Raw genomic sequence first — 47,194 nt, 5'->3', positions numbered from 1 at the left:
AATTACTCGCATGACTAACACCTAGACCACTTATAAGTGAAAGCTGGCCGGTGTTGCACTTAGTTTGACAATTTAGGAATTTACTTGATTGTCTAAATTTTAAATTAATCAGTTGACATTTATGATCAAAGCTCTTATACTCAATAAAAATTAGAATTTAATTAAAAAAGACGTTGATGGAATGAGTAAGTTTTGTGAGTTGATTATTAGCGACTGTCGTTGGTGAAAGGGCAGATCAAAAGCAAGCTGAACATGAGTCCAGAGTCTTGCCGGTGGTGCAAGCTACTAGCACGTTAGGGTACGTTATAACCCCAAGCATGTTTGTGCTTTTAAGGTAGCTAGTTGTAAAGCTGGTTATAAATCTGGGTGGTACCACGAAATGATCGTCCCTGCGTTAATTTGCAGGGGCGCTTTTTTGTTAGTTGTTAAATTTTAATGAGAGGGATTAATTAATAATGAGTAAAAAATATCTAAGTGTTTCAACGGCGCTAAATTTTGGTCAAACGGCAGCAAAGCATCAAGTCACAGCAATTTTAAATTTAGGTTGCCCAGATAGTCGGCAATGGTACTTGGCCAATCAACAAGCACTGTTTCAAGCGGTTCAAACTGGTCAGATTCGACTTAAAATCAAATTTTGGAATAAACCAGTAGCCGATTTGGCCAATGGTAACGTGGCCAATAGGTTCGTGAATTATGCCCAGCCTAAGGTAGCCTTGAAGTTCATTACAGCAGTTTATGCGCAGCAGAAGGATTTAAACGCCACAGTTGATGTCAACAAATTTTTGACTACTAAATTCAAAGCTAATCAAGTTGTTACCCAAGAAGTACTGACCCAAATCGATCGGGAAATTGCCGCTGAGGGCATTACCAGCCTACCGACAGTTATTTTCGATGATGTGCGCTATTCTGATGATCAGTTAGTACCAATCACACAATTACTTGCATAAAAGGGAGTGCCTTATATGAGCCGATTGCGAATCAACCCAGTTAATAAATGGTTAATTTTATGGCGGGGAAGTTCCCGCAGTGATACTGCCATGTGTTGTCTGCTGTAAATAATTGAAAACGAACAGACAACACGAAAGTAGGTTTGAACGATGCAGATCATTAAAAAAATAACGTTACCTTATCAATTATTAATTGCTTTAGTTTTAGGTATTATTTTAGGAAAATTCATCCCCGTGGCCGATAATTTCTATAATTTATTAGGAACACTATTTATCAATGCGATTACTATGGTGATTTTACCGCTAATTTTTCCCACGGTAGTCGTCGCGGTTGTACAAATTTTTACGCAAAAATCTTTTGGTAAACTTTTGTTGAAAACCTTTGTTTACTTTTTCATTGTCACCACCGTCATTATTTTGGTTTATTTAGCGGCCGGTTATTATTTAAAATTTGGTACTAGCATTCAAAATGGTGCCGGCACGCAGACCTTGAAAGGAATTGCCACAAAGATCGATCTATGGACTTTTATCGCCAATATTGTTCCAGCAAACTTATTTGCTGCCTTTTCAGATAATAATCTATTATCAGTCATCTTTTTCGCTATTGTTTTAGGGCTGGGCCTAGGTGCCTATGGGCCAAAAAATGCGGCGCCGTTACTGAAGTTATTCGACATTTGGATCAAAGCAATTTATAAGATTACTGATTTTGTTATCAAACTATCGCCAATTGGAATTTTTGGAATTATTGCCCACGATATTAATACAGTGGGAGCTGGGAAGCTGTTTTCCTTAGTTAACTTTATTGGCGGTCTGTATATCGGTTATTTGGCCTTGGCCTTAATTGTTTTTCCGCTGATTGCCTTATTTTTTAAAGTTCCTTATTTTCAAACTTTCCGTAGTATTCAGGATTTATTTTCCTTGGCCTTTTTCTCCGGTAGTTCCAGCGTCGTATTACCAAAATTATTAGAACGTCTGAAGCAAACCGGCACATCCGCCACCGTTACTGATTTTGTGGTGCCATTAGGTTATACCTTTAATTTAGAGGGCGCGACGGTCTATTTGGCCGTTGCTGTGGCCTTTATTGCCAATAGCTATGGCGTAGCAATGTCTTTGACCTCGTTGTTGACGATTACGTTGTTATTGACTTTTATCAGCAAAACTATTGCTACTGTTCCGTCAGGTGCCGTGGTCGTATTACTGGCCACAGCCTCACAGTTAGGGTTACCTAAGGAAGGTGTAGCGTTGATTTTTGCCGTTGATTTCTTTGCCAATGCGGGTCGGACGGCCTTAAACGTTCTAGGTAATGCCTTAGCGGCCAAAGCACTAGATGCACAATCTAAAACAGTAAAAATTTCACAGCCAATTGTTAAGGTTGCGAAAGGTTAGCATTTGGTAGCAGGTCGTTATTTAGACCGACTTAATTTAAGTATATTGGAGGAATTAACATGACCACAAAACAACCAAAAGTTTACGTTTTACACGAAAATTTGGAATGGACTCAACATTTAGTTACTTGGTTAAAACGTAATTCAATTCCGTACGAATTATGGGATCTCGCTACTGGCGTCCTGGATTTAACCAGCACACCACCAGAAGGTATTTTTTATAATCGAATTTCGGCGTCGGCTCATACCCGTAATCATCGCTTTACGCCGGAGTTTGGGCAACAAGTAATTAAATGGCTGGAAGACAATCACCGTGTTGTTCTTAATGGCTCCAATGCCATTGATTTGGAGATTAGTAAGGTCAGACAGTATTTGGCCCTACAGCAAAGTGACATCAAAACACCAAAAACAATTGCCGTTCTCGGTAAAGAAAAATTAGTGGCGGCCGCCCAGCAACTGAATATTTTTCCGCTGATCACTAAACATAATCGGGCCGGTAAAGGGGCTGGTGTGCACCGTTTTGATTCAATTGCCGAATTAGAACAATACGTTAACGGCACTGATTTTGAGGAACCAGTTGATGGCATTACATTACTGCAACAATACATTAAACCAATTGATGGTCGTATTCGCCGCTCAGAATTTATTGGTCGTAAGTTTCTTTACACAGTGGCCATTGATTCCAGCCAAGGGTTTGAGCTTTGCCCAGCGGATGAATGCCAACTTCCTAACGTCTCTGAGTCTAAGTTTAAAATTATTGCACCGTTAGCCTCACAGCAACAAAGTGCCTACGAACAGTTCTTAACGGCCAATCAGCTAGACGTGGCCGCAGTAGAGTGGGTGGAAGACGCTAATCACCAAAAATATGTTTATGATGTGAACACTAATACAAATTATAATGATCAGGCCGAAAGTAAGGCCCAAGTCTTTGCCCATGAGCATTTAGCGTTGTATTTACAACGAGTGTTGGAACAGCAGTACGCAGTAGCAGTGAAGTAGGGTCAACGCACGAAAAGACACTTTTACTCTCTTGATTTGGAAGTTGAGGTGTCTTTTTGTGACCAATTTTGCTTTAAAATTAGACTTAGGACGTGAACTTTATGGAAAAAAAGCAATTATTATGGTATAACATTGCCTTGATAGCTTTCGCCTCAGTTTGAAACTCTGGTAACGTGGTTGCTAATTTTACGTTAGCGCTATCATTTACTGACTAATTTAGGTATACTAATAACAATAAAATAATTCACTAGGGGTGCTTAGTTGCTGAGATGACCGTGGTCAAACCCTTTAAACCTGCTCTAGTTAGGACTAGCGAAGGGAAGTGTACTGGTTATATTTTGTCGTGCAAATGGACAATGTTAACGAGACTCCTAGTGATTTTATAGATGGGAGTCTTTTTTATGCGGCAAACACGGAATCAAAAATTAGTTTTGACAGCGTTGCTAACGGCCATTGCGGTAGTTGGGGGAATTTATTTGAATTTCCAATTGGGCCTGCCCGAGTTGCGCCAACGCAGCATTTGATTAATTTAATTAGTGGTGTGCTCGTAGGTCCGTACTACGCGGTTGCCCAGGCCTTTTTAACTTCACTATTACGTAACATGTTAGGCACTGGGACCTTGCTGGCCTTTCCCGGTAGTATGATTGGCGCCTTCTGCGTTGGGTACTGTTATCGTTGGTTTAAGAACTTGTTGGCGGCGGCCCTAGGTGAATTAGTTGGAACTGGTATTCTGGGTGCATTAGTGGCCTACCCGTTAGCAGCACTTTTTCTAGGCACGACTGGGGCTTTGTGGGTATTCATACCTAGCTTTTTCCTCAGTGCACTTGTTGGTGTAATAGTTGGTTATGTTTTACTGCGGGCACTTTGGCCAGTACTTAAGGCAAGATTTGCTCGTTAGATTATTTTTAAATTGCACGTTTATTTAAAAAGTGTTCTGGGGCATTTTTAGACATGATGCTGAGAACAGTGTTTTCTACGATAATTAAGAGGCAACCTTAATTCTAGGTTTTCGGAAATTAAGGTCGCCTTTTTTAGGTACTCTGACTGGAAATGGAAAATAAAAATGAATTTATTTGTTTCTACTGGAAAATAAACGGGCGTAAAAAATTTAGCAAAATGACATTCAAATTTATAATTTCGATTTAAAGATAACCTGTATTTAACTTAAATGAGTTCTTCTTTATTTAAATGTGGAGATATTCGGCAAGCGGTGCGGTCAATGACAAAAAGAATACACGCGGTAACGTTGTATGATTTTTTTGGTTGGTACAAAATTTGCGGTAGGCGAGGCCATTCTTGTTAAAGTACCTTTTTTTGAATAATTGTTCTCAAGCGGCAAATTTTGCTATAGAATATTTATCAATAGCAGTTTCAGAATATGATCCGGCGTGATTGATCTATTTTAGGTGATAATAAGAAGGTAAATTAGAAATAAAGGACGTTTTATTCAACGTTTATTAATTTAAGTGAGGTGTTTTTATTGCACTGGCAATTACCGACAGGGTCACAGCCGGCCTATCTTCGGCTGATTAATTTTATTCGTCATAGTTTAGAAATTGGTGCCTTATTACCGGGCCAACAGTTACCAGCAGAACGTCAATTGGCTGCAACCTTGGCGGTAAGTCGCTCAACGGTGCGGCGTACTTTTGACGAACTCGTTAGTCAAGGAATTCTTGTTCGTAAAATTGGTAGTGGTACTTGGGTCAATACTGAAAAGTGGGGTGTGTTACCTAACAGTATTAATTGGCAATCCTATTTAACGGCTGATCGGTTGGCTGATCCAACACAGTACATGGCACAATTACAGGTTTTACTGGATCAAAAAAAGGGCCTTAATTTGGCGCAAGCAACTTTGCCAGCGGCACTACTCGCTAAAAGCCCTTTACCAGCAATGACTTGGCAAACGGTATTGACCCAAGAGGCGCACTTGGCAATTAGTGGTGCGCCTAAGTTAAAAAAACAATTGCAGTTGTTTTTAAACCAGCATTTACGGCAAAATGTGGTTACTAGTCAAATTTTGATTACTTCAGGGGCGCAGCAGGCATTCTTTTTGATTACCCAAGGTTTACTGGCTGCTGGGGATGCCATTGCAGTTGAACAACCTTCTTATTTTTATCAATTAGGTTTATTTCAAGCCGCCGGAATTCGTATTTTTGGGGTACCGTTACGGTCTGACGGTAGCTTGGATTTAGCGGTACTCCGCCAGTTATATTACCAACATCACATTCGGTTTATTTTTGTTAATCCAACCGGCCAAAATCCGACTGGCTGCACAATGTCATTAGGTGCGCGGCAAGCGTTAATTCAACTGTGTGCTGAATTAAAATTGCCGATCGTTGAAGATGATCCGCTGGCACTTTTACAACGTGCCGCGAACGTTTTAGTACCACCACTAAAGGCACTTGATCCAGAAAATGTTCTTTACGTGGGAACTTTATCGACTTTAACGGGACCAAACACGCGAATTGGTTGGCTGGTGGCACCTAGTCAAATCGTTCAACGTTTGGCTGATATTCGCCAGCAATTAGATTCCGGACTTAGTATTTTTCCGCAATTAGTGGCGACTGGTTTATTGGCCGACCCTGATTTGACCGTTTACCTGCAACAATTGCAACAGCAGTTAAAGCAAAAAAAAGAGCAATTACAACGATTGTTATTGCCGCTACAGCAACAGCATAAGATCAGTTTTCAATTATCGCAAATCGGCTATAATTTATGGCTTAAATTACACTTAGGGCACCAATTAACCCCCTCTGAATACACTGTTTTTTTGAAAAATGGTTTATTGGTTTTACCCGGCTTTTTGTTCGGGTTACAAGAAAACACCATTCGAGTAAGTTTTGCGCAGTTAACTCGTGAACAGGCAGCAGTATTAGTTCAGCGATTGACAAAGTGTTTGACACTCTTAGCGGATGATTAGATTGGCCCAAAAGAACACCGCAAATTATGACTGCTTATTATAGTGAAGTTTATCTCCTGACTCATAAATTTAAAATTATCAATGGCCAACTTTTTTAAAGCAACCTTATTTTTGTGATAGTTGTAAACTACAAGCCTTTTTCTTTTCTCCGCGTTATTTTTTACGTAAACTTAGGGGAAAAGGGGGAGAGTGCGATGGCACGTTACCTTTTAATCATTGATCAAGGCACAACTAGAACCCGGGCTTCAATTATGGATCAGGCCGGGGCACTTATTGGTGCGACTGAAGTGGCAGTAGCAACTGCCACACCACAAGTAGGCTGGTTTGAACAGGATGCGTTAGAAATTTGGCGCAGTGTTCAACGGGCCATGACTGATGTGTTATTGAATACTAGTGTGAGTCCTGCTGAATTGGTTAGTATTGGAATTACTAATCAACGAGAAACGACAATCGTTTGGGATCGCAAAACTGGTCAACCAATTCACGCCGCAATTAGTTGGCGTTCCAATCAATCGGCGGCAATTGCGGCCCGAATAGCAACAAAAGCTGATCAGACCTTAGTGCAACGTAAAACAGGGCTACCCGTTAACGCTTATTTTTCAGCAAGTAAAATTCGTTGGCTCTTAGAACAAGTTCCAGGTGCGCTAGCGAAGGCCCAGACGGGGGAGCTATTATTTGGAACAGTTGATTCATGGCTAATCTGGCAGTTAACCCAAGGGGCGGCGCACGTGACGGATGTGACCAATGCTAGTCGGACGTTATTATTTGATATTCACCGGCTAAAATGGGATGCAGAATTGTTACAGTTATTTGCGTTGCCATCATCTATCCTACCAACCGTTTATCCGTCAACCAATACAACGCTGCAAACTGCCGCACCAGTTACATTTGGACGACAAATTCCAATTACCGCAATCATTGGTGATCAACAGGCATCTTTAGTTGGCCAAGATTGTTTGACCAAGGGAAAGGTAAAAACAACCTACGGAACAGGAACATTTTTAATGTTTAATACTGGAACAAAGGCGCTGGCCACGACACAAACCGAGTTATTAACGACATTGGCGTACCAAACTGCCGGTCAGATACCCACCTACGCTCTAGAAGGAACCATTTTAACGGCAGGTGCGACAATTAAATGGTTACAAGAGACACTAGCCTTTTTCGCCACTGCTGCCGAGTCGGAATATTTAGCAACTAAAAGTTCGGCCGCAACTGATTTATACATTGTGCCTGCGATTGCTGATTTAGCTTCCGTCAACGTAGCTAAAGGCGCGGTGTTTGGGTTAACCCAAACTACGAATCGTTCCCAATTGACGCGGGCAACTTGGGAGACGATGGCCTACCAAACCAGCGATTTATTAGCGACAATTCAAAAAATTACTGGCGTAAAAGCGCTTGAATTACACATGGATGGTCCGGCCGCACGTAACCGTTACCTGCAACAATTCCAAGCCGATATTTTAGGCATCCCAGTTTTACCAGCCAATGATTATCAGGATAGTGCTGCACTGGGGGCCGGCTTCCTGGCGGGGATGGCAACTGGTTACTTTGAGAATTTTAATCATTTAGAACAATTGGCCAAACAAATTAAACCAATCAGACCCCAGCTTTCCGCAAAGATTCGTCAGGAAAAATTAACTGGTTGGCAACAGGCTGTTACGGCAGCACGTAAATTTAAACCAAAGAAACGTTGATTTTAAATACTAGTTGAAAAGGTTTCTCATTTAGCATTGTATCCGCTTTGTTTTTTAAGTATAATGTAGAAAAACAAAGGGGTGAATTTCTTGAGTGAGGAAAAGAAGGTAGCAGCAGAAGATATTGATGACGTTAAGGACCAAATCCTAACGGCGCTTGAATCTGTGATTGATCCAGAACTTGGGATTGATATTGTCAATTTAGGCCTAATTTATGGGGTGGATCTTAATGAAGAAGGTTTATGCCACATTAAGATGACCTTGACAATTATGGGGTGCCCACTGTCTGATTTGTTAAATGATGAAATTACCCAAGCTTTAAATGAGGTTCCCGAGGTCAAGGATGTTGATATTGAACTTGTTTGGTACCCGGCATGGAGTGTTGATAAAATGAGTCGTTACGCACGTATTGCGTTAGGGATTCGTTAATAGATAGCAAGTGTGGAACAAAAGGTAACTGGTTTTTGAGTAGCTAGCTGTAGTTGGTTGAAAATAAATCAATTGATGGCTAACTTTCTTAAAGCTGGCCTTTCGGACCACGCTTTTTATTTGGAGGTTATTTTAATGGTACAGCCGGCAGAAAAATATATTGAAGACTTACACAAATATCGTCAAGTTTTTGCGGCCTACCCCAGTGTTAACCAACAAATTGACGGAATTTTAAGAAATATTTGGCTGTTAAAGCACGACCGCCTACCACATGAGTTAGCTTATTTAGGGGTACCAGAAAACTTTTTTGTCCAAGTCTATCCAGAGTTTATTCAAAAAAGACAGTGGACGTTATCTGAGCTAGGCCAACAAATTACTGAACTTGATCGGCTTTTGTGCGCTTACCGGGATTACCTTGAGATCCATTTTGGCATGTGGTCCCATACAACTCAGGAATTTGTTGCGGATTTGGCGCGTTTACCAGGTCGGCGGTACTTAGAGGTCATGGCGGGTAACGGCTATATTAGCGCTGGCTTGCGTCATTTAGGCCAGACGGTTTTTGCAACGGACACGTTAGATTGGGTTCACGAAAATGAAACAGGTCGTCATTTAGTGACGGAAGTTGAAGCACTGGATGCCTGTACGGCCTATAAAAAATATGTTTCGCAAATTGATTACGTTATTATGAGCTGGAGTCCTGATGGTGTTCCAATTGATTGGCAATTACTACAATTAATGCGGCAAACTAAACCGCAGTTACCCCTATTTTGTATTGGTGAACGAAATGGTTGTACAAATAGCACTATTTTTTGGCAAAACGCTAATTTTAAGACTAATGTCCAGGTAAGCAAATTGAACCGGCATTTGCCACGGCTGGATCTTGTTAAAGAGGCGCTCTTTTTAGTTCAGTAAAATTAGAAATTGATTGAGACGCTGTAAAAATTTCTTTTTAATTAATTTACTGCAAGATCTTTTGACAACCTAATGGGCACCGTTTATGCTTAATTAAGCGTAAATAAAGTAAGGATAGGTCTAACTAATATGTTTAAACGAAAATCAATGCTTGCCGTGTTGACGGCAATTCTAGCGTTTGCGGGTGTTTTTTTCTTCAGTCAAATGAACCGTGCCGATTATCAGGATATTCTGGACCGGGGCGGGTTATCAACTAATGCTTACGTTTTTAAGTCGCCAAAGCAGTCTTCAATTGTAGCGCTAAACCAAACGTTTGCGACCCAGCATGACTTAGAGAATTATCAGGTTCAGTACCAGCTGCCACATAGCAGTACAGTTTACCTCTATGGTGCTGGTAATTTTAAAACCTTACCGCTTATTTCAGGTCGTTTTTTCAACGATAGCGATTTTAAGTCGCAAATTCCGGTTGCTGTTGTCGGTAAAAAGGTGGCAAAGAAATTATACTCACCAACTGAACAAAGCTATTTAAAATACGGTAACCGGTACATTTCTGTGATCGGGGTTGTTGGTAATCGAAGCAGCAGCCATTTAGATAACCGAATTTTTATATCAACTTCAACTAAGCAAAGTTTGACGCCAACTAAAGTTAATAAATTTCGAATTGTCATTGACGGAAAGCCCTATCTAAAAAAGCGAGCAACTTTTCAATCCATTTTGGCGGCCAAAACTCCAATTCATTTAGTACCGAGTAGAACACCAATTGTCGGGGCCTCTTGGCTTGCTCGTTACTGGGGCTATGGTTTGGCGATTGTCCTTGTCTTCATCTTATTGGTTGGGGTTGCGGAGCTCGGCGTTATTGTTTCCCGGCCTGCATTGGTGACCAACGTACTGCAAGCGACAACGCGTTGGCAGATTTTTGGCCGTGAATGGCGTCAGTTTGCGGTTAGTAGTTTAGGGGGGCTATTAGTCGGTGGTATTATTGGAATGTGGCGATTATACATTTCACAGTATACTGCTTTGTGGTGGCTATTATTAGCCTTCTATCTTGTCACACAAATTTATTATGCTGGCCGGCTATATTATTATTTACGGCAACAAATCAAAAGCGGAAGGGACTAGAACGAGTGCTTTTACCAGAAGGTTTTACGCAGAAGTATCAACGATTATTAGGTGATGAATCGGTCGCTTTTTTGGCTAGCTTTAATAAAACGGGTTACAAAGGGTTTCGTTTGAATCCTTTAAAATCGCAACCTAAGCAAGTCAATTTGGACCTAACGCAGCCGATTAATTACACTCAGTGGGGCTACTTTGGTAGTGTCAACGGGCGCAGTGTTGACCACCAAGCGGGTTACGTTTATAGTCAGGAACCAAGTGCCATGTACGTGGGTGAAGTTGCTGCACCTAGGCCTGGTGAACGTGTATTGGATTTATGTGCGGCACCTGGTGGCAAGACCACTCATTTGGCCGGTTTTATGCAGCAAACTGGGTTATTAGTGAGCAACGAAATTATGCTCAAACGTGCGCGAATTCTTGCGGAAAATGTGGAACGTTTTGGCTGTCGCAACGTTGTGATTACAAATGAAACGCCAGATCATCTCGCTAAGCATTTTCCGGATTACTTTGACCGTATTTTAGTGGACGCGCCTTGTTCAGGGGAAGGTATGTTTCGTAAGGATCACAGCGCTACCCAGTACTGGACGCCAGCGTATCCGGCCGAGTGCGCTAAGCGGCAACGGGAAATTCTAACCGAGGCCGTTAAAATGCTGAAGCCAGGTGGACAATTAATTTATTCTACATGTACCTTTAGTCCAGAAGAAGACGAACAAATGATGGCGTGGTTAGTGGCGACTTATCCCGAATTTAGCTTAGTGCCAATTAAACGTGCTACCGGAATGGTGGCCGGGCGGCCTGATTGGGCGGATGGTAATCCAACTTTAAAGAATGCCGTGCGTCTGTTTCCTCATCTTTTAGCCGGGGAAGGCCATTTTATCGCTAAACTGCAAAAGGCGGGGCGGCCAGAAGTAATTGGCGTTAAACGACCACGCAAAAAGAAACGGTCCAAGTCAACTAATCAGTTGAGTAAAGAGCAGTTGGCCGTTTGGCAAGCATTTGCCCAAGAGAATCTAGATGGGATTGGTTTTAATCAATTAATTGTTTTTGGTGAGCAACTCTATGCGCTACCGCAACCTTTAAAGTTAGATCGCTTAAACGTTGTTCGGCCAGGACTACATCTCGGAACCTTCAAGGCCCACCGTTTTGAGCCGGCCTACGCGTTGGCCTTAGCTTTAGTTCCAGAACAATTTAAACAGCGGTTAACATTAACTACTTCCGATTACCAGCGTTACGTCCACGGAGACACCATTCCAAGTGAATTGGCTGGTAAGCAGTGGTTGCTTTTACTGTACCAGGGGAAAACTGTTGGTTTTGGCAAGCTTGTCAATAAAACAGTAAAAAACTTTTTCCCTAAGGGGTTACGTTTTGTCGCTGACTAATTTTGAAACGGTTAGTCACAGTAAATAAATAGGAATGTGGCCTAAAAGATAGATCCGTTATTAATTAGCGGATCTATCTTTTAGACCACGTTCCTATTTTTGATTACTTTACCGCAAGTTGGCGCTGTACAATGTAACTTTGTAATTTAGTTCCATAAATAATGGGTTTTTGGCGTAATTCTGTTAGATCATGGGCACCTAGCATGGCCATGATAGCGGTTAATTGTTCTTTCCAATCCAATAATATTTCCGTAGTGGTCTTGGGACCGTTTTTTTGTAGCAGGTGCAAAATGGTGCCAGATAAGCCCACTGCTTGGGCACCTAGTCGTAACGCCTTGATAATATCTAATGGATTACGGACACCACCGGAGGCCAGAATAGTTAGTCTATTTTGAAAGGACTGACTTTCTAAAAGTGACTCAACGGTTGATTGACCCCAACCGCGTAAGTAGTTCATATTACGTGATTTACGGCGTTCATTTTCTATTGCAATAAAATCAGTGCCCCCTGTACCAGCGACATCAATGTATTGAACGCCAACCTTTAATAATTGATTAAAGGTTTTTTTGGCCATTCCAAAACCGACTTCCTTAATAATCACTGGAACATCTAGTGCTGCAACAATTGCCTGAATTTGCTTTAACCAATGAAAGTCGCGGTCACCCTCAGGCATAACCACTTCTTGAGGTGTATTCAAGTGAATTTGTAAGGCGTCGGCCTGTAACATTGTCACAGCCTGCTTAGCAGCGTCTACGCTAGCCGTAGCACCTAAGTTGGCGAAGATTAGGCCAGTTGGGTTGGTTTCCCTTAAAATTCGAAAGGTGGCCGCTAGTTCGGGATGTCGTAGGGCGACACTTTGGGAACCAGTTGCAATTGGAACACCAAGTGTCGCTGCAATTTGGGCTAGTTGATGATTCAGCTCACCAGTTCTAGGACTCCCACCGGTCATTGCGTTGATGTAAAAAGGAAGCGGTAAGTTGAAATCAGCTAATTTGGTGGTTAGTGAAACTTCGTTAAAAGCAATCTCAGGTAAACTTTGGTGAATAAAGCGGAGTTGGTCAAAATCATTTGCCCGTTCTGGTTGATAAAATTTTTCCGCTAAAAAAACGTGTTCGTCTTTGCGGTGTGATTGTGAATTTGTCAAGGTGATTTTCCTCCAAACGCAGAACTTGAATAAGACCTAAAAAGTAGGGGCTGGGACAAAAGTGAATTTTGCCGCAGTCCCTATGTGTATTTCCAAGTATTTAATGAGAACGGATAACCAAGAAGTAATTTAAAAGACTTTTGTTACCTTCTTGGCGTATTAGGTTATAAAGTCACGTTATGCACAGCTAAATTTAATCGTTCAATGCCATTATCTACCCAATTTTGGGCCAATTTTTCCGTAGCCAGGCTTTTATCAAGGATGGCAATGCCACAATCACCGCCACCAGCACCGGAAGTTTTCGCTGCTCCGCCGAGGCCTTCAGCCAAATTACACATTTTTTGTAGAAGTGGCGTTTCAATTGAAACGTGGCTAAAGGAACTCAAGGTGTGCAATAATTTTCGGTTTTGCCGAATTTGTTGTTGAATTAAAGTTAGATCTTTAGTTTTGAAACCAACGATCATTTGTTTGATGCATTGTTTACTATTTTGAAGAAAGTTTTGGTAGTCCTGGCGCTTTTTTGCCTTTGCAATCGTGATTTTATCAACCAGTTGTGAAGTTGAGGCAGGGGAGCCAGTCCACCCAATCATTAATTTCAGGTTATCTGGAGGCGTTAATAGGTCGATATCTAGTTGCGGCCACGCCATGGCCAATAAATCGTGTAGACTGGTTTCACGGCGCATTGCTTCTAGCCAATCGCGATCAAAGGCCTGGTAAGCAATCCAACCACCGTAAACACTAGCCGCAATATCACCTAAAGAACCATTGCCCTGAACATCTAAATGGGCAATGGCGGCCAGTTTATAGAGTTTATCCTTAGTAATCGGTAATTCATAAAAATCGAGTAGGGCCTTAACTGTAGCAACAGTCACGGCGGCGGAACTACCCAAACCGTACTTTTTACCATCCTCAGAATCTAGTTCACTATTGATGTGCAAATGGTACAGGGTTAAGCGTTTGCCCATTTCTAAAGCGTAGTTTTCGGTTAAACGAATGGCGGATAAAATATAGTGAAAAGGATTATCCCGGTTATCAAATACCATTTTGTCGCCCTGACGCAACCAATAAATGGAATTTTCCTGGTACTGTTTTGAAACAATACTCCCGTAGTCCTCACTTTTTTCAATTGTAACCGTTACAAATTGATTTAGTGCAACAATAATCGCAGGTAAACCAGTCTCAACAACTGCATATTCACCCGCAATATAAAGTTTGCCAGGGGCCTGAGCCGTTATCAAACAATCATTTCCTTTCGCACCACTTGGGAGCTTTTTAATTTATGGGTGTCTTAAAAAGGTAATTAGAATTTGCTTTTTAAAGCACTGCTTAATTTAAAGATACTGAACGCCTGGGCCAGGTTTGGCAACTAATAATTGCTGTTGGTCAAAAAAGTGACCTAACCGTTCTAGAATTGCGGGCGTTTCTTTTGCCGAACAAATAACCTTGATGTTTGGCCCCGCATCCATAGTATAATAACAAGAATACCCATCCTGACGCAAGTTTTGAATAACCTGCATTGCCGTTAGAGTTTTTGGTTCAAAGTAAGTGAAAGGTGGGGTGGCACTGAGGGTTGTCGCGTGCATCTTCATTGCGTTACCTTCAGCAATCTGGCCAATTAAATTTATATCTTTTTTAAGAATTGCTTGTTTCATGCTGATTAAGTCAGTGTTAGCTGCTTTTACCCAAGCCGGGTAGTAAGGGGAAGTTGCAACGACTTCTGCCATTCCAGAACGACTGGATACGCGTTTTTGCTGATTATTTAAAACAATCGCAATCATCTGAATATCAAAGTCAACGTCTTCACTAAAGGGAACGGCCAACGAAGTCAGATCATCATGACCTTGTTGCCATTCAACGAAACCACCATAAATAGAGCGCGTAGCCGAACCAGAACCACGTCGGGCTAAGCGGGAAAGTGCCGGGCGCTCAAGTTGTAAACCAGCAGCACGGCTGGCAGCAGCAGCTAAAGCGGCAAAACCAGAAGCCGAGGAAGCTAGGCCGGCTGCCGTGGGAACGTGATTGGTTGAATCAACGTAGGCAAATTGCTGACAATGGGCTTGCTGTCGAATAAGGTCGAGAAAACGGCTAATGCGTTTTGCGGCAGGGCCGGTTAATTGCTGCTTGTCTAAGTAGATTTGATCTTGCCGTAATTTAGGTGAAAACTCAACGGTAGTGTCAGTGTAAAAGTGATCCAAAGTGAGTGATAGACTACTATTCTGCGGAATAATTAATTTCTGGTCTAACTTGCCCCAGTATTTAATTAAAGCAATATTCGTGTGAGCCCGTGCAGTAACGGCCGTCATTAATTTAGCACCTCATTTGTAGCGCTGAGATGGGCTAGTGGTTGCAACCAAGTTTGAGTAGCACCGGCCGTCGTTAAAACGTTAATTAAATGGGTTGCCGTGGTTTTATCAGGTACTAAGGCGATAATACAGCCACCACGACCACCACCAGTTAATTTAGTCCCGAGACTACCATTGTGTTGAGCCAAAAAAACGAGATGATCGATTGTATCATTACTGACACCTAGTGTTTGTAAAATTATTTGGGCGTGAGACAAGCATGTTCCCAAAGTAGTTAATTGATTATTAGCCAAGGCGTCCCGCGCAGTCACTGCAAGGGAGCCCAGTTGCTTCATAAAGACATCGGTTTCTTGAGGAAAGTCAGCAAGGCGATCACGAACAGTTGCGACTGCGGGGCCAGTTTGACCTTTCATGCCACTATCGGCGATGACCAAATAACCTGAGGCGTTAATCGATAAATTATGACTTTGTTCACCACGGACAAACCAAATTGGGGCGTGGGCACTAGTTGTTGCCGCGTCCATCCCGCTAGGATTGCCGTGGGTAACGGTCTCTGCCACGTTAGCTAATCTTAACAAGGTAGCCCGATTAAGTGGTTGTTCAAAATAAGCGTAAAGACTTCGAACGATAGCGATTGCCGCTGCGGCCGATGAACCCATGCCTCGTTCAGAGGGAATAGCGCTTTTAATTGTTAATTTAAAGTTGGCGTTTGTTTGGTTAAGCTGTTGAAGAACGGTCAAAATTAATTTTTTGACACCTGCCAAATTCTTGTAAGCACGTTGCAACGGTCCTGTATAATAATTACTGTCAATATACTGACCAGATTGAATTGGTGTTGTGCTAGCGGTTAATTGGATTGATGTTAACGGAATTACAATTGCCGGTTGACCATAAACGGCCGAATGCTCACCAATTAAGATGATTTTCGCATTGCTAACACCAATACCTTCTGCTAAAGTCATATTGCCACTCTTTTCCGTAAAATTAGTTGTTGTATAAGACAACTTAACATAAACAGTTTAAACATTGTCACAATGTTTGTAAATACTTAGTCGTAAATGCCTGAAGCGCTTTCGTTAATTTAATGGTCGATTGTGACGTCAATCTGTTAGTTTGTGTTGTTCAACTCGTCCATAAAATGCTACTATTTGATTAGAAAATTTAGAAAAGAGACTTTGGTGCAAATATGAATGAAGATAGCATTTACGCCGTTGTAGATTTGGAAACAACGGGTACCAGCGTTAAATCTGGTGACCGAATTATCCAATTTGGCTGTGTTTTAGTTCAACACCATAAAATTATTAATCGCCTAGCAACGGACGTTAATCCTGAACAACCGCTACCTAAGGTAATTACTAGCTTAACCCACCTGACGGAAACGCGTTTGCACCAAGCTCCCTTATTTGAGGACGTGGCGCCGACAATCGTTAATTTATTGCGGGGGTGTGTTTTCGTTGCCCACAATATTAATTTTGACTATCCTTTTTTAAATGCTGAATTAGTACGGGTGGGTCAGGCACCGTTAGAGCTAGAAGGCGTTGATACAGTTGATCTGGCCCAAATTCTATTACCAACGAGTACGAGCTTTAAGTTAACTGATTTAGCGCGTTATTTGAATCTAACGCACGATAATCCACACCAGGCTGATAGTGATGCACTAGTAACGGCCAAATTATTTATTACTTTAAGCAAACGACTACAGCAGTTGCCCCTCGTAACCCAACAACGTCTGGCGAAATGTTCGGCCAGTTTAACGCGAGAAACCGGCCGTTTTTTTGCATTGAGTGCTCAGCAGGCGGAACGGCACCCGCAGGCATTACCTGACTATCTCTTCATCAAGGCAGGGTTAGCCTTACGCAAAACCACCGTTCCGTTAACGCACTTAACCAACCAGCTAGGTAGTTATCCAGCAGCAGAACAAATGAAAAAGCAGTTATTTAAACCACTATTAAAGTGGCGTAAAACTCAGAGCAACATGATGGATATGATTTACACCAATTACACCCATGAGAGGCAGGGCATGTTGCTGGAGGCCGCTACTGGTTTAGGTAAATCATTGGGCTATTTACTTCCTTTTGCTTACTTAATCAGTAGTCAAAAACAGTTAGTGGTTTCAACAGCAACCACTATTTTACAGGATCAATTTGCGGATCAAACCGTTCCGCTGCTTAATCAACTATTAAAAACTGATTTACAAGTTGCAACGGTTAAGAGCGCCCGGCATTATTTAGATTTAAATAAATTTAGCCAAGTAATTGTTGTGGACGAAAAGGTTAAACAAATTCAGTTATTGAAAATGAAATTGTTAGTTTGGTTAACCATGACCCAAACTGGTGACCTAGAAGAGTTACATTTGACCACGTACCGATCACCACTTTTTGGGACTATCAGCCATCAAAGTGGCGACCAGTTTACACCGGCAATCACCTTTTACGAAGAGGATTTTTTACGCCGGCAGCAAGAGCGGCAGAAGGTTGCCGATGTCTTGGTAACTAACCACGCCTATCTAAGCCAGCACGCCACCGATTTTAAGAATCAACCTTACTTGGTTATTGATGAAGCACAGAATTTTGCCGGAGCGGCCATGCAGGCAGGAAGCCAACAATTTATTTTTGCAGCGGTTTACCAAACTATTAAAAATTTACGTAAGTTATTGAATTCTAGGCACGAAAAGAAAACTTTGCCGCCATTATTTCAGGAAGATGCCGTAGCACTCTATAATATAACCTCGCTAGATTTTGGCTTAGGTGAATTAGAAGGTCTACTGACTCAATTGCAGGAAAGCCTCTACCAAAATTTTGTGCTCAAACACGTCAAAAAAACGGCTCGTACTGGCTACCTAGAGGTCCCTTTAACTGATGGAGTACAGCTTTGGTATCAGGACTGGCAGGGCCAATTGACCAAAATTGATCAGCTATTAACTGATAATTTATTTTTGACTAGTAAAATTATTCAATCCTTTAATCGCCAGGGTGAACGCTGGTTACCACGTGATTACGCTTTGTTATTACGTTTTAGTAATGAGGCAAATCATTTAACCACTGCCCAGAAAACCTGGCAACAAATGCTAACCAATCTGCGGCTGGTTCAACCTGAGCTAAACTTGATTTGGCTATCATTACGGGATTATAGCGATAGTCGTAGCCTTAGTATTCACGTTAACCTCCTAGATGTTTCTCCCGTAATGACTGCTTTGGCGGCTAATTTTGAACCCCCTGTCTATACGGGAGCGACATTAAGCATTAAGCGTGATTTTAGTTTCTTTAAACAACAGCTTGGTTTATCCAAGACGGAATTAATTGAAAAACGTTTTGCCAGTCCTTTTCGCTATAAGCGGCAGGCACGATTATATTTAACGACGGATAGTCCAGCCATCAAGAACAGTACCCACGTCGCTTATGTGGCCTATCTTGCTTCGGCCATCTATCGCTTAACCAAAGACAATCATCGGCAGACATTAGTCTTATTTAATTCATTACAAATGATTAACGATGTTTATCACGCTTTGTTGGCAAGTGATTTAGGAAATGATCATGAACTTTTTGCCCAGGGAGTGACTGGTAGCAGAGAGCGAATTACCAAGCGCTTTCAATTAAGTCAGGGCGGTATTTTACTTGGCGCAAGTAGTTTTTGGACGGGCATTGATTTGCCAAATGAGTCTTTAGAACAGCTTATTATGACGCGCTTACCGTTTGATTCTCCCGATGGACTGTTGGCAAAGGTACGTTACCATCAGTTAGAAACGCAAAACTTGAATCCATTTATCAACGATGCGTTACCCAAGGCAACGTTACGCTTACGACAAGGTTTTGGCCGTCTAATTCGGACGAATACTGATCGTGGTGTTCTAGTAATTCTTGATAACCGGGTCTTGACAACAACTTACGGTAAAAGAATGTTAAAGGCACTTCCCACTGGGTTACCACAGATTAAGGCCGATTTGGCGGAGGTGGTTCCAGCTATTGATGCTTTTTTCAAAAATAACACTTAAATTTTTTTGAAGTCAGTAATCAGAAAATAAAATCTGCTATAATGTGAATGTATCTTTAGACTAAGAAGGAGCGGCAAATGCGAGAACAGTGGAAACGAAAACGTTGGCAACCTTACGCCTTAATTGGGTTGTTAGTGGTAATTTTGTTAAGCGGCTTTCTAGTCTTTCACGAGGCTAATAAGCCAGTGGCGACAGCTCAGGATGAGGCGGTGGGTTTAGCCAAGAAATATGCACACTTAAAAACAGTGGATCATTTTTATTGGTTTAACCGGCAAAAAAGTTATTTTACCGTAGCGGGAACAACGCAAGATAATACGCGGGTTTACGTGATTATTGCTCAAAAGGGGGGTAAGATTCGGGTCATTCATCAAGCTGATGGATTGAGCCGAAATGCTGCCTTAAAGCAAGTTTGGCAAAAGCGTTCACCGAAGAAAGTTTATAATATCAATTTAGGACTCTATCGGGGGCAACCTGCTTGGGAAGTTTCCTACCGGGAGAAAAACGGTCAATTAGGTTACGAAACACTTGCCTTTAAGAATGGCAAGCAATTGAAATTAGTCGAAAATTTATAAGGTTGGGAAGTGGCAAGTATGGCATTATCACGTAAGGTTCAACAGGTTCAGCCATCAGCAACGCTAGCCATGTCTAGTAAAACAAAGGAAATGATTGCAAAGGGGATTGACGTGATTAATCTTTCCATTGGGGAACCAGATTTTACAACGCCAAAGGCAATCGGGGATGCAGCAATTGCGGCAATTAATTCTGGCAAGGCAAGTTTTTATACACCAGCAGGTGGGCTACCTGAATTAAAGACGGCAATTCGGGCTCGAATAAAAGCAGAAGATGGCGTTGATTATCAACAAAATCAGGTAATTGTCACGGATGGTGCTAAGTTTGCGTTATTTTTAATTTTTCAAGTCATTTTGAATCCTGGTGATAATGTCTTATTGCCAGAACCATTTTGGGTAAGTTACTCGGAACAGGTTCGCTTAGCTGGTGGTCAGCCATTAGCCGTTAAGGCAAGTGGTAAGGACCATAAAGTAACGGTGGCAGATCTGGAACAGATGCGGACACCGCAAACACAGGCAATGGTCATTAATTCACCTCAGAATCCTTCCGGCCTACTTTATACGGCGGAAGAATTGCGTGAATTAGGTAACTGGGCAGTGGCACACGATATTTTAATTGTTGTCGACGATATTTACAGTAATTTGGTTTATAACGGTAACCAGTTTACGTCACTGGTTAGTTTGGGTGAAGCCATTAAAAAGCAAACACTCTTAGTGACCGGCGTTTCTAAAACTTATGCAATGACAGGTTGGCGCATTGGCTACGTTTTAGGCGATCCGCAAATTATTAAGGCCATGAACACAGTGGCTAGTCACGCAACGGGTAATCCGGCCGCAGTGAGTCAGTACGCCGCTTTGGCAGGCCTTAATGGTGATCAGAAGGATGCTGAAAAAATGCGATTAGCTTTCGAAAAGCGGCTCAATCTTCTTTACCCAAAGATTAAGAGCTTACCGGGCTTTGAAATTGAGACTAAGCCACAGGGTGCTTTCTACATTTTTCCTAAAGTTAAACAGGCGGTTGCTCAATGTGGTTATTCAACAACTGAGGAATTTGTTGAAGCCTTACTTGAGGAAGCTCACGTTGCAGTAGTATCCGGGCGTTCTTTCGGTCAACCCGATTACATTCGTATCAGTTACGCAACGGATCAGGCGTCATTAGATGAAGCCTACAAACGAATCAGAGCTTTTTTGGAAACAAAAAGTAAGTAATAACAGAGTTAGGGGAATTTTAAATGGTTGAACAGATTAGTATTATTGACGCCAAGGAACACGTCAATGAACAAGTTAAAATTGGCGCTTGGTTAACGGATAAACGCTCAAGTGGTAAGATCGCTTTTCTACAATTACGTGACGGGACAGCCTATTTCCAAGGTGTTTTAGTCAAAAGTGCGGTTTCTGAAGAAATTTTTCAGCTGGCTAAGGAACTCCATCAAGAAGCGAGTCTGTGGATCTATGGTGAAATCCATCAGGATAAGCGCTCTAAATTTGGCTATGAAATTGAAATTTCTAACTTGGAATTAGTTGGGGAAAGTCATGATTATCCAATTACGCCAAAGGAACACGGTGTCGATTTTTTGATGGATCACCGGCATCTGTGGCTACGTTCGACACGACCTCACGCCATTTTAAAGATTCGTAACGAGGTCATTCGGGCAACTTATCAATTTTATAACGATCGGGAATTCACTAAGATCGATGCACCAATTCTAACGGGTAGTGCACCTGAAGGAACCACTGAACTATTTCATACTGAATATTTTGGTCGGGATGCCTATCTATCTCAAAGTGGGCAATTGTATGAAGAAGCTGGAGCCATGGCGTTTGGTAAAGTCTTTTCGTTTGGGCCAACTTTTCGTGCTGAAGAATCTAAAACCCGCCGGCATTTAATTGAATTTTGGATGATTGAACCAGAAATGGCCTTTATGCACCAAGAAGAAAGTTTAAAAATTCAAGAAGAATACGTCGCCTATTTGGTTCAAAGCGTTTTGGATCATTGTGACTATGAACTGGATGTTTTAGGCCGGGATAAGGAAGTTCTACGGCGTTACACTAAGTTGCCTTATAATCGAATTACGTATGATGAAGCAATTAAAATGTTGCAAAAGGGTGGACTTGACGTTGACTGGGGCCTTGATTTTGGCTCGCCAGAAGAGACTTATTTGGCCGACCAGTTTGAACAACCTGTTTTCGTTTTAAACTACCCGAAGGCAATCAAACCGTTTTACATGAAGCCCCATCCAACACGGGATGATGTCGTCATTTGTGCCGATTTATTAGCGCCAGAAGGTTATGGTGAGATTATTGGTGGTAGTGAGCGTGCTACTGACTACAATTATTTATTAGAGCAGATTAAGGCTGCCGGGCTTGATCCAAAAGAATATGAATGGTACCTCGATTTACGCAAATACGGTAGTGTGCCACATTCTGGTTTTGGACTTGGTCTTGAGCGCGCAATTGTCTGGATTTGTGGCATTGACCATGTACGCGAGGCAATTCCGTTCCCTAGGTTGTTAAATCGAATTTACCCGTAAGCTTTTAGTCAGCTGAATTGATTTTTAGTTAGATAATTTATAAAATACAGGCGCGAAGCAAAAGATCGTTTATTTTAGCGTAATGGTGGATAAAAGAAAGAATTTTGTTATCTTTTATCAGGCACGCTAGTTAATCCTTTTGGTTCGCGTTCTTTGGACAATTAAAAAAGGATGAAAAAATATGGCAGAGGCCAACTTTATGCATCAATTTATTAATGCTGGCGAAACGGCAATTTCTAATTTGTTGTTAGCTCATTTTCACGAACTTGGTCTGACTAACGATGAATTTTTACTTTATTTGCAACTGGAAAGTTTTCATTCTGGTGGCAATGATTTTCCAGATATGACGGTAATTGCTGATCGCTTGCACTTGGCAACTTCGCAAGTTTATCAAATGTTGCACCGGCTGATTCAAAAAAAGGTTCTGGAAATTCAGACCTCGCAAGATAAATCAGGCCGTAGTCAAGATCATTACGATTTTTCGTTACTGTATGATAAATTAGCCACTTTATCATTACAACAAACGCAGCAAGTTGCCACTGCAAAAAAAGATGATAGTCGGCAGAAATTATTTGAAGCGATTGAAGCCGAGTTTGGCCGGCCACTGTCACCAATTGAATTGGAAACGATTGGCGCCTGGCTGGATGAAGATCACTATCAACCTGAGGTAATCGAATTAGCACTAAGGGAAGCCGTTTTGAATCAAGCTTATAGTCTTAAGTATATGGATAGAATTTTATTAAGCTGGGAACGAAAGCACTTGACAACTAAACAGCAGATTCAACAGGAGAAACAGAAACGAACGCAACGGGAGCCAAACACGAAGCAATCAGCCAGTACTACTAACAATGGGCCACAAATTCCGATGTATAATTGGGCCGATCCAGATGAGCAATCTGGGCCAAAGGAATAGGGGGTGAACCTGTGGTGTTATCCAAAACTAAAACACAGTATGCTGTTAAAGTGATGGGAGAAATGTTTCCTGATGCCCAGCCATCGTTACGTGCGGCAAGTCCGTTTCAATATTTAGTTTCGGTCATGTTGAGCGCGCAGGCAACGGATATTTCAGTTAATAAAGTAACCCCACAACTCTTTAAACATTTTCCGACGGCGATTGAAATGGCTGCGGCGACCGAAATGGCCATTCAGCAAGATATTCATTCAATTGGCTTGTACCGAAATAAGGCGAAACATATAAAGGCGACTAGTCAGGCGCTTTTGGTTGATTTTGCGGGTGTTGTGCCGAACAATCGGCAAGATTTAATGAGCTTACCGGGTGTTGGTCGAAAAACTGCCGATGTGGTTTTGGCCGACGCATTTGCTGAACCAGCGTTTGCTGTGGATACACACGTTGAACGGGTGACCAAGCGTTTACACATGGTTCCGCAAAAGGCGTCTGTTCTAGAAGTTGAGCAGTTGATGATGCAAAAACTACCTAAAGAAAAGTGGATTACGGCCCACCACCGAATGATTTATTTCGGCCGCTATCAGTGTCTTGCGCGGGCACCAAAGTGTGCGACGTGCCCGTTACTATCTATTTGCCTGGCCGGGCAACAGCGCTTGGCCAAGGAGAAATAAGTTCCATCCGTTATTGTTGTTTCTAAATAACCAAAAAGGAAGCTAAACCCCTAAATTGGGTCTAGCTTCCCTTTTGGTTATTTTATTGCTGCGAATTAGTTTCCGGTTGTGTTACCGAAGCAGTGTTTTGTTCGGCACTGCTTTCAGATTGTGCCGGCTGGGAACTACTTTCAGCGGGACTTGATTGACTACTAGATTCAGAAGAACTACTACTTTCTGTGCTGCTACTTTCAGGTTGACTACTGGATTCCGCAGAACTGCTACTAGAGCTGGATGGTTGCTCACTTGAAGAAGACGAGCTCATAAAGCTGCTGCTGTAGCCACTACTGCTACTATGACTGACGCTTTTAGACGTTTTCTTAGGTTGGGTACCGCGAACAAAGAGTTCCTTGGTAATCTTGCTACTACTTGTTCCAGATCCCGCAATTTGGGCCGGATTGGAGCCCTTGAGAATATTTTCAGTAATGACACTACTTGGTTTACTCCAGTCGCTATTTGAAGCCCCTGTACTGCTCATGGCGTAGGACATTAGCGACTGATAGATACTACCCGCAATTCGTTGATCAGTGGCATCTAAGCCGTGTTGTTGCGGTTGATCATAGCCTGTCCAAACAGAGATTGCGTAGTCAGGAGTATAGCCAGTAAACCAAGAATCCTTCGACATACTGCTAGAAATATTTGTATTATTTTGTAATTCGGCCGTTGAATAGTTCGTTGTGCCTGTTTTGCCGGCTTGGTGGACACCGCTAATACTAGCGTTAGTCCCAGTACCGTCAGTGATGACATCCTTTAGCATATCGGTAATCATGTAGGCCGTTGATTTCTTCATTGCCCGTTTACCTGAGGCATCAAATGAGAGTGTTGTTCCATCAGGTTTTTCAACCTTATTAATTAGGTAAGGTTTGTAATAGGTACCACCGTTAGCAAAGGCAGCGTAGGCCGCAGATTCTTGTAAGGAAGAAACCTCAGCTCCAATTGCGTTTTGTAGCGTTAAGGGCTGTTTAGGGGTAATACCAAGTCCCTTTAGGAATTCACCGCCACGGTTGACACCAACTTTGGCAAGGGTTCGGACAGCAGGAACATTTCTTGATTGTGCTAAAGCCGTTCGCATTGAAATTTGGCCCATGTATTTAAAGTCCCAATCATTTAATTGAATATTAGTACCAGGATAAACGTACTTTGTATCATTAATTTGTTGGTAGGTTGAGTAATTTAAATATTCAATTGCTGGGCCATAATCTAACATTGGCTTCATCGTTGACCCGTTACTACGACTAGTTTGGGCGGCGCGGTTTAAGCCGAGTTGAACGTCGCCTTGTTTACGCCCACCAATCATGGCCATGACTTTACCATTTTTTACGTTTGTCATCGTAACGCCAGTTTGAAGTAAATCATCAGGAAAATTAACGTAATCATTAGAATTAACAATATCGTACAAACGTTTTTGAACATCCATATTTAAATTTGTGTGAATCTTTAGGCCGCTAGTATAGGGGTTAAGGCCAGTTTTGCGCTTAACCTCTGCGATAACTTGACTGACGTAGGCATCGATTGTTGGATCACTTTCGCTTTTTTCACTAGCCTGTGCTTGTGCCTGTGTTTTCAGGCCATCCGTAATCGGGGTGTTTTTAGCCTGATTAGCCTGTTGCTGGGTTAACTTTTTATTTTCCACCATTGATTGAAGAACGGTGTCCCGCCGGTTTTTGGCTGCAGTGGGATTAACGAAAGGATCATAGGTCGTTGGTGCCTGGGGCATGCCTGCAATTAAGGCCAATTGTGGCAAGCTCAGTTGGCTAAGTGACTTACCGTAATAGTAATCGGCAGCAGTGCCCATTCCGTAAACGCCGTTGGCCAGGTAAACTTTGTTTAAGTAAAATTCAAGAATTTGATCCTTAGAGTAGGTACGGTCAACCTTTAGTGCAAGCCATGCTTCTTGGGCCTTCCGCTTCAAGGTTTGATCAGAAGACTTAGTAGAGAAGACGGATAACTTAACTAATTGTTGGGTTAAAGTACTACCGCCTTGTAAACCACTTTCTCCCCGGGCATTAGAAAATGCTGCCCCAACAATCCGGGCTGGATCGATCCCAATATTAGTATAAAAATGGCGGTCCTCAGTAGACACAACAGCGTCCTTTAAGGTTTGGGGAATTTGGTTACCACTGACATAAGTTCGATTTTCTAGGCCAAGTGTTTTAATCTCATTGCCACTACTGTCATAAATGACTGATGAAGATTTACTAGATAACTTAGCAGTGGTTACTTTTGGTGCGCTCATTGCGTAATAAGTGAATAAACCACCACCAAGTAGTATAACGACGACCACAATAGCGATTAGCCAAAGAAAAATCCGTCTAAAGTAGTGTGGCCTTTTCGGTTTTTGTCGTGAGTTACGGGCGACCCGTGAATTATTAGTTGCCATAATGGACTCCTTTACGTGATTCAAGATAATGAATGAGTTGTTCAACCGCGCTAAGATATGGGATTAGCGGATTTAAAGCGTAATGAATTTCAAAGCCTTCAGTCTCAATTGTGTTTAGTGGAATTGATTTCCGACCTTGGGCAGTTTCTTGTGTATCCCACGCACGAATTAATGGTGTAGCTGGGTAAACGAATAGCCGCTTTAATGACACAAAGCGAATAATCACAAAACAAATACCGTCCTGCCGTAAACAGTGGCGCATATGTTCAATTTGATGTTGGTGAAAGTTCTTTAATGGAAAACTAGCTTTATTTTTGGTTTCCTTAGCTTCGAAATCCAGATAGTAGCCTTTGTAAACACCATTATAATCAGTTGTTGAAGGTTTACGAAAGTAAGCTTCCTTAATGACAGCCGCACTTCTTTTTGGATAATCAACTTTGACAATTTGAATTGGTAATGGCTTTTTATAAATAACGGCGATGTCGTGAGCTAGGTAATAACGATTGCTTTCATTTATTTCTTCTTCTAACGACATACCACGATTGTCAAAACGGACTTCTTGGTTTTTGGGTTGCTTTTTTGGATTGTCTTTGGCATCATTTAAGTAAAGCTTGCCATTAGGATAATGAAATGGCATTTTTATCACACTCCTAGAGCTTTATTATAGCAATTGCGCCGGCCTTTTTAAACTTAATTGAGGAAGTGTTAGTCATGCGTGTTTGGGTAAGCGGCTACCGAAGCTATGAACTAGGTATTTTTGATCAGCATGACAAAAAGTTAAAAGTTATTAAAGAAGCGTTAAGACAATCTTTGGAACAATTACTGGATGAAGGCCTAGACTGGCTGATAACAGGCGGTCAGCTAGGTGTCGAGCAGTGGTCGCTTGAGGTTGCAGCGGGGCTCCAAAAGGATTATCCTGAATTGCGAACAGCTTTAATGGAGCCATTTGCCGATTTCGGAAAAAATTGGAACGAAGCGAACCAAACAAATTTGGCAGTCGTTAAAAGTAAAGCAACGTTTAGTGCCGCAGTGAGCGATAAGCCGTACCATTCGCCACAGCAACTCCGTAATTATCAAGCATTCATGTTAGGCCACACTGACCAAGCGCTATTTATTTACGATCCACAGGCGCCGGCAAAGTTACACTACACAATCGAAGCAATTCAGCGATTTCAGGAGACCCATGACTACCGTTTAGTCACGATTGATTTTGATACTTTGCAGGAAGTTGCGGATAATTTGGCAAATGATGAAGAAAATGGTTTTCAAGCGGAATAAACTTTGCTATACTTAGTAACAGTCATGTTAACGACAGCGTACAATGAGGTGTACATCTAATGGAAAATCTTAATTTTACGACCCAAGATATTCTGCAAAAGGAATTCAAAAACAAGATGCGGGGTTATGATCCCACAGAAGTAGATGAATTTTTGGATTCAGTGATTAAAGACTACGAGTCTTATCAAGCAGAAGCTGAAAAATTACAAAGTGATAATCAAAGATTACGAGCAAAAAACGATGAATTGAATAAACAGGTAACTGTTAATAAGGATGTTCAGAGTGCTCAGCCTAATCCAACTGTAACCAATTTCGATATTTTGAAACGGTTATCTAATTTGGAACGACATGTCTTTGGCGCAAAGTTGGATGACAATAATCAAGATGGTCCGCGTAAGTTAAATAGTTAACCATAACGTGTAAATTTCGGGTAATCGCGGTTAGCTTTTGCTAGCTGAGGAAAGTCCATGCCCGCACAGACTGCGATGTCTGTAGTGTTCGTGCTTAGCCCAATAAGCTAAGGTGCTTTTTTTAAAGTAATGGCGGAATCAACTGCTAAGGATTTTATTATCTATGCAGTCATGTTCCTGAAAAGTGCCACAGTGACGATGTCGGTTGGAAACAATCGATTTGGAACGGGTAAACCCCGCGAGCGAGTAACCCAAACTTTGGTAGGGGCGTCTCATGTAAGGAATTGAACGACGCATGAGAGCAGATTCTTATCTGCAGATAGATGATTACCCTCGAAACATTTTTCCTGAAGGTGTTTACGAGACGAAACATGGCTTATAGAAATTTACACGCTATCAGGATGGCCCTCCTTTATGGAGGGTTTTTCATTAGGTAAAAATTAGTGGGTGTCAGAGGATCGTTTTAAAAAAAAACGCATTTTATTGCACGTGCAAAATAAAAATAAATAGCAAAAGAAATTGGAGTAAATAATGACAACTTATAATTTAATTGCGACCACTGCTAGTGGAATCGAAGCTTTGGCAGCGGATGAACTAAAATCACTAGGCTATAAAGGACGAACAGAAAATGGTCGTGTACGGTTTCAAGGTAATCTAGAAGATATTATTTGGACCAATCTTTGGCTACGAACGGCCGATCGGGTAAAAATTATTATTGGTGAATTTGATGCAATCACGTTTGATAGCTTATTTGAACAAGTCAAGGCCTTACCATGGGATCAATATTTACCCTTAGACGCCGAGTTTCCAGTAGCAGGTAAGTCAATTAAATCTAAGTTATACAGTGTTTCGGATGTACAACGTTTAACGAAAAAAGCAATTGTTGAAAAAATGAGTTCTGTTTATCATCGCAGCTCACGCTTACCAGAAACAGGCGCACTATTTTCCTTAGAAGTCGCAATTTTGAAAAACCACGTGATGTTAACTTTGGATACTACTGGTAGCAGCCTGTTTAAACGTGGTTATCGGGTTGAGAAGGGTAATGCACCACTAAAAGAGAATATGGCGGCCGCATTAGTTAAATTAACCAATTGGCACACAGATATGCCATTTTTGGATCCCGTTTGTGGTTCAGGAACAATACCAATTGAGGCGGCCTTAATCGGGTTAAACATTGCCCCTGGTTTGAAGCGTCAATTTGCGTTTGAAAATTGGGATTGGGTGGATAATACGCTAGTGACGCAAAAACGCCAAGCAGCAGAGGCTGAGCGAAATAATGATGTTGTCCTTGATATTATGGGCGCCGATATTGATCAAAATATGATTGATATAGCAAAACTAAATGCCAACGAGGCCGGTGTATTACACGATATAACGTTTAAACAGGTTGCCGTGCAGGATTTTCGAACGGAAAAGAAGAATGGTGTCTTAGTTGCCAACCCACCGTACGGGGAACGCTTGAGTGATCAGGAAAGCGTGCGTGTCTTATACCAGCAAATGGGCGACATTTATCGCCCATTAACATCATGGAGTAAGTACATCTTAACTAGCGATCTTCAATTTGAAAGTTATTATGGGGCTAAGGCAACTAAACGCCGTAAGCTGTATAATGGGGCTTTGCGAACAGATTTATTCCAGTATTGGGGTAAACGTGAACATTAAAAAATAATTTTTTAAATGAAAGGTAAGGACCGAACAAGTTCTTGCCTTTTTATTTTGCACCAATATTGGGTAGTAAAGATGAGCTTATCATAAAAGCAAGTTAAAATAAATAAGTTACTTTAACTTTAGACTAAAACAAAATCAAACCCAAAACCTATAAACAAAAAGCTTTACTTACTTTAAATAAGTTGATATACTGTTTTTAACTTGTTAAGGGAGTGTGTTAATTAATGAATACAGAATTTTTAGACTTACTGAAGAAACGCCGGTCAATCTATGCTTTAGGCAAAGACGTAAAATTTTCTGAAAAGGAAATTGCTGATTTAATTAAACAGGTTGTTCGCGAAGTTCCAACGGCTTTTAACGGTCAATCTACACGTGCCGTTGTGTTATTTGGTGCTAAGCACGATCAGCTCTGGGATATTGTCGTTGATCGCTTAAAATCAGAAGTACCAACTGAACAGGCCTACGAAAATACAAAGAAAAAGATTGCCGGCTTTAAAGCAGCATTTGGAACTGTTCTTTTTTATAAAGATACCGAAGTTGTTACAAAACTTGAAAATTCATTTGAATTGTACGCCGATAATTTTGCTAACTGGGCAGAACAAACACAGGGGAGTACGCAGATGAGCGTTTGGACAATGTTGGCCGAAAACAACATTGGTGCTAGCTTACAGCACTACAATCCACTAATTGATGATCTTGTGCGAGATGCTTTTGATATTCCTGCTAACTGGGAATTACGTGCAGAAATGCCTTTTGGCTCAATTGAGGCTCCTGCCAACGATAAAGACTATATGGATGATGAAAAGCGCTTCAAAATCCTTAAATAACTTAAAAAAGCCTAAAAAATAAGTGAATCGACTTGATTCACTTATTTTTTTGTGTTTAATTGTTTAAAGAGTGCATTTTGTGCTAATTGATGCGGACCCTTATTTTGATGATCTGGCCGCCACTTATGAAAGACTAATTGAAATCGTCGTTCTAGGGCCAAAATATCTTCAACTTGCGTTTCATAATGTTTGGCGTAACGTTTTTCCAAACTTTGAAAAACCAGCTTACTATCAGTAATAAGACAAATGGTGTTTGTCGTTAAATTACGTGCTAATAACGCTTGAAAGCCAAGTTTAGCGGCAGCAAATTCGGCCTGATGGTTGGTTAAATCGGGTAACACCTGACTGATCTGGATATTATAACCATCTCCAGAAATAATGATTCCAGCACCACTGGGACCTGGATTACCTTTAGTGGCAGCATCAATTGCTAACGTCAGCATAACTTGTTCTCCTTATAAAATAAAATTGAGGTGCTCTTTTGCAAAAAAATAATGACCGCTATTTTTACCAGCCAGATCTTTACTCTATGATTATTTTTTGGTCATGGACTTTTGTGCTACTCTTTATTAGTGGAACAGGTTGGCTAGAAATTACGCACGTTCAGTGGTTTACGATTGCAATGTTTATTCTTTTCTTACTCATTGCCTTCTTAGGAATTTGGCGGCGCCAGCTGATTGTTGATCAAAAACAACAAACGATTACATTACAGGGTGTATTGCCTGGACAAAAACGAGTTCTGCTCTTCAAACAAATCAGTCAAGTGCGGCAACAAAAGCACCGCCTAATTTTCACGGTTGAACCTGTGAAACAACAATTTAGTATCCACGTTGGTCAAAGGGCACAACACCGAATTATTAAGTTATTAAGCTAAAATAAGGGAGTGGGAAAAATTCGATTTTGGCCCGTGTTCTAGAGCAATGTTCGGAACCAATAAGAGGCTAGGACTTTTGTCCCAGCCTCATTTTTATTCGTTTGTTTGTTTTTTAACGTTTGCGGCCTGTAGACCACGCGCGCCTTCTTTAATTTCAAATTCAACTGCATCACCAGGTGACAATGTTTTAAAACCATCCGCAACAATTGCCGTAAAATGAACAAAGATTTCGTCGTCGTTATCACCATACGAAATGAATCCATAGCCTTTTTGAGAACTGAACCATTCTACTGTTCCTCGTTGCATTAAGAATCCCTCCAGTTTTTAACTTGTGATGCACAATTAATTATAGTGATGATTAGGGCCAACGTCAATGGAACTGTTTGTGGGCTTTTACAAGCGAAATAAAGCGTGTATACTTTAGATATTCTTTTGTGGAGAGGTGTTTTTATTGTCAGATATTGAAATCGCACAGAAAAATGAAAAAGAGGAAATGTTACCAGTACGACAGATAGCTGAGAAAATTGGTTTGCAAGATTCAGATATTGAGCTCTACGGTGATTATAAGGCTAAGGTCAAATTGGCTGCCTTAAAGAATCGCTCGGTTTCCAAAAATCATAAATTAATTTTGGTGACATCAATCAATCCAACTCCGGCTGGCGAGGGGAAATCAACCGTAACGATTGGTTTAGGTGACGCCTTAAATCAATTAAATAAACAAACGATTATTGCACTACGGGAACCATCATTAGGACCAGTTATGGGGATTAAGGGCGGTGCCACTGGCGGTGGTTACGCACAGGTTGTGCCAATGGAAGATATTAATTTACATTTCACTGGTGATATGCACGCGCTAACTAGTGCCAATAATACACTGGCTGCCTTGATTGATAATCATATCCAGCAAGGTAATGAGCTTGATATTGATCAGCGCCGAATTTCTTGGAAACGGGCGCTGGATATTAACGATCGAGCATTGCGAAATGTTGTTATTGGACTAGGTGGTCCTTTCCAGGGGGTTCCCCGGGAAGATGGTTTCAATATTACGGTTGCCAGTGAATTAATGGCTATTTTATGCCTGGCCACCAGTATTACCGATCTCAAACAACGAATTGCCAAAATTGTGATTGGCTATACTCATAAAAAACAACCAGTGACCGTTGCCGATTTAAAAGTCCAGGGTGCAATTGCAATGTTGTTAAAGGACGCCTTAAAACCGAATTTAGTACAAACGTTAGAACATACACCAACCTTTATCCATGGTGGTCCATTTGCTAATATTGCCCACGGCTGTAATAGTATTTTAGCAACCACGGCGGCCTTGAAATTAGCTGATTACACAGTTACAGAGGCTGGCTTTGGTGCTGATCTTGGTGCCGAAAAGTTTTTGGATATCAAGGTGCCTAAATTAGGCAAGCACCCTGATGCCGTCGTAATTGTGGCCACTGTTCGTGCTTTAAAGTACAATGGTGGGACTTCGCTAGCCGATTTACAAACGGAAAACATTCAAGCTTTGGAACAGGGTTTCGTTAATTTGAAACGCCATATCCAAAATATGCAACAATACGGTCTACCAGTAACGGTTTCAATCAATGAGTTCGTCTCGGACACACCTGCTGAAATCAAGCGGCTTCAAGAATTATGCCATGAATTAGGTGTTACGGCCGTTGAAACCAAGGTTTGGGCCGATGGCGGCAAGGGTGGCTTAACACTTGCCAAGGCAGTTTTGGCTTCGTTAGAACAGCCTGTGACCTACCACGCCTTATACGATAATAATTCAGCAATAACGGATAAAGTAGCGACAATTGTTAAAAAGATTTATGGTGGCGATGGTGTCGAATACGACACGAAAGCATTACGCCAAATTAAAACCTTTACTGAAAATGGATGGGATAAATTGCCCGTTTGTATGGCTAAGACGCAGTATTCCTTTACTGATGATCCTAAAAAATTAGGGGCTCCTGAACATTTTAAAATCCACATTCGTGAATTTGTTCCTGATTTAGGTGCTGGCTTTATTGTTGCGCTAACCGGAAACGTTTTAACAATGCCCGGTTTACCAAAGAAACCTGCTGCCCTAAACATGGATATCAGCGAAGATGGCGTTATTACGGGATTGTTCTAAATGGCAACCATTTTGCCAAAGGAGCTCTTAAATCGTGGCGAAAAGACGGTAACGGGAAATTTGGAAGGTCTCGTACCAGGTAACGGAAGTTTGACTCCAAAATTTATTTTGGTGGGTGAAGCACCGGGAGAAACCGAAGTAACGACCCGAAAGCCGTTTACCGGCCGCGCTGGAATTGAATTGGATAAAATGCTTGCTGAACTAGGTGTAAGCCGGCAAACAGTATATATTACCAGTGCTTTACGGAGTCGACCGTTTAAACTAGTTACAAAAAGATCAAAGCGAACGGGAGAAAATTACAAAAAAAAAGATAACCGACCACCAACGCAGGCTGAACTAAAGCGGCAAGCCTTTTTGATTGATTATGAACTGGCTAATTTACCAACTGATTTAATAATGACAATTGGTAACACTGGATTACACCGAATACTTGGGCCCAACTATCAGGTGGGTGCTGTTCACGGTCAATTATTTACTGGTTCAATTTTGACTTACAATTATACGCAGCAGGCCTATCAACAAACGGTTAAACAATACCGCGTTTTTCCGACGTTTCATCCGGCAGCAATCTTCTATAATCACAAGTTGGCGCCGGTCCTGGCCGCTGATCTACAAATTTTTAAACAAATATTAGCTAGTAATAGCGAAGGGAGTCACTAATTTGGTGCAGTATTTTGGATTAGCCATCCTAATCATTTGTGCAGACCAAGGATTGAAATATTGGATTGTTTCGAATATTTCACTAAATCAAACGCAAACAGTCATGCCCGGCTTGCTATCTCTAACCCATTTACGTAATACCGGTGCGGCCTGGAGCATTCTTGAAGGACAGCGGTGGTTCTTTTACGTCATTACGTTAGTTGCTGTTGCCATTATCTGCTATTTGCTATTTACGCAAGGTAAAAAGAACTGGTTATTTGCACTGGGGCTAAGTTTTATGTTGGCCGGTGCCATTGGAAACTTTATTGACCGACTCAGGTTAGGCTACGTTGTCGACATGTTTCAACTAGACTTTATTAATTTTCCAATTTTTAATATTGCCGATAGTTCACTGACAATTGGTGTTATTTTGATATTTTGCTATTTAATTTTCTTTGACGAAAAACGGGGGACAACGGCGTGAGCACAACAGAATTAACGTTAACAATTACTACTGAAAAGGGTCGAATTGATAAGGTGATTAGTGACCATTTTTCGGCCTACTCACGTTCGCAAGTACAGCACTGGCTTAAGGCCGAACTCGTTCAGGTAAATGATGTTGTCGTTAAGGCAAAGTATAAAGTTGTTCCAAATGATCACGTCAAAGTGGCAGTACCAGAACCAATTCATCTAGACGTTGTAGCACAAAATATTCCGTTGGATATTGTTTATGAAGATAACGATGTTGTCGTGGTCAATAAGCCGCAAGGTATGGTGGTTCACCCAGCAGCCGGCCATCCTGATGGCACATTGGTTAACGCACTTTTATATCACTGCGAGTTATCGTCCATTAATGGCGTCATTCGCCCTGGTATTGTTCACCGAATCGACAAGGATACTTCGGGTTTATTAATGGTTGCTAAAAATGATCAGGCCCATTTGAGCTTAGCAGCCCAGTTGAAGGCCAAGACCACAATTCGTGAATATATTGCGCTAGTACACGGTGTTATCAAAGAAGAACAAGGTACGATTGATGCACCTATTGCCCGAGCTAAAAATGATCGGAAGAAACAGGCCGTAGTTAGTACCGGGAAACACGCGGTCACTCATTTTACAGTGTTGGAACGATTTGAAAACTTTACGCTAGTCAAATGTATTTTGGAAACTGGTCGAACCCACCAAATTCGGGTGCACATGAAATATATTGGCCATCCTTTAGCGGGTGATCCGCTTTACGGACCAAAAAAGACGTTAAAGGGAAATGGTCAATTTTTACACGCTGCTAAATTAGGCTTTCGCCATCCCACAACAGATAAATTAATGATTTTTGAACGGCCAATTCCGGAAATCTTCCAGCAAACTTTAACTAAATTACGGCAAACTAAACTTGACAGAACTAGGTAGGTCAAGTAAGCTTGTGGTAATCAAAATTAAATAAGATCCTTTAAGTTAGTCCCGTGAGGCTAAGAAGGAACTATCATAATTAGTCATAAACGCTAACTAAAAACGATAGAACCTCCTACCAACCGGGCAGGAGGTTCTTTTTTTATGGAAGGCGGACTTATTATGGCGGAAAAAGAAGTTGTTGATGGCGTAACAATGAAACGTGCTCTAACACGAATTACCTACGAAATCATCGAGCAAAATAAAGGCTTGGCTGATTTAGTTTTAATCGGGATTAAAACGCGGGGCATATACTTGGCCCAACGAATCGCCGATCGAATGAAGCAGTTAGAAGGCATGGACGTTCCGGTTGGCGTATTAGATATTACACTTTACCGTGATGATTTACACAAAGCTGGAACGGAGGAACCAACTGTTAACGGCTCACAAATTCCAGTTTCAATCGAAGGTAAGCACGTGATCCTAGTTGATGACGTTCTATTTACTGGCCGAACAACGCGGGCCGCTCTTGATGCCTTAATGAACATTGGCCGACCTAAAAAGATTTCCTTAGCTGTCTTAGTTGACCGAGGACATCGTGAGTTGCCAATTCGGGCCGATTTTGTTGGCAAAAATATTCCAACATCCATTCACGAACAAATTAAAGTTTCCGTTGATGAAGTTGATCACCGCGACGGAATCGCCATTGAAAAATTAAATTAACCAAAAAACGATTTAATTGACTCCTGTGAGAGCAAAATAGTTTATTGGTCCGCCTTTCGTACGGCCAATAGCAACTTGCAGACTCACTAAGTACTGATGATGCAAGTCGCTATTTTTTTATGAGGTTGGATCAAGAAGGGAAGTTTCATTATGGAAGAAGACAAACAGAATCAACATGCTGTACTTGATATTCACGATCGACCGAAGCCATTACAATGGTTTGGTTTATCATTACAACATTTATTCGCCATGTTTGGTTCAACGGTTTTAGTCCCAATTTTAGTTGGTATCAACCCTGGGATTGCATTAATTAGTTCGGGGATTGGCACTTTAGTATACATGCTAGTTACTCAGGCTAAAATTCCGGCTTACCTTGGCTCAAGTTTTGCCTTTATTGTCGCAATGCAGGTTCTAATGAAGTCCGATGGCTACCCGGCAATTGCTCAGGGCAGTATTGCAGTTGGTCTAGTTTACCTAATTGTTGCCTTATTGATTAGGCGTATCGGCTCCGCTTGGATTGATCGCGTACTACCGCCAATTGTTGTTGGACCAGTAGTTATGGTAATCGGTCTTTCTTTGGCAGGTAACGCAGCCAAGGACGCCATGATGAATAACGGTCATTATGATTTAAAATTTTTCATTGTTGCGCTTGTTACTTTGGCCTTAACGATCGCCTTTAATATGTTTACTAAAGGTTTTCTAAGCTTGATTCCCATTTTACTAGGAATTGTTGGCGGATATATTGTTGCGGTACTCTTTGGCATTGTTAACTTTACGCCGGTGCTAAACGCCCATTGGTTTGCCATGCCGGCCTTCGAAATTCCTTTTGTCAGTTATAAGCCAAAGTTTTATCTTGGGGCCATTTTAGGCATGGCACCAATTGCTTTTGTCACGATGACTGAACACATGGGTCACATCATGGTATTAGATAAACTGACTAACCGGAACTTTTTTAAGGATCCAGGCTTACACCGCACACTATCAGGTGACGGCTTAGCCTCAATTATTGCCGGTTTTATCGGTGGACCACCTGTAACCAGTTATGGGGAAAATATCGGCGTACTGGCAATAACTAGGGTATACAGTGTATTTGTTCTTGGTGGTGCGGCAGTTCTGGCTATTATCTTCGGTTTTATCGGCAAAATTAGTGCCTTAATTATGAGCATTCCTAGTCCAGTAATCGGTGGCATCAGTTTCTTGCTTTTCGGTGTTATTGCGGCCAACGGTTTACGGATCTTAATTGATAACCGGGTTAATTTTGATGAAAAACGTAACTTAATGATTGCTTCTACCGTTTTAGTCATCGGTATTGGTGGAGCCTACCTTCAGTTAGGTGACTTCCAATTAACTGGTGTGGCCTTAGCAACCATTCTAGGTATTTTATTGAACCTTATTTTACCAAAACAGGCTTTAAATGAAGTGGAGGATAACGATGATGAAAGTACTCGCTAACATGCCAGAATTTCAGTCGATTGTCTCAATGCAGGATTTAGACGTAGCCGAGGTTGAACAACTAATTAGCCGGGCAGAAGATTTTAAGGCCGGTGCTCAATTAAAATTAACTGAACCAGTTTACGTCAGTAATTTATTCTTTGAAAACAGCACTCGTACCCACACCAGTTTTGAAATGGCCGAACGAAAACTTGGTTTGACCGTTATTAACTTTGACCCGCAGGCAAGCTCGATGAGTAAAGGGGAAACCTTACACGATACGGCCTTATCCCTTGATGCAGTAGGCGTTAATCTGCTAGTCGTTCGCCATCCACAAAACGATTACTATAATGAATTACTTGGTCACGCCGATTTATCCTTGGGACTGATTAATGCCGGTGATGGCAGTGGTGAGCATCCTTCGCAAAGTTTGCTGGATATGATGACAATTGCTGAACAGTTCGGTGACTTCACTGGATTGCGGGTTGCAATCATTGGTGATTTGACCCATTCGCGAGTTGCCCGATCTAACATGGAAATTTTGCAACGATTAGGTGCTGAGCTCTTTTTCTCTGGTCCTAAGGCCTGGTATAGTCAAGAATTTGCCCAATATGGTACTTATCTGCCAATTGATGATTTAGTCGAAAAAACCGACGTTATGATGTTACTCCGGGTTCAGCATGAACGCCATCCAGGTGAACAGGCATTTGATACCCAGTCCTACTTTGAACGTTACGGTCTAACTAAAGAGCGTGCTAGTCGTCTACCAGAACAAGCAATTATTATGCATCCCGGCCCGGTTAATCGCAATGTTGAACTAGCAAGTGACTTAGTTGAAGGTAAACAATCGCGTTTTGTGACGCAAATGCAAAATGGTGTTTATATGCGCATGGCCATGCTGGAAAGTGTTTTACGGGGAAATCATTTAGGAGGATTAGTATGACAGAGACGATCTTAAAAAATGGCCAAGTTTGGTTAGATGGACACTTACAAACCTGTGATTTACTGCTTGAAAACACTAAAATCAAAGCTATTGGTCAAAATTTAACTAGTCCAGCTGCAAAGATAATCGATGTTAGTAACCAGCTAGTTGCACCTGGGTTAGTTGATCTGCACGTTCATTTGCGTGACCCTGGCCAAACTACCAAAGAAACAATTAGAACTGGCAGTTTAGCAGCGGCTCACGGTGGTTTCACCACAATTGGGGCAATGCCCAACGTCACACCAGTCCCAGATACCGCGGCCCAAATTGCGACTTTGGTTGCCCGTAACGCTAATGAAGGCGTTGTTCATATTAAACAATACGCTCCGATTACAAAACAACGGCAGGCTGGGGCGTTGACAGATTTTGCGGCCATGAAAGCTGCTGGGGCCTTTGCCGTTTCCAACGATGGTTCGGGCGTTCAAGATGCTGGTAGCATGTACCAAGCATTAAAGGCGGCACAAGTTAATGGTTTACCGCTGGCAGCGCACGTTGAAGAAGACAAATTATTATTTGGCGGCGTCATGAATGCTGGGGCATCCGCTAAGAGACTTGGTCTCCCTGGAATAATTAATGCAGCCGAAACCAGTCAGTTAGCCCGTGATTTGGAATTAGCTCAGCAGACAGGTGCACATTACCATATGTGTCACGTATCAACAGCAGAAAGTGTCCGGCTAATTCGCCAAGCCAAAGCGGCAGGGATCAAAGTTACTTGTGAAGTCACGCCACACCATTTGTTACTTAGTGACGATATGATAAAAGGTGACGACGCTAATTTTAAAATGAATCCACCTTTACGCAGTGAACAGGATCGCCAAGCCTTAGTGGCCGGCTTATTGGATGGGACAATTGACTGTATTGCAACGGACCACGCGCCACATACAGCAGTAGAAAAACAACAAGGTTTTCTAAAGTCACCATTTGGGATCGTGGGTAGTGAAACTGCTTTCAGCTTACTTTACACACATTTTGTGAAGGAAAATATTTTCAGTCTCAATCAGTTGCTAAATTGGTTAAGCGCCAAACCGGCTCAAATTTTTGGCCTAAAAAATACTGGTTATCTTGGATTAGGGACGGTAGCAGATATTGCAGTTTTTGATTTAAACACTGCCACAACCATTGCACCAGATACATTTTTATCAAAGGGACATAATAGTCCGTTTATTGGGCAAAGCATTTTCGGAACAACAACTTTAACGTTAGTTGCCGGTAAAGTAGCTTACCAGAAGGGTGGCACAACCAAATGAAACGATACTTAATTTTGGCCGATGGTTCAATTTTTGAAGGGGAAGGTTTTGGAGCACCAACAACGACGACTGGTGAAATTGTTTTTAACACTGGTATGAGTGGTTATCAAGAAACCATCACTGATCAGTCCTACAATGGAGAAATTATTGCCTTTACTTACCCGTTAATTGGTAATTACGGCATTAATCGTGACGATTATGAATCAATTGCCCCAACTTGTAAGGGTGTCGTAGTTCACGAGGCCGCCCGTCTGGCTAGTAATTGGCGTAATCAATTATCACTAGATGAATTTTTGAAGCAAAAAAAGATTCCGGGGATTACCGGAATTGATACCCGCCGGTTGACTAAACGCCTACGAACTGAAGGAACAATGAAGGCAAGTATTGTGGACACGGCTGATGAACACGCCTTCGACCAATTAAATGCCTTAGTCTTACCAAAGAATCAAGTTCAGCAAGTTTCAACGACCAAACCATTTCCTAGTCCGGCGACTGGAAAAAACGTGGTTGTTATTGACTTTGGGCTTAAACATAGTGTGTTGCGGGAATTATCAAAACGGCAGTGCAATTTAACGGTCATGCCGTATAACACAACGGCTGAAGAAATCATCCAGCTGGCACCAGATGGCGTCTTGCTATCAAATGGCCCTGGTGATCCGAAAGATGTTCCAGAGGCCTTGGAGATGATTCGCGGCATTCAGGGTAAGATCCCACTGTTTGGCATTTGCCTTGGCCACCAACTATTTGCACTAGCAAACGGTGCCGATACCTATAAAATGAAATTCGGGCACCGGGGCTTTAACCATCCAGTTCGAGAGATCGCGACTGGACGGATTGATTTTACATCACAAAATCATGGTTACGCTGTTGATGCCCATTCAATTAACAAGGATAATTTGCTTATCACCCACATCGAGATTAATGATGGTACGGTGGAAGGGTTACGCCACCGTCAGTACCCAGCCTTTTCAGTTCAATTTCATCCCGACGCAACTCCGGGACCACACGACGCAGACCATTTATTTGACGAGTTCATGGAAATGATGGACGCATTTGCAAAAAGGAGTCGAGAAAATGCCTAAAAGAACAGATATTCATAAAATCATGGTCATTGGCTCTGGCCCCATTATTATTGGCCAGGCGGCAGAATTTGATTATTCTGGGACCCAAGCTTGTTTGGCCTTGCGCGAAGAAGGTTACGAAACGGTTCTTGTTAATTCCAATCCAGCGACGATTATGACGGACAAAGAAATCGCCGATCACGTTTACATTGAACCGATCACATTGGAGTTTGTTTCGCGGATTCTGAGAAAAGAATTACCCGACGCAATTTTACCAACCTTAGGCGGGCAGCAAGGTTTAAATATGGCAATGGAACTGTCCTCGGCCGGTATTCTTGATGAATTACATATCGAATTGTTAGGCACCAAGCTATCTGCCATTGATCAGGCAGAAGACCGGGAACTTTTTAAGAATTTAATGCAAAAATTAAATGAACCAATTCCGTCTTCGCAAAGCGTGACAACCGTTGAAGCAGCGCTTAAATTTGCCGGAAAAATTGGGTACCCAGTGATCGTTCGCCCGGCCTTTACAATGGGCGGTACTGGTGGTGGTATTTGTAACAATGCCGCCGAATTAACCGAAATTGCCACGAACGCGTTAAAATTATCGCCAATTACGCAGGCGTTGATTGAACAGAGTATTGCCGGTTTTAAAGAGATTGAATATGAAGTAATGCGCGACGCCGCCGATAATGCACTGGTGGTCTGCAATATGGAAAATATTGATCCCGTTGGAATTCATACCGGCGATTCGATTGTAACCGCTCCAGTTCAAACTTTGTCGGACAAAGAAGTTCAGATGTTAAGGGACGCTTCCCTGAAAATTATTCGGGCACTTAAAATTGAAGGTGGCTGTAACGTTCAATTGGCGTTAGATCCTGATAGTTTTAAGTATTACATTATTGAAGTTAATCCTCGTGTTTCCCGTTCATCGGCGTTGGCCTCCAAGGCAACGGGTTACCCAATTGCCAAAATTGCTTCTAAAATTGCGGTTGGTCTAACTTTGGATGAAATTAAAAATCCAATAACGGGAACAACTTACGCTGAATTTGAACCAACTTTAGACTACGTAGTCACTAAGATTCCCCGTTTTCCATTTGATAAATTCACTAAAGGCGAACGGCGCCTAGGAACACAAATGAAGGCTACTGGTGAGGCCATGGCAATCGGTCGTAATTTTGAAGAGTCCATCTTAAAGGCGGTTCGTTCATTAGAAATTGGGACAATTCACATTGAAATACCAGAGCTTGCAAAGGTCAGTGATGATGATTTAACTGAAAAATTAATTCATCCCCAAGATGATCGTTTATTTTACTTAACTGAGGCTTTACGGCGCGGTTATAAAATTGATGAATTGGCCGAATTAACTAAAATTGATCTGTTCTTCTTGGATAAATTAAGTCACATTATTGAACTTGAAAATGCTTTGAAAGACCATAAGGGCGATTTAGACCTATTAAAAACAGCTAAGAAAAACGGCTTTACTGATTATGAAGTTAGTCAGCTCTGGCATATTCCGGCTGATCAAATTCGAGAAATGCGTCGTGAAGCAAAGATCTGGCCCGTTTACAAAATGGTTGACACATGTGCGGCGGAATTTGAGTCACAAACGCCGTATTACTACAGTACCTTTGAAGATGAAAATGAAAGTATTGTGAGTCCGCGCCCATCTGTTTTAGTACTTGGCGCTGGGCCAATCAGAATTGGTCAGGGTGTTGAATTTGATTACGCAACGGTTCATTCAGTTAAGGCCATTCAAAAGGCGGGCTATGAAGCCATCATTATGAACAACAATCCAGAAACGGTTTCAACCGACTTTTCAGTTTCAGATAAACTTTATTTTGAACCTTTGACGATTGAAGACGTTATGAACGTCATTGATTTGGAAAAACCAGTGGGCGTTATTGTCCAATTTGGTGGTCAAACCGCCATTAATTTGGCCGAACCTTTAGCTAAGGCAGGCGTCAAAATTCTTGGTACAACGGTAACTGATTTGAATCGGGCCGAGGATCGTGAGGCCTTTGACCAAATCATTCAACAATTAAAAATACCCCAGCCAACTGGTGCCACGGCCACAACCAAAGAAGCGGCCGTCGCAATTGCCAAACGGATTGGCTATCCCGTTTTAATCCGCCCAAGCTATGTTTTAGGTGGTCGGGCAATGGAGATTGTTGAAAACCAGACCGAATTAGAAACTTATATTCGTGATGCTGTAAAAGTTTCCCATGAGCACCCGGTCTTGATCGATCGTTACTTAGTAGGTAAAGAATGCGAAGTTGACGTTATTTCTGACGGTGAACACGTTTTATTGCCGGGAATTATGGAACATATTGAACGCGCTGGAGTACATTCTGGTGATTCAATCGCCGTTTACCCGCCACAAACTTTTTCTGATAACGTGATTCAACAAATTGTGCACCACGCTGAACAATTGGCCGTTGCACTAAACTGCATTGGCATAATGAATATTCAATTTATTGTGCAAGACGAGATTGTTTATGTACTGGAAGTTAATCCGCGAGCAAGTCGAACGGTCCCATTTTTAAGTAAGGTGACCGGCATTTCAATGGCCCAAGTTGCCACTCAGGTTATTCTAGGTGCGAAATTACCTGAATTAGGCTATGAAGATGGTCTGCATAAAGCAGGCAAGATGGTACACGTTAAGGCGCCAGTCTTCTCTTTTTCTAAATTAAATAACGTGGATAGCTTGCTTGGCCCAGAAATGAAATCAACTGGTGAAGTCATGGGTAGTGACGTCACGGTAGAAAAAGCCCTCTATAAGGCATTTGAAGCCAGTAAACTACATTTGCCAGATTTTGGAACGGTACTGTTTACAATCGCGGATCATGATAAAAAAGAAGCACTTGCCTTGGCCAAACGGTTCCGGGAAATTGGTTACCGCGTAATGGCAACAAAGGGAACGGCCGAGTTCTTTAAATCTGCAAAATTACGGGTTAACGAGGTTACTAAGATCAAGGAAACGGCAGGTTCAAAACAACAAAATATCCTTGATATCATTGCGGCTGGGCAGGTTCAAGTTGTTATCAATACAATGGATCAAGACCGCGACGTTGCTTCTGATGGCTTCCAAATCCGGCAAGATGCCATTGAACACGGAATTCCATTGTTCACATCACTGGATACTGCTGGTGCCATCTTGCGCGTGCTAGAATCACGCTCATTTACGACAAAAGCACTCTAAGTAAGGGAGACGATTGAGCTAATGGATACACGACCAATTATTGCCTTGGACTTTCCTAATCAGGCTACAGTAACGACATTTCTACACCAATTTCCCCAAGGCCAGCCGTTGTTTGTTAAAATTGGCATGGAATTATTTTATAGTGCTGGTCCAGATATTGTGCGTGCACTAGTGGCTGCTGGTCACGACGTTTTCTTGGATTTAAAACTCTATGACATTCCACACACCGTTGAGAAGAGTATGCAGGTGTTAGGCGGCTTAGGTGTCACCATGACAAACGTCCATGCCTCTGGTGGCCGTGAGATGATGCAAGCAGCTAAGCAGGGGTTATTGTCAGGAAGTCATGGCCATAAAGTACCAAAATTAATTGCGGTAACCCAACTAACTTCCACCAATCAGATCCAGATCCAGCAAGAACAATTAATTACGGCTAGTCTAACTGAAAGTGTCACGCATTTGGCTCAACTAGCCGATCAGGCCGGTTTAGATGGTGTTGTCTGCTCCGCCCTTGAAGCGGGGACAATTAAACGTGCCACCCGGGAGGACTTCTTATGCGTCACACCAGGAATTCGTTTAACTGATACAGCCACTGACGACCAAAAACGGGTTGCAACACCTACTAATGCCGCCAAATTGGGTAGTAGTCAATTAGTTGTTGGTCGCCCAATTACGCAAGCCGCAAATCCGGTAATGGCTTATCAGAGGATTAAAAAACTTTGGGAGGAATCGCTAGTATGACACAAACTGCTGAAATAATTGCTGAGGATTTATTAAGTATCAAGGCTGTTACGTTGCAACCAAAGGAACCTTTTACTTGGGCAAGCGGCATTAAAAGTCCAATTTATACTGATAATCGTTTGACCATTAGTTATCCAAAAATTCGCCGGCACATTGCTCATGGTATTGCAGCAATTATCCGGGAAAAGTTTCCCGAGGTTGACGTCATTGCCGGAACAGCAACTGCCGGGATCCCCCACGCGGCCTGGGTAGCAGACGAACTTGATTTACCGTTAATCTACGTGCGTTCTAAACCTAAAGATCACGGCCAGGGTCGGCAAATTGAAGGTCACTTGCAACAAGGCCAACGCGTTGTTGTTATTGACGATCTGATTTCAACTGGTGGAAGTGTATTGAAGGCAGTTGCTGCTACCCAAAATGAGGGCGGCGACGTATTAGGCGTTTGCGGAATTTTCAGTTATCAATTGGCAGCAAGTCAGAAAAATTTTGCTGCGGCTAAATTGCCATTTTATACTTTGACGGATTATGACACTTTAATTGACGTTGCAGTTAGAACCGGCTATATTGACGAGAGTGATCGGCAGTTATTACATGATTGGCGTCAAGATCCTGCCAATTGGGGCTAGTTAATTAGCCCAAGAAAATAATGAAACAAAAAAACAACATTAAAGATGGAAAATAACTTCACGGAATAATCTAGCGGTAAAACGCATGGATTATTTTTTTACGAAAAATCTTTAAGTAAGACTATAAGCTTTAAGTAAGACTATAAGATAGTAAATATCCGCATTATCCAGTATTTGGTGCTTCAATAATTCGATTTAGGAGGATCTGAGCGGTTGGGACAAAAGTCCTATCCACTTACTATTTTCGACCATTACGCTAGAACGTGCGCCAAAAGTCTGGGTTCATGTGCCTAGCCATAGCCAAATATTGGATTTGGCCTACGTTATGCAGTGAACCTAAAACTGACTTTTGTCCCGCTCATTGTTTTTTTTGCTTAGTTTCTGATTAATTTGTTTGACGTAATGCTTAAAGCCCAAGTACCTAATACCCCAAATGATGACATAAATTGAAATAAATATTGGAATATAAAAGATTAGCCAAGAGACAGGAAACCAGCGGCATAAGGTAGCCAGAATGGTGAAACAAATATACGTGATAAAGAAATGAACGGTTGTTTGTCTGGTAAGACTCCAGGTTTCAATTTGAAAGACTAGGCTGGCCAGACTGAAAAGTGCGCCGATTAGACCCCAGAGAACAATGGAGAGTGTAATTGCAGTTAAGGGATTGGCGAATTGCGCCGTAAAGGATGGGGTGGAAGGCTGGTAAGAAGTACCATAATGATATGAAAAAAGAAGAGATATTACTAAACCAATTGTGATGCCAGAGGTAATTCCAAGTCCCAGAGTTAGTCCTTTACTTCTGTTTTTAAATTTCATAATCCGATTCTCCTTTTTAAGGCCGTCATGTATCTGCGCGATACCAACGCCCGCGATTGATTAGTGAGTAAGATATTGATTAAACCATTATTTGAAAGCTCTAGGTGGTCAATGTGATGATAGTTGACAATTTCACTTTTAGAAACCCGGATAAAATCACTTGGTAATATCAATTCCAATTGATACAATCTCTGTTTTAAAAGTAGTGTTTCACTTGCTATTTCGACGAAAACTCGATTGTTCTGCGCATAAATGAGCTCAATTTGATTAAACTTCAAGGGAACAATATCATCTTCACGATATCCCCATAATTGGTCTCCTGTGCCAACTAATTGGCTTGCAATTTGTTGAATTTCAGGAGTGAGTTTTTTTAAGAAAAAGTCGGTGTGTTCATCGCGTGTATCAGGGCTAACAAAAAAATTAGTTTTCATAGTGGACCTCCTTTCTTTACAAATTAAGTATATAACTTTGAATTTGCCAAATATTAAATTTAAGGTAAGTGGTCTTAAATTTAAGGTGAACGGTGTAAGCCTTAATACCAGATTGAAGGTACGTAATTGTGCGGGATTTTAAAGACTGTTGTAAATTATAAAGTTGAGTAGCGAACTTGAAGTGAACCCCCGGTATTGGACCAAAATCTAATACCGGGGGTTTTACTATGACCAAATACACTAAGCAATTTAAATTTCAGGTTGTTCAAGACTATCTGACTTCTTCGTTAGGGCTTGTATTAATGGCTCTCTGTCAAATCCTGTTGATAGCCAATTTTACGAGGCTGTGACATAAGTAAGTTTAAATAAGACGTGGCACTGGAAAAATCGAATATTCGATTTTTCCAGTGCCACGTC

Annotated in this window: 42 protein-coding genes, 1 other RNA gene, 1 pseudogene and 1 riboswitch; of the genes and pseudogenes, 34 read left to right on the top strand and 10 right to left on the bottom strand. The window is 41.7% G+C overall.

Annotated features, from left to right (window positions below; genetic code table 11):
* The first annotated feature begins 455 nt into the window (after positions 1 to 455).
* From EKM98_RS07125 to EKM98_RS07080, 10 genes and pseudogenes are all read left to right on the top strand, one after another.
* Positions 456 to 947: a thioredoxin domain-containing protein gene (locus tag EKM98_RS07125; protein WP_125981619.1), complete on the top strand. Its 492-nt coding sequence runs from the start codon at positions 456 to 458 to the stop codon at positions 945 to 947.
* A gap of 150 nt (positions 948 to 1,097) precedes the next feature.
* Positions 1,098 to 2,333, top strand: coding sequence for a dicarboxylate/amino acid:cation symporter (locus EKM98_RS07120; RefSeq protein ID WP_125981617.1), 1,236 nt, complete (start codon positions 1,098 to 1,100; stop codon positions 2,331 to 2,333).
* A gap of 59 nt (positions 2,334 to 2,392) precedes the next feature.
* Positions 2,393 to 3,331, top strand: coding sequence for an ATP-grasp domain-containing protein (locus EKM98_RS07115; RefSeq protein ID WP_125981615.1), 939 nt, complete (start codon positions 2,393 to 2,395; stop codon positions 3,329 to 3,331).
* A gap of 239 nt (positions 3,332 to 3,570) precedes the next feature.
* Positions 3,571 to 3,669, top strand: a riboswitch (TPP riboswitch).
* 63 nt (positions 3,670 to 3,732) lie between these two features.
* A pseudogene (gene thiW / locus EKM98_RS07110) lies at positions 3,733 to 4,229 on the top strand (energy coupling factor transporter S component ThiW).
* Positions 4,230 to 4,811: 582 nt separating this feature from the next.
* Positions 4,812 to 6,251 (top strand): aminotransferase-like domain-containing protein, encoded by a 1,440-nt coding sequence (locus EKM98_RS07105; protein WP_125981613.1) that lies wholly within the window; start codon positions 4,812 to 4,814, stop codon positions 6,249 to 6,251.
* Between the two features lie 194 nt (positions 6,252 to 6,445).
* The gene (locus tag EKM98_RS07100; protein ID WP_125981611.1) at positions 6,446 to 7,948 is read left to right on the top strand and encodes an FGGY family carbohydrate kinase; all 1,503 of its coding nucleotides are present in this window, start codon (positions 6,446 to 6,448) and stop codon (positions 7,946 to 7,948) included.
* 90 nt (positions 7,949 to 8,038) lie between these two features.
* The gene (locus EKM98_RS07095) at positions 8,039 to 8,377 is read left to right on the top strand and encodes a metal-sulfur cluster assembly factor (protein WP_068224319.1); all 339 of its coding nucleotides are present in this window, start codon (positions 8,039 to 8,041) and stop codon (positions 8,375 to 8,377) included.
* Between the two features lie 135 nt (positions 8,378 to 8,512).
* A complete protein-coding gene (locus tag EKM98_RS07090; protein ID WP_125981609.1) occupies positions 8,513 to 9,289 on the top strand; it encodes a class I SAM-dependent methyltransferase in 777 nt (258 codons plus the stop codon).
* Between the two features lie 129 nt (positions 9,290 to 9,418).
* Positions 9,419 to 10,408 carry an ABC transporter permease gene (locus EKM98_RS07085; RefSeq protein ID WP_125981607.1) on the top strand — a complete coding sequence of 330 codons (990 nt, stop codon included), beginning with the start codon at positions 9,419 to 9,421 and terminating at the stop codon, positions 10,406 to 10,408.
* Positions 10,409 to 10,413: 5 nt separating this feature from the next.
* Positions 10,414 to 11,781, top strand: a complete 1,368-nt coding sequence (locus EKM98_RS07080; RefSeq protein ID WP_125981605.1) for an RsmF rRNA methyltransferase first C-terminal domain-containing protein — start codon at positions 10,414 to 10,416, stop codon at positions 11,779 to 11,781.
* Positions 11,782 to 11,884: 103 nt separating this feature from the next.
* On the opposite strand, the gene fni is transcribed toward EKM98_RS07080, so the two are convergent.
* The 4 genes from fni to mvk all read right to left on the bottom strand — a co-directional run bounded on the left by fni (position 11,885) and on the right by mvk (position 16,190).
* Positions 11,885 to 12,931 (bottom strand): type 2 isopentenyl-diphosphate Delta-isomerase, encoded by a 1,047-nt coding sequence (fni, locus tag EKM98_RS07075; protein WP_125981603.1) that lies wholly within the window; start codon positions 12,929 to 12,931, stop codon positions 11,885 to 11,887.
* 158 nt (positions 12,932 to 13,089) lie between these two features.
* Positions 13,090 to 14,163 (bottom strand): phosphomevalonate kinase, encoded by a 1,074-nt coding sequence (locus tag EKM98_RS07070; RefSeq protein WP_125981601.1) that lies wholly within the window; start codon positions 14,161 to 14,163, stop codon positions 13,090 to 13,092.
* 93 nt (positions 14,164 to 14,256) lie between these two features.
* Positions 14,257 to 15,228, bottom strand: coding sequence for a diphosphomevalonate decarboxylase (gene mvaD, locus EKM98_RS07065; protein ID WP_125981599.1), 972 nt, complete (start codon positions 15,226 to 15,228; stop codon positions 14,257 to 14,259).
* The gene (mvk, locus tag EKM98_RS07060; protein WP_125981597.1) at positions 15,228 to 16,190 is read right to left on the bottom strand and encodes a mevalonate kinase; all 963 of its coding nucleotides are present in this window, start codon (positions 16,188 to 16,190) and stop codon (positions 15,228 to 15,230) included. Before mvk ends, mvaD begins: the two co-directional genes overlap by 1 nt.
* A gap of 224 nt (positions 16,191 to 16,414) precedes the next feature.
* Here mvk and EKM98_RS07055 point away from each other — a divergent pair, with 224 nt between their 5' ends.
* The 6 genes from EKM98_RS07055 to nth all read left to right on the top strand — a co-directional run bounded on the left by EKM98_RS07055 (position 16,415) and on the right by nth (position 23,897).
* Entirely contained in the window at positions 16,415 to 19,219 is a 2,805-nt protein-coding gene (locus EKM98_RS07055) for a helicase C-terminal domain-containing protein (RefSeq protein ID WP_125981595.1), read from the top strand.
* Positions 19,220 to 19,296: 77 nt separating this feature from the next.
* Entirely contained in the window at positions 19,297 to 19,791 is a 495-nt protein-coding gene (locus EKM98_RS07050) for a cell wall elongation regulator TseB-like domain-containing protein (RefSeq protein ID WP_125981593.1), read from the top strand.
* Between the two features lie 18 nt (positions 19,792 to 19,809).
* Positions 19,810 to 20,997: a pyridoxal phosphate-dependent aminotransferase gene (locus tag EKM98_RS07045; RefSeq protein ID WP_125981591.1), complete on the top strand. Its 1,188-nt coding sequence runs from the start codon at positions 19,810 to 19,812 to the stop codon at positions 20,995 to 20,997.
* A gap of 23 nt (positions 20,998 to 21,020) precedes the next feature.
* Positions 21,021 to 22,319, top strand: a complete 1,299-nt coding sequence (gene asnS / locus EKM98_RS07040; protein ID WP_125981589.1) for an asparagine--tRNA ligase — start codon at positions 21,021 to 21,023, stop codon at positions 22,317 to 22,319.
* 181 nt (positions 22,320 to 22,500) lie between these two features.
* A complete protein-coding gene (locus EKM98_RS07035) occupies positions 22,501 to 23,232 on the top strand; it encodes a DnaD domain-containing protein (RefSeq protein ID WP_125981587.1) in 732 nt (243 codons plus the stop codon).
* Between the two features lie 14 nt (positions 23,233 to 23,246).
* Positions 23,247 to 23,897: an endonuclease III gene (nth, locus tag EKM98_RS07030; protein ID WP_125981621.1), complete on the top strand. Its 651-nt coding sequence runs from the start codon at positions 23,247 to 23,249 to the stop codon at positions 23,895 to 23,897.
* An 82-nt stretch (positions 23,898 to 23,979) separates the two neighbouring features.
* Here nth and EKM98_RS07025 read toward each other — a convergent pair whose 3' ends face one another.
* Together EKM98_RS07025 and recU are read right to left on the bottom strand one after the other, a co-directional pair.
* Positions 23,980 to 26,316, bottom strand: coding sequence for a PBP1A family penicillin-binding protein (locus EKM98_RS07025; protein WP_125981585.1), 2,337 nt, complete (start codon positions 26,314 to 26,316; stop codon positions 23,980 to 23,982).
* Entirely contained in the window at positions 26,306 to 26,953 is a 648-nt protein-coding gene (gene recU, locus EKM98_RS07020; RefSeq protein ID WP_125981583.1) for a Holliday junction resolvase RecU, read from the bottom strand. Before recU ends, EKM98_RS07025 begins: the two co-directional genes overlap by 11 nt.
* A gap of 74 nt (positions 26,954 to 27,027) precedes the next feature.
* Between recU and EKM98_RS07015 the strand changes: the two genes are divergently transcribed.
* From EKM98_RS07015 to EKM98_RS06995, 5 genes are all read left to right on the top strand, one after another.
* The gene (locus EKM98_RS07015) at positions 27,028 to 27,594 is read left to right on the top strand and encodes a DUF1273 domain-containing protein (RefSeq protein ID WP_125981581.1); all 567 of its coding nucleotides are present in this window, start codon (positions 27,028 to 27,030) and stop codon (positions 27,592 to 27,594) included.
* Positions 27,595 to 27,653: 59 nt separating this feature from the next.
* Positions 27,654 to 28,004: a cell division regulator GpsB gene (gene gpsB, locus EKM98_RS07010; protein WP_068224275.1), complete on the top strand. Its 351-nt coding sequence runs from the start codon at positions 27,654 to 27,656 to the stop codon at positions 28,002 to 28,004.
* Positions 28,005 to 28,016: 12 nt separating this feature from the next.
* Positions 28,017 to 28,388: RNase P RNA component class B (rnpB, locus tag EKM98_RS07005), an RNA gene on the top strand.
* 147 nt (positions 28,389 to 28,535) lie between these two features.
* Complete coding sequence (locus tag EKM98_RS07000) at positions 28,536 to 29,666, top strand: THUMP domain-containing class I SAM-dependent RNA methyltransferase (RefSeq protein WP_125981579.1); 1,131 nt, start codon at positions 28,536 to 28,538, stop codon at positions 29,664 to 29,666.
* Positions 29,667 to 29,896: 230 nt separating this feature from the next.
* Positions 29,897 to 30,499: a nitroreductase family protein gene (locus tag EKM98_RS06995; RefSeq protein ID WP_125981577.1), complete on the top strand. Its 603-nt coding sequence runs from the start codon at positions 29,897 to 29,899 to the stop codon at positions 30,497 to 30,499.
* Positions 30,500 to 30,540: 41 nt separating this feature from the next.
* On the opposite strand, the gene EKM98_RS06990 is transcribed toward EKM98_RS06995, so the two are convergent.
* Complete coding sequence (locus EKM98_RS06990) at positions 30,541 to 30,942, bottom strand: ribonuclease HI family protein (protein ID WP_125981575.1); 402 nt, start codon at positions 30,940 to 30,942, stop codon at positions 30,541 to 30,543.
* Positions 30,943 to 30,980: 38 nt separating this feature from the next.
* On the opposite strand from EKM98_RS06990, the gene EKM98_RS06985 reads away from it, so the two are divergent.
* Complete coding sequence (locus tag EKM98_RS06985) at positions 30,981 to 31,373, top strand: EbsA family protein (protein ID WP_125981573.1); 393 nt, start codon at positions 30,981 to 30,983, stop codon at positions 31,371 to 31,373.
* Positions 31,374 to 31,466: 93 nt separating this feature from the next.
* Here EKM98_RS06985 and EKM98_RS06980 read toward each other — a convergent pair whose 3' ends face one another.
* Complete coding sequence (locus EKM98_RS06980) at positions 31,467 to 31,679, bottom strand: cold-shock protein (RefSeq protein ID WP_125981571.1); 213 nt, start codon at positions 31,677 to 31,679, stop codon at positions 31,467 to 31,469.
* Positions 31,680 to 31,824: 145 nt separating this feature from the next.
* On the opposite strand from EKM98_RS06980, the gene EKM98_RS06975 reads away from it, so the two are divergent.
* The 12 genes from EKM98_RS06975 to pyrE all read left to right on the top strand — a co-directional run bounded on the left by EKM98_RS06975 (position 31,825) and on the right by pyrE (position 45,530).
* Entirely contained in the window at positions 31,825 to 33,498 is a 1,674-nt protein-coding gene (locus EKM98_RS06975) for a formate--tetrahydrofolate ligase (protein ID WP_125981569.1), read from the top strand.
* Entirely contained in the window at positions 33,499 to 34,158 is a 660-nt protein-coding gene (locus EKM98_RS06970; RefSeq protein WP_125981567.1) for a uracil-DNA glycosylase, read from the top strand.
* Position 34,159: 1 nt separating this feature from the next.
* The gene (gene lspA / locus EKM98_RS06965) at positions 34,160 to 34,621 is read left to right on the top strand and encodes a signal peptidase II (RefSeq protein ID WP_125981565.1); all 462 of its coding nucleotides are present in this window, start codon (positions 34,160 to 34,162) and stop codon (positions 34,619 to 34,621) included.
* The gene (locus EKM98_RS06960; protein WP_125981563.1) at positions 34,618 to 35,541 is read left to right on the top strand and encodes an RluA family pseudouridine synthase; all 924 of its coding nucleotides are present in this window, start codon (positions 34,618 to 34,620) and stop codon (positions 35,539 to 35,541) included. The genes lspA and EKM98_RS06960 overlap by 4 nt, the downstream gene beginning before the upstream one ends.
* Before the next feature lie 162 nt (positions 35,542 to 35,703).
* Positions 35,704 to 36,243 (top strand): bifunctional pyr operon transcriptional regulator/uracil phosphoribosyltransferase PyrR, encoded by a 540-nt coding sequence (gene pyrR / locus EKM98_RS06955; protein WP_100071661.1) that lies wholly within the window; start codon positions 35,704 to 35,706, stop codon positions 36,241 to 36,243.
* A gap of 150 nt (positions 36,244 to 36,393) precedes the next feature.
* Positions 36,394 to 37,695, top strand: coding sequence for a solute carrier family 23 protein (locus tag EKM98_RS06950; RefSeq protein ID WP_125981562.1), 1,302 nt, complete (start codon positions 36,394 to 36,396; stop codon positions 37,693 to 37,695).
* Entirely contained in the window at positions 37,676 to 38,617 is a 942-nt protein-coding gene (locus EKM98_RS06945) for an aspartate carbamoyltransferase catalytic subunit (RefSeq protein ID WP_125981560.1), read from the top strand. Before EKM98_RS06950 ends, EKM98_RS06945 begins: the two co-directional genes overlap by 20 nt.
* Positions 38,614 to 39,903 (top strand): dihydroorotase, encoded by a 1,290-nt coding sequence (locus tag EKM98_RS06940; RefSeq protein ID WP_125981558.1) that lies wholly within the window; start codon positions 38,614 to 38,616, stop codon positions 39,901 to 39,903. The genes EKM98_RS06945 and EKM98_RS06940 overlap by 4 nt, the downstream gene beginning before the upstream one ends.
* Entirely contained in the window at positions 39,900 to 40,985 is a 1,086-nt protein-coding gene (locus EKM98_RS06935; RefSeq protein ID WP_125981556.1) for a carbamoyl phosphate synthase small subunit, read from the top strand. The genes EKM98_RS06940 and EKM98_RS06935 overlap by 4 nt, the downstream gene beginning before the upstream one ends.
* Positions 40,978 to 44,166 carry a carbamoyl-phosphate synthase large subunit gene (gene carB, locus EKM98_RS06930; RefSeq protein ID WP_125981554.1) on the top strand — a complete coding sequence of 1,063 codons (3,189 nt, stop codon included), beginning with the start codon at positions 40,978 to 40,980 and terminating at the stop codon, positions 44,164 to 44,166. The genes EKM98_RS06935 and carB overlap by 8 nt, the downstream gene beginning before the upstream one ends.
* A gap of 21 nt (positions 44,167 to 44,187) precedes the next feature.
* Entirely contained in the window at positions 44,188 to 44,904 is a 717-nt protein-coding gene (gene pyrF, locus EKM98_RS06925; RefSeq protein WP_125981552.1) for an orotidine-5'-phosphate decarboxylase, read from the top strand.
* Positions 44,901 to 45,530, top strand: a complete 630-nt coding sequence (gene pyrE, locus EKM98_RS06920; RefSeq protein WP_125981550.1) for an orotate phosphoribosyltransferase — start codon at positions 44,901 to 44,903, stop codon at positions 45,528 to 45,530. Before pyrF ends, pyrE begins: the two co-directional genes overlap by 4 nt.
* Before the next feature lie 336 nt (positions 45,531 to 45,866).
* Here the strand turns inward: pyrE and EKM98_RS06915 are convergent, their stop codons facing one another.
* Both EKM98_RS06915 and EKM98_RS06910 read right to left on the bottom strand, forming a co-directional pair.
* Positions 45,867 to 46,346 carry a DUF3021 domain-containing protein gene (locus EKM98_RS06915; protein ID WP_125981548.1) on the bottom strand — a complete coding sequence of 160 codons (480 nt, stop codon included), beginning with the start codon at positions 46,344 to 46,346 and terminating at the stop codon, positions 45,867 to 45,869.
* On the bottom strand, positions 46,343 to 46,777 hold the full coding sequence (locus EKM98_RS06910; RefSeq protein ID WP_125981546.1) for a LytTR family DNA-binding domain-containing protein: 435 nt from the start codon (positions 46,775 to 46,777) through the stop codon (positions 46,343 to 46,345). The genes EKM98_RS06915 and EKM98_RS06910 overlap by 4 nt, the downstream gene beginning before the upstream one ends.
* Between the last annotated feature and the right edge of the window lie 417 nt (positions 46,778 to 47,194).

This window comes from Loigolactobacillus iwatensis, from assembly GCF_003950295.1.
GTDB classification, from domain to species: Bacteria; Bacillota; Bacilli; order Lactobacillales; family Lactobacillaceae; genus Loigolactobacillus; species Loigolactobacillus iwatensis.
This window is presented reverse-complemented; position numbering and strand designations above follow the sequence as displayed.

Coding starts and splice junctions, on each gene's coding strand:
- EKM98_RS07125 (WP_125981619.1), top strand. CDS start 456: ATGAGTAAAAAATATCTAAGTGTTTCAACGGCGCTAAATTTTGGTCAA.
- EKM98_RS07120 (WP_125981617.1), top strand. CDS start 1,098: ATGCAGATCATTAAAAAAATAACGTTACCTTATCAATTATTAATTGCT.
- EKM98_RS07115 (WP_125981615.1), top strand. CDS start 2,393: ATGACCACAAAACAACCAAAAGTTTACGTTTTACACGAAAATTTGGAA.
- EKM98_RS07100 (WP_125981611.1), top strand. CDS start 6,446: ATGGCACGTTACCTTTTAATCATTGATCAAGGCACAACTAGAACCCGG.
- EKM98_RS07090 (WP_125981609.1), top strand. CDS start 8,513: ATGGTACAGCCGGCAGAAAAATATATTGAAGACTTACACAAATATCGT.
- EKM98_RS07085 (WP_125981607.1), top strand. CDS start 9,419: ATGTTTAAACGAAAATCAATGCTTGCCGTGTTGACGGCAATTCTAGCG.
- mvaD (WP_125981599.1), bottom strand. CDS start 15,228: ATGACGGCCGTTACTGCACGGGCTCACACGAATATTGCTTTAATTAAA.
- mvk (WP_125981597.1), bottom strand. CDS start 16,190: ATGACTTTAGCAGAAGGTATTGGTGTTAGCAATGCGAAAATCATCTTA.
- EKM98_RS07055 (WP_125981595.1), top strand. CDS start 16,415: ATGAATGAAGATAGCATTTACGCCGTTGTAGATTTGGAAACAACGGGT.
- EKM98_RS07050 (WP_125981593.1), top strand. CDS start 19,297: ATGCGAGAACAGTGGAAACGAAAACGTTGGCAACCTTACGCCTTAATT.
- EKM98_RS07045 (WP_125981591.1), top strand. CDS start 19,810: ATGGCATTATCACGTAAGGTTCAACAGGTTCAGCCATCAGCAACGCTA.
- asnS (WP_125981589.1), top strand. CDS start 21,021: ATGGTTGAACAGATTAGTATTATTGACGCCAAGGAACACGTCAATGAA.
- EKM98_RS07035 (WP_125981587.1), top strand. CDS start 22,501: ATGGCAGAGGCCAACTTTATGCATCAATTTATTAATGCTGGCGAAACG.
- EKM98_RS07025 (WP_125981585.1), bottom strand. CDS start 26,316: ATGGCAACTAATAATTCACGGGTCGCCCGTAACTCACGACAAAAACCG.
- recU (WP_125981583.1), bottom strand. CDS start 26,953: ATGCCATTTCATTATCCTAATGGCAAGCTTTACTTAAATGATGCCAAA.
- EKM98_RS07015 (WP_125981581.1), top strand. CDS start 27,028: ATGCGTGTTTGGGTAAGCGGCTACCGAAGCTATGAACTAGGTATTTTT.
- gpsB (WP_068224275.1), top strand. CDS start 27,654: ATGGAAAATCTTAATTTTACGACCCAAGATATTCTGCAAAAGGAATTC.
- EKM98_RS07000 (WP_125981579.1), top strand. CDS start 28,536: ATGACAACTTATAATTTAATTGCGACCACTGCTAGTGGAATCGAAGCT.
- EKM98_RS06995 (WP_125981577.1), top strand. CDS start 29,897: ATGAATACAGAATTTTTAGACTTACTGAAGAAACGCCGGTCAATCTAT.
- EKM98_RS06990 (WP_125981575.1), bottom strand. CDS start 30,942: ATGCTGACGTTAGCAATTGATGCTGCCACTAAAGGTAATCCAGGTCCC.
- EKM98_RS06980 (WP_125981571.1), bottom strand. CDS start 31,679: ATGCAACGAGGAACAGTAGAATGGTTCAGTTCTCAAAAAGGCTATGGA.
- EKM98_RS06970 (WP_125981567.1), top strand. CDS start 33,499: ATGGCAACCATTTTGCCAAAGGAGCTCTTAAATCGTGGCGAAAAGACG.
- pyrR (WP_100071661.1), top strand. CDS start 35,704: ATGGCGGAAAAAGAAGTTGTTGATGGCGTAACAATGAAACGTGCTCTA.
- EKM98_RS06950 (WP_125981562.1), top strand. CDS start 36,394: ATGGAAGAAGACAAACAGAATCAACATGCTGTACTTGATATTCACGAT.
- EKM98_RS06945 (WP_125981560.1), top strand. CDS start 37,676: ATGATGAAAGTACTCGCTAACATGCCAGAATTTCAGTCGATTGTCTCA.
- EKM98_RS06940 (WP_125981558.1), top strand. CDS start 38,614: ATGACAGAGACGATCTTAAAAAATGGCCAAGTTTGGTTAGATGGACAC.
- EKM98_RS06935 (WP_125981556.1), top strand. CDS start 39,900: ATGAAACGATACTTAATTTTGGCCGATGGTTCAATTTTTGAAGGGGAA.
- carB (WP_125981554.1), top strand. CDS start 40,978: ATGCCTAAAAGAACAGATATTCATAAAATCATGGTCATTGGCTCTGGC.
- pyrF (WP_125981552.1), top strand. CDS start 44,188: ATGGATACACGACCAATTATTGCCTTGGACTTTCCTAATCAGGCTACA.
- pyrE (WP_125981550.1), top strand. CDS start 44,901: ATGACACAAACTGCTGAAATAATTGCTGAGGATTTATTAAGTATCAAG.
- EKM98_RS06915 (WP_125981548.1), bottom strand. CDS start 46,346: ATGAAATTTAAAAACAGAAGTAAAGGACTAACTCTGGGACTTGGAATT.
- EKM98_RS06910 (WP_125981546.1), bottom strand. CDS start 46,777: ATGAAAACTAATTTTTTTGTTAGCCCTGATACACGCGATGAACACACC.